At 55.7% G+C, this 52,276-nt stretch carries 43 protein-coding genes; 11 read left to right on the top strand and 32 right to left on the bottom strand.

Annotation, left to right across the window (positions count from 1 at the left end; translation table 11 throughout):
• Positions 1 to 167 precede the first annotated feature (167 nt).
• The 15 genes from MNODULE_RS24015 to MNODULE_RS23945 all read right to left on the bottom strand — a co-directional run bounded on the left by MNODULE_RS24015 (position 168) and on the right by MNODULE_RS23945 (position 19,202).
• Positions 168 to 674 (bottom strand): hypothetical protein, encoded by a 507-nt coding sequence (locus tag MNODULE_RS24015; protein WP_168063737.1) that lies wholly within the window; start codon positions 672 to 674, stop codon positions 168 to 170.
• Between the two features lie 4 nt (positions 675 to 678).
• Positions 679 to 1,866, bottom strand: coding sequence for an LbetaH domain-containing protein (locus MNODULE_RS24010; RefSeq protein ID WP_168063736.1), 1,188 nt, complete (start codon positions 1,864 to 1,866; stop codon positions 679 to 681).
• An 855-nt stretch (positions 1,867 to 2,721) separates the two neighbouring features.
• Positions 2,722 to 4,065, bottom strand: coding sequence for a putative bifunctional diguanylate cyclase/phosphodiesterase (locus MNODULE_RS24005; protein ID WP_168063735.1), 1,344 nt, complete (start codon positions 4,063 to 4,065; stop codon positions 2,722 to 2,724).
• 107 nt (positions 4,066 to 4,172) lie between these two features.
• Positions 4,173 to 5,480, bottom strand: coding sequence for an alginate export family protein (locus MNODULE_RS24000; protein ID WP_168063734.1), 1,308 nt, complete (start codon positions 5,478 to 5,480; stop codon positions 4,173 to 4,175).
• Between the two features lie 284 nt (positions 5,481 to 5,764).
• Positions 5,765 to 7,126 carry an aminoglycoside phosphotransferase family protein gene (locus tag MNODULE_RS23995; protein WP_168063733.1) on the bottom strand — a complete coding sequence of 454 codons (1,362 nt, stop codon included), beginning with the start codon at positions 7,124 to 7,126 and terminating at the stop codon, positions 5,765 to 5,767.
• Between the two features lie 9 nt (positions 7,127 to 7,135).
• Positions 7,136 to 7,744 carry a histidine phosphatase family protein gene (locus MNODULE_RS23990; RefSeq protein WP_168063732.1) on the bottom strand — a complete coding sequence of 203 codons (609 nt, stop codon included), beginning with the start codon at positions 7,742 to 7,744 and terminating at the stop codon, positions 7,136 to 7,138.
• Entirely contained in the window at positions 7,741 to 8,898 is a 1,158-nt protein-coding gene (locus MNODULE_RS23985) for a glycosyltransferase family 4 protein (protein ID WP_168063731.1), read from the bottom strand. Before MNODULE_RS23985 ends, MNODULE_RS23990 begins: the two co-directional genes overlap by 4 nt.
• 11 nt (positions 8,899 to 8,909) lie before the next feature.
• On the bottom strand, positions 8,910 to 9,845 hold the full coding sequence (locus tag MNODULE_RS23980) for a phosphotransferase family protein (RefSeq protein ID WP_168063730.1): 936 nt from the start codon (positions 9,843 to 9,845) through the stop codon (positions 8,910 to 8,912).
• On the bottom strand, positions 9,842 to 10,894 hold the full coding sequence (locus MNODULE_RS23975) for a glycosyltransferase (RefSeq protein ID WP_168063729.1): 1,053 nt from the start codon (positions 10,892 to 10,894) through the stop codon (positions 9,842 to 9,844). Before MNODULE_RS23975 ends, MNODULE_RS23980 begins: the two co-directional genes overlap by 4 nt.
• 20 nt (positions 10,895 to 10,914) lie before the next feature.
• Complete coding sequence (locus MNODULE_RS23970; RefSeq protein ID WP_320412510.1) at positions 10,915 to 12,165, bottom strand: aminoglycoside phosphotransferase family protein; 1,251 nt, start codon at positions 12,163 to 12,165, stop codon at positions 10,915 to 10,917.
• Positions 12,129 to 14,183 (bottom strand): alginate lyase family protein, encoded by a 2,055-nt coding sequence (locus tag MNODULE_RS23965; protein WP_238339736.1) that lies wholly within the window; start codon positions 14,181 to 14,183, stop codon positions 12,129 to 12,131. Before MNODULE_RS23965 ends, MNODULE_RS23970 begins: the two co-directional genes overlap by 37 nt.
• The gene (locus MNODULE_RS23960; RefSeq protein WP_168063726.1) at positions 14,183 to 15,463 is read right to left on the bottom strand and encodes a phosphotransferase family protein; all 1,281 of its coding nucleotides are present in this window, start codon (positions 15,461 to 15,463) and stop codon (positions 14,183 to 14,185) included. The genes MNODULE_RS23965 and MNODULE_RS23960 overlap by 1 nt, the downstream gene beginning before the upstream one ends.
• A complete protein-coding gene (locus MNODULE_RS23955) occupies positions 15,460 to 16,620 on the bottom strand; it encodes a glycosyltransferase family 4 protein (protein ID WP_168063725.1) in 1,161 nt (386 codons plus the stop codon). The genes MNODULE_RS23960 and MNODULE_RS23955 overlap by 4 nt, the downstream gene beginning before the upstream one ends.
• Complete coding sequence (locus tag MNODULE_RS23950; RefSeq protein ID WP_202882341.1) at positions 16,617 to 17,909, bottom strand: glycosyltransferase family protein; 1,293 nt, start codon at positions 17,907 to 17,909, stop codon at positions 16,617 to 16,619. Before MNODULE_RS23950 ends, MNODULE_RS23955 begins: the two co-directional genes overlap by 4 nt.
• Before the next feature lie 174 nt (positions 17,910 to 18,083).
• On the bottom strand, positions 18,084 to 19,202 hold the full coding sequence (locus MNODULE_RS23945; RefSeq protein WP_168063724.1) for an ATP-binding protein: 1,119 nt from the start codon (positions 19,200 to 19,202) through the stop codon (positions 18,084 to 18,086).
• Positions 19,203 to 19,815: 613 nt separating this feature from the next.
• On the opposite strand from MNODULE_RS23945, the gene MNODULE_RS23940 reads away from it, so the two are divergent.
• From MNODULE_RS23940 to MNODULE_RS23920, 5 genes are all read left to right on the top strand, one after another.
• Positions 19,816 to 20,982: an MtrB/PioB family outer membrane beta-barrel protein gene (locus MNODULE_RS23940; protein ID WP_168063723.1), complete on the top strand. Its 1,167-nt coding sequence runs from the start codon at positions 19,816 to 19,818 to the stop codon at positions 20,980 to 20,982.
• 162 nt (positions 20,983 to 21,144) lie between these two features.
• Positions 21,145 to 21,816 (top strand): hypothetical protein, encoded by a 672-nt coding sequence (locus tag MNODULE_RS23935; RefSeq protein WP_168063722.1) that lies wholly within the window; start codon positions 21,145 to 21,147, stop codon positions 21,814 to 21,816.
• A 76-nt stretch (positions 21,817 to 21,892) separates the two neighbouring features.
• Positions 21,893 to 22,165: a TMEM165/GDT1 family protein gene (locus MNODULE_RS23930; protein WP_202882340.1), complete on the top strand. Its 273-nt coding sequence runs from the start codon at positions 21,893 to 21,895 to the stop codon at positions 22,163 to 22,165.
• Positions 22,166 to 22,263: 98 nt separating this feature from the next.
• Positions 22,264 to 22,908, top strand: a complete 645-nt coding sequence (locus MNODULE_RS23925) for a CDP-alcohol phosphatidyltransferase family protein (RefSeq protein WP_168063720.1) — start codon at positions 22,264 to 22,266, stop codon at positions 22,906 to 22,908.
• A complete protein-coding gene (locus MNODULE_RS23920; RefSeq protein WP_168063719.1) occupies positions 22,905 to 23,849 on the top strand; it encodes an NAD-dependent epimerase/dehydratase family protein in 945 nt (314 codons plus the stop codon). The genes MNODULE_RS23925 and MNODULE_RS23920 overlap by 4 nt, the downstream gene beginning before the upstream one ends.
• On the opposite strand, the gene MNODULE_RS23915 is transcribed toward MNODULE_RS23920, so the two are convergent.
• From MNODULE_RS23915 to MNODULE_RS23845, 15 genes are all read right to left on the bottom strand, one after another.
• Positions 23,846 to 24,610: an Ig-like domain-containing domain gene (locus MNODULE_RS23915; protein WP_168063718.1), complete on the bottom strand. Its 765-nt coding sequence runs from the start codon at positions 24,608 to 24,610 to the stop codon at positions 23,846 to 23,848. The two genes, MNODULE_RS23920 and MNODULE_RS23915, sit on opposite strands and share 4 nt — an antisense overlap.
• Complete coding sequence (locus MNODULE_RS23910) at positions 24,570 to 25,970, bottom strand: alginate export family protein (protein WP_168063717.1); 1,401 nt, start codon at positions 25,968 to 25,970, stop codon at positions 24,570 to 24,572. The genes MNODULE_RS23915 and MNODULE_RS23910 overlap by 41 nt, the downstream gene beginning before the upstream one ends.
• A 3-nt stretch (positions 25,971 to 25,973) precedes the next feature.
• Entirely contained in the window at positions 25,974 to 27,758 is a 1,785-nt protein-coding gene (locus MNODULE_RS23905) for an ABC transporter ATP-binding protein (RefSeq protein WP_168063716.1), read from the bottom strand.
• Entirely contained in the window at positions 27,749 to 28,126 is a 378-nt protein-coding gene (locus MNODULE_RS23900; RefSeq protein WP_168063715.1) for a hypothetical protein, read from the bottom strand. Before MNODULE_RS23900 ends, MNODULE_RS23905 begins: the two co-directional genes overlap by 10 nt.
• Before the next feature lie 136 nt (positions 28,127 to 28,262).
• Positions 28,263 to 28,688: a hypothetical protein gene (locus tag MNODULE_RS23895; RefSeq protein WP_168063714.1), complete on the bottom strand. Its 426-nt coding sequence runs from the start codon at positions 28,686 to 28,688 to the stop codon at positions 28,263 to 28,265.
• Between the two features lie 93 nt (positions 28,689 to 28,781).
• Complete coding sequence (locus tag MNODULE_RS23890) at positions 28,782 to 30,071, bottom strand: glycosyltransferase family protein (protein ID WP_168063713.1); 1,290 nt, start codon at positions 30,069 to 30,071, stop codon at positions 28,782 to 28,784.
• Positions 30,072 to 30,231: 160 nt separating this feature from the next.
• Positions 30,232 to 30,588 (bottom strand): response regulator transcription factor, encoded by a 357-nt coding sequence (locus tag MNODULE_RS23885; protein WP_168063712.1) that lies wholly within the window; start codon positions 30,586 to 30,588, stop codon positions 30,232 to 30,234.
• Positions 30,589 to 30,719: 131 nt separating this feature from the next.
• Positions 30,720 to 31,394: a response regulator transcription factor gene (locus tag MNODULE_RS23880; RefSeq protein ID WP_168063711.1), complete on the bottom strand. Its 675-nt coding sequence runs from the start codon at positions 31,392 to 31,394 to the stop codon at positions 30,720 to 30,722.
• 1 nt (position 31,395) lies between these two features.
• A complete protein-coding gene (locus MNODULE_RS23875; protein ID WP_168063710.1) occupies positions 31,396 to 32,571 on the bottom strand; it encodes a sensor histidine kinase in 1,176 nt (391 codons plus the stop codon).
• Positions 32,572 to 32,723: 152 nt separating this feature from the next.
• The gene (locus MNODULE_RS23870) at positions 32,724 to 33,935 is read right to left on the bottom strand and encodes a hypothetical protein (protein WP_168063709.1); all 1,212 of its coding nucleotides are present in this window, start codon (positions 33,933 to 33,935) and stop codon (positions 32,724 to 32,726) included.
• A 331-nt stretch (positions 33,936 to 34,266) separates the two neighbouring features.
• Complete coding sequence (locus MNODULE_RS23865) at positions 34,267 to 34,887, bottom strand: tetratricopeptide repeat protein (protein WP_168063708.1); 621 nt, start codon at positions 34,885 to 34,887, stop codon at positions 34,267 to 34,269.
• 68 nt (positions 34,888 to 34,955) lie between these two features.
• On the bottom strand, positions 34,956 to 35,750 hold the full coding sequence (locus tag MNODULE_RS23860) for a hypothetical protein (RefSeq protein ID WP_168063707.1): 795 nt from the start codon (positions 35,748 to 35,750) through the stop codon (positions 34,956 to 34,958).
• Positions 35,751 to 35,829: 79 nt separating this feature from the next.
• Positions 35,830 to 37,185: a sigma-54-dependent transcriptional regulator gene (locus MNODULE_RS23855; protein WP_168063706.1), complete on the bottom strand. Its 1,356-nt coding sequence runs from the start codon at positions 37,183 to 37,185 to the stop codon at positions 35,830 to 35,832.
• Positions 37,186 to 37,218: 33 nt separating this feature from the next.
• Entirely contained in the window at positions 37,219 to 39,237 is a 2,019-nt protein-coding gene (locus MNODULE_RS23850) for a sensor histidine kinase (protein ID WP_168063705.1), read from the bottom strand.
• Between the two features lie 207 nt (positions 39,238 to 39,444).
• Complete coding sequence (locus tag MNODULE_RS23845; protein WP_168063704.1) at positions 39,445 to 39,840, bottom strand: response regulator transcription factor; 396 nt, start codon at positions 39,838 to 39,840, stop codon at positions 39,445 to 39,447.
• 64 nt (positions 39,841 to 39,904) lie between these two features.
• Here MNODULE_RS23845 and MNODULE_RS24515 point away from each other — a divergent pair, with 64 nt between their 5' ends.
• The 6 genes from MNODULE_RS24515 (at position 39,905) to MNODULE_RS23820 (ending at position 47,702) form a co-directional block, all read left to right on the top strand.
• Positions 39,905 to 40,129 carry a hypothetical protein gene (locus MNODULE_RS24515; protein ID WP_202882339.1) on the top strand — a complete coding sequence of 75 codons (225 nt, stop codon included), beginning with the start codon at positions 39,905 to 39,907 and terminating at the stop codon, positions 40,127 to 40,129.
• Complete coding sequence (locus tag MNODULE_RS23840; RefSeq protein WP_202882342.1) at positions 40,075 to 40,938, top strand: IS630 family transposase; 864 nt, start codon at positions 40,075 to 40,077, stop codon at positions 40,936 to 40,938. Before MNODULE_RS24515 ends, MNODULE_RS23840 begins: the two co-directional genes overlap by 55 nt.
• Positions 40,939 to 42,320: 1,382 nt before the next feature.
• The gene (locus tag MNODULE_RS23835; protein ID WP_168063703.1) at positions 42,321 to 42,998 is read left to right on the top strand and encodes a hypothetical protein; all 678 of its coding nucleotides are present in this window, start codon (positions 42,321 to 42,323) and stop codon (positions 42,996 to 42,998) included.
• A 524-nt stretch (positions 42,999 to 43,522) separates the two neighbouring features.
• Complete coding sequence (locus MNODULE_RS23830) at positions 43,523 to 44,791, top strand: ISNCY family transposase (protein ID WP_168063702.1); 1,269 nt, start codon at positions 43,523 to 43,525, stop codon at positions 44,789 to 44,791.
• A 153-nt stretch (positions 44,792 to 44,944) separates the two neighbouring features.
• Complete coding sequence (locus MNODULE_RS23825; RefSeq protein WP_168063701.1) at positions 44,945 to 46,291, top strand: sensor histidine kinase; 1,347 nt, start codon at positions 44,945 to 44,947, stop codon at positions 46,289 to 46,291.
• 4 nt (positions 46,292 to 46,295) lie between these two features.
• Positions 46,296 to 47,702, top strand: coding sequence for a sigma-54-dependent transcriptional regulator (locus MNODULE_RS23820; protein ID WP_168063700.1), 1,407 nt, complete (start codon positions 46,296 to 46,298; stop codon positions 47,700 to 47,702).
• Between the two features lie 12 nt (positions 47,703 to 47,714).
• On the opposite strand, the gene MNODULE_RS23815 is transcribed toward MNODULE_RS23820, so the two are convergent.
• Both MNODULE_RS23815 and MNODULE_RS23810 read right to left on the bottom strand, forming a co-directional pair.
• The gene (locus tag MNODULE_RS23815; protein WP_168063699.1) at positions 47,715 to 49,031 is read right to left on the bottom strand and encodes a diguanylate cyclase; all 1,317 of its coding nucleotides are present in this window, start codon (positions 49,029 to 49,031) and stop codon (positions 47,715 to 47,717) included.
• A gap of 97 nt (positions 49,032 to 49,128) precedes the next feature.
• The gene (locus tag MNODULE_RS23810) at positions 49,129 to 51,543 is read right to left on the bottom strand and encodes a bifunctional diguanylate cyclase/phosphodiesterase (protein ID WP_168063698.1); all 2,415 of its coding nucleotides are present in this window, start codon (positions 51,541 to 51,543) and stop codon (positions 49,129 to 49,131) included.
• Positions 51,544 to 52,276: the final 733 nt, after the last annotated feature.

Raw genomic sequence — 52,276 nt, 5'->3', positions numbered from 1 at the left:
CATTCATCGACAGTCTGCCTCTGGCCAAGGAGAAGATGCTCGTCGCATAAGACGATCTGACAATCAGGAGAAACCAAACATCCAGGAACCCCAACATAAAATGTCAGATCAAATCTTGGTTTTTACAGGTAAGACACTCAGGTAGTCCATCCTGCCGTTTCGCTACTTTACTTATTATGACCAAGCGCCTTCCCCACTACGACCGCCGGAGACCATTCGCTTACCCGGCCTTCATCGAACACCGCCCGCACCCGACAGGCCAGCTGCCCCCATTGTAGGGCCAGTTGCACATTACGGTGAACAAACCCCTCTCTCCGCTCATTCTCCCCGGAGGCCACTTCGATCCGAAAGCATCGCGCGCTCTGGCGGCGAAGTCTCGGTGACACCCCTTCATTGGTCAGGAACTCCAGCTCATAGCTGGTCGCCCCCGGGTACTCTTTCCAGCAGAGTTTCCAGAACGTCGACCAAGCAATTCGTTTTTCGGGAAGGTCCCGAACTTCGTCTTCAAGGGTGGCGACCATCTCTTGGACCGGACGGGCCGCTTCCCCTCGAACCGGCAGCGCGACAAAGGAAGCGATCATCAACAACCATGCCGTTCCTGCGGCTGCCGTCACCAGGGGAGGCCACCGATGCGGCCTCCCCTCCCGAACATCTTTTTCCTTTATGACATCCAAGTCCTTACCATTCTACAGCGCCGAAGATCGTGTTATCGATCATCACGGTCCGGTCCGGCACAATGGTGCCTGGAGCAAGGTCGGACTGCTGGACCAAGCTCTTGAAACCGATCGTGACGCCGTCTGCGGCACGCGACCGGAAGAAGACCGACCAGGCCCCGATGGTTACACCGTCTCCGGTGACGGTGGAGTTGCCGGCAGGGACGGGGAAATTGGTCGGCCCGCCATGCACCACGCTGTGGTAGCCGTAGCGGCCCAGGTTCCCCATGTCGAGATGACTGTGCTCCAGGGCGTGGAAGGTCGTCCGATCTTCCATGGCGGCAATGCTGCCGACGTGGAAGGGCTCCCCTTCGTCCGCCCGAAGGGAGATCTTGCTTCCCATCACCATCGCCAGATGATTCATGTTATCATGCATGATGATATCTCCGATGATCCGATTGCGGAATTTCGGGTTCTGTGTGGAGGTTCCGGCGAGGGTCGGGAGGTTGCGGGCGGGATTAAAGGACATATTCCCGGGATCGTAGTTGATTCCCTTAATATTTTTTGGATCCTCGGCCGCGAGAACCTTGTATTGCGCAGCGAAGGCCACATTGACCTCGATCACCCCCTGCATGAAAAGCCGGTCGGCATCGCTGACCGGGACCGTCTCGGTGAGGACCTCCGCTTGGGTGGCGACGTTCTTACCGGGAAGGACCTTTCGACCGGAGGGGATTCTTACACCTGGCGCGACGCGGGCCAATCCCGACACCATGGCGTCTTTCTCAATGATAGCGCCGTCGACCTCGGCATTGAAGCTGACAAAGGAGGGGCAGACAGCAACGCTGCCGGGGCAGATCCCTTCTCCTCCAAGGCTTGCAGGCCCTTTCACCGTGGCCCCATGGGCCAAGATCACCTGCTCACCCATCGAAACCGCCCCGGCCGTGGCATCAACGACCGCGCTGTCCTGAACGTCGCTCTCCGCGCCGATATGGATAGTAAGCGCAGGATCGGCCCCGGCGCGCAGTTCGGCGAAGGGAGCCACATAAACAGAGTCGCCGAGGTGGACCTTGTCTGCTCCGGTAACAGTGGCGGTGGGGTCGACAAAAGGAGCATTCAGAGGGGGCGCCCCCTGCTTGGCCTGCACAGGCATTCCCCATACTAAAATGAGACCCATGAACACGAAATAAGAAATGAGCATCGATCGTTTTGGCATGATATGGATCCTCCTCGAATGATTGTGTCGGTTGTGTTAACGCTGAAATGCAAGTTTGACGGCTCTCCGCTGTAACGGGATAACGAAGCCCGTCCATCCCTAAAATAACTCGGCTCATCAGAAATGGGCGACTATACAGGACCCCATTCGGTCCGGAAGCGGATCGCAGATCTTAGACCGAAGCAGACCGAATCCGACCCTGGACAATCATGGAAAGATTGGATTGTCGCAATTAGAATCATTTGCTGATCGTACTCCCTTTCCTAACAAAGAAAGAGTAAGACTCCCCGTTCACAACCAGGGCCTGTCTGGTTCATCAGGGTGGGATCCTTTCACTCCGGCGAATGAAAGTGCCAGAAACAATATTGACGTCTTCTTGGGCGACTTCCTCGGTTCAGTTGCTGCAGAAACATCTCCATCGTGTCTTCGGACCGACGAGTAAACCTGCAGACAGTGGCCAGCCCTCGCCGAATCTCTTAACGCAGACCGTGGTATAAGCAATCGGTATGCCGCAGAAATGTATCTCGCTTCCTCCAAAAACCGAACCGCTATTTCTGGACAGGTAAGGCGCCCCGCCCAAAATCTAGATGGAGGTGCCGGAAAACGAGCGCTTTTAGAAAACCATCTGATGTAAATCTGGCAGCTTCCGGTCGTTGATGACCGTCCCACAGCATTAGGCCGGGTAATCGGCGAGCGGAGGAGTGTGGCCAAATAATGTACGCTGGTTTTTTGACAGTTTCCAAATTCATAAAAGAATGAGCCGAAGAGCGGCATGAGGCAATTTCTAATCCCCCCTGCTGGAATCTGATCACGCCACACCTCCGGCCTTCCACCTCATCACGCTATGCTGCTCGATCATTTCCGGCATTTCCGGGAATCACCCGAGATCCCCCTCAGCAACTTCGTTACGTCATCCGCAGGAAGCGGAGAGCTGAAGAGAAAACCTTGGATTGCATCACAACCGTGAAGACGCAAAGAATCAAGCTGGGTTTCTGTTTCAACCCCCTCTGCAACGACTCTTAATTTCAGCCTGCGCGCCAGATCGATCATGCCAATGATAATGGCCATGCTGTCCTGCTTGCCGGAGGTGTCGACAAGGAAAGAACGGTCCATTTTTAAGACATCGATCGGGAAACGCCTCAGGTAGGTCAAGGAAGAATACCCGGTGCCGAAATCATCCATTGCGATTCGTATTCCCATCTCTTTCAATTCAAAAAGTGTCGCGATGGTTGCCTCGATGTTCTGCATCATGATTGTCTCGGTGATTTCGAATTCGAGATCGGCCGGATTGACTCCCGTCTCCTTTAACACCCTCTTCACTGTTTCGACCAGAGATTTCTGCTGGAGTTGGTAGGCGGACAGATTGATCGCAACCCGAATCGGGGGGAGACCCGCCCACTGCCATTTTTTATTCTGCACACAAGCCGTCTCGAGTACCCGTTGTCCGAGCAGGCCAATTAGCCCCATTTCCTCAGCTAAGGGAATAAAACGAGAAGGGGGGATCACGCCGATACCCGGGTAATTCCAACGAGCCAAGGCTTCTACACAGACAATCTTGCCTGTCATTAGGTCAAGCTGAGGCTGGTACTCCAAAAAAAGCTCGTTCCTCTGCAGTGCATCGCGCAGGCCGCTCTCCAGGGTCAGCCGTTCCAGAATCGCGGCGTTCATCTCCGCCGTATAAAAGTGGTAGCAATCTCCTCCCTCCCTCTTTGCCCACATCATGGCGCTGTTGGCGTTTTTAAGCAGGGTCTCCGCTTCATCTCCATTCAGAGAAGAGAGCGCGATCCCGATGCTTGCGGTGATTCGAAAATCGACCGTCATGATTTGATGATCCTTCAGTCTGTGGGGCCCTGACAATTCCTCTCGGACCTTCTGGGCCGTTTTTACAGCCTCTTCTGCTTCGGTAATATGGGCCAAGATCATAACGAATTCGTCGTCGCCGACACGCGCAACCGAATCCCCTTCCGACAGGATCCCTTTGAGACGCTCCGAGATCGATTGCAGCAAAAGGTCGCCGAACAGAAATCCCAATGTCTCATTGATCAGATGAAATCGATCAAGATCGAGCGACAATACAGCGACTTTAGAAAATCGGCGCCGCGCCCGCGTCAATGCCTCATCCAAACAATCGTGCGCCCCAACACGATTCGGAAGGTCCGTCAGGTAATCATGATGAGGGATAGAGCGGATTCGTTCCATAGAAGCCTGTCCTACACAAGTGGGGCGACTTTTCATCTTCAACGTCGGGCCTCCCCTTTTCTACCCGAAGGCTTAAACCTTACTCAAGATCGGTATCACGAACATGATCAGAATAAAATTCGAACAGTCATCTCTCCGGAGTAAGCGCTGTCTGAACCGGGAAACGCCTTCCCAGGAATGAAAGCAGCCGTCGAAATTTCCACCCGTGCCAAACGAGAAATCTTCAATCCTACGATAAGGTCCACCTCATGGCCAAGATCTTTCGATTTTCCGGAGGGGTCCTTTTTAATGCCGACATCCCGGAGGGTGTGATTCGGCGCCAAATGTGAATAGACAAGCGAATAGGAGTAATAGACAAAATCCAAAGAGGTCTTTTTAAAAGGGATGATTCCGAGTCCAAAAGTTCTGATCCTCATATTGCTCAGTTCCGGATCAAATAATTCGCCATAGTACTTGAATTTCACGGCCCCATTGAATTTTCCCTGGTTGTCCTGAAGCCCGGTTTGCCGGAAGCTTCCGTCCACATCATCCAGCGGATTAGGGTCGCCCGATCCAAAGGCATAACCGAGGGTGATGGAGGGCTCCATCCATTGATCGAAAAGGTAAGTCCAGCGCAAATCGGCCCCATACCCTTGCAGCTTCACAGAACCATCCCGCCCTGAAATGGAAGCGAGATCCAGCCAATACTTTTGGTTCTGAAAAGATTTTCCTCTCCAGGAAAGTCCGACGAATTCGGGATTCTGGTCTCCCCCTGGACTGTGCCGGGCAATCCAATACAGTGCAATTTTGTCTCCCTTACTCGGCTCATAGGCGGCATAGGCAACATAGTTTCGTATTCGATCCTCTGGATCCTCGGGATCAAACAGGTTCGAACTGACGGAGAATTCCAAGGCAAAAAGGTCTTTATTCAATTTAAGGCGGACGGCGTCGAGGTTTTCATCGTAGATCCATTCCCGTGAATCGGCAAAACGTTGTCGTCCCACCTGTAAATCAATTGCAGGGAAAACGGCACCCCTCCAAAGGATGTATCCTCTTTTGAGTCGGACTTTGGTTTCATCGGTCGTTTGCCCTTCCCCATCCATAAAGAAGCGCTGATCGGTCAGCCGCGCCTCCGCGAATATTTCAATATCGGTGCGTGGAATGACCTCTGTCGCAAGGCCCAATGTAGTTTCAGTTCGATTCTGGTCGTCTTCCTTCTTATTGTTTAGATCGCGATTGCTTCTTCTTAGAACACTCAATTGCATCTTTGCTCCTATCGAAAGATGCGGCGTTACCTCGAATCGTAAAGCAGGTGAGGCGTCCGGATCCAGAGAAGCGCTTGAGACGGTTTCTTCGGCAGCGGGTTGGTCCGCTTCCGTGACAGCCGGTTGAATCTCCCTCGCAAAGGCAAATGGACCTTCCATCAAAAAAAACAATCCAATCAGCGGAAGTATAAACGTCTTTGTCGATTTGATCTTGACGGTCTCCTAATTTGAGCTTTCCGAAGCTGATAGAGCCCGGCATAGCATCCAGTACGCCGAAGGAGTTCTTCATCGGCGCTTTGCTCAATTATAGAGCATCATTCTCGACACCATCCGCACGAAATGTTCTCGCGAATGGCGCTCCGGAGAAGACGAATCGTGGAGGGCGACCCGTCGGTTGAAAAGGCTCACTTGATGGAGACCCTACAGGCGCACGATGAGCGACCAGACCCACTCTTTTAGTTCCTTATGATCGCCGCATCAAAACGCCCTCGCTCCAACGTCTCCCTGGCACAATGCAACAAAGCCGGAGCAAGGTCTTCCAACGCCGGCGCACAGTGCCTGATGCAGGTTTTGAGCTGTCGCCCGACAAGGAGCGCCGCCAAATACCATGCATAGGTTCGATCCGGAATGGCGGTTCCGGACAGCTCCTCGTATGTTCCTGGGAATCCGGCGACGGCCTCTGCAACTTCATTCATTCGGGCTCCTTCCAGGAGTGCCAAGAGCAAAAGACGACTTCCAAATAACGCAAGATCATAGGCCGGATCCCCCAGGGAAAGGCTGTCCATATCAATGAAGGTCAACCCGTCGGAGTCAAACAGAATGTTGGCGGCGTGAAAATCTCCGTGGATCGTCATGACACGGCTGTCGGGCAACAGCCCAGCCTTCTGAACCAGTAGGCGGTAAACATTCTCAAGGGACGGCCCGAGCGGAGATAATCTCTGAAGGACGACCGGCATGATCTTCTTTTCCAACCTGAGGAGAATCTGATTCGAATCATTCAGTGGAAGATCCTCCATCCCGATCTGATGGAGGTTTGACAGATCGAAGGCGGCCATCTTCATCAACGGGCTCAGGGAGATCTCTGAAAAAAGATCACCAATGGTATTGCCCGTGATGAACGATTCCCAACGGATGCCCTGTTCGTCCTCCAACCCGAGCGGTTCAGGAATCCTGAATCGCCGAGAAGACCACCCCCAAAGGCGCATCAAATTTCGATGCGCCGTTACAGTCGATTCACTCGACGCGACTTTTCCGACAAACGTATAATCTCCCTCCGAGAGGAGATACCGAAGCGCACACCGTCTCTCCGGATGGTAGTTCATCACATCCCAGCGAATCGGTCCGGGTTTAAGGAAACGGCGGATGCATCGACCCAACCCGCTTCTCAACCTCCCCTCATCCGTCATCTTTTGAAGAGCGCGAAGGGTCGGATCTTCAGGAAAAACCCACCCGACTGCATTCCAGGAAGGAAAATGAATCACACGGACGCGATTCGTCACTGCGGCGAGCTTCTCCCGGTAATGCTTCGCGCTCTCGCCCTGCGGTAGAAAAAACACCGTCAAAATTGTAGGGTCTTCTTTCCCGTAGAGCTTGTAAACTACCTGGAACGACCTCTTGAAGTAATACCTCACATTGACGATTTCACATCGGTCGGGAACGCAATGATCCCCGAGGGTGCCCTTCAGGTGGGAGAGGACATGCGCCTGATCATAAAACTCATCAACCTGCCCATAAAAGGGATCCGGGGAAACGTTCCGATGGGTTTTCCCGAAGGGACTCCTCGCTCCTCGCTGTAGGTGGTTCCATTTCACATTCATCCGATTTCCTTAAAACCCCTGTACCACAAAAGACGCAGACGAGATGCAGAGCTCCCCGTCGGCCTCCACCCTGTATTTCATTTGAAGCAGAGACCCGTTTTTAGGCCGATAGGCCGGTTGATCCAGAATCGATTTGAACGGGACGCGACGAATCACCCCCTCCAGCATTCTATTGCTCCAAAAATGCCCGACGACGGCGACGTTCTTCCCCGCTCCCAAATCCGATTCCAATCTGCCGCGGAAGCAGACGGCCCGGAGATAGACATCAAAGAGGCTCTCCCCCTGAGGAAGCCGAGAAACACGATACTGCTGGATGACATTCAGCTTGTGCTTCGACTTACATAATCCCTGCCATCGGCCGTAGTGAAGTTCTCTCAAATCTTCTGCCGTGTAGACCGGAATGCCTCTTTTTTGAGCAAACGAACTGATCGTCTCCACCGCGCGGGTCAGCGGGCTTGAATAGATGATATCAATCCGTTCGTTCTGCAATGCGAGGTCAATCTCATCTGCCTGCTTTTTACCGGTTTCGCTCAGTGGAACGTCCTCCCATCCCAAATAGCGCTCGCCGTTCCATTCCGTTTTCCCATGTCGGATTAGGAAAATCCGCCCCTCCTTCATCCCGCGTCTCCCCTCCGCAGATCCTCGTAAATCCGGTCGAGCTCCATCCCCGCCCGTTTCCAGGAGAAGTCAGCGGCCCGCGCAATCCCCCTCTCTCCCATCTTTCTCGCCCGCTCCGGATTTTGAAGCAGAGAGACGACCTCGGAGGCGATCGCTGCAGGGGAGCCGGGCGGAACCAGCCGGGCCGTCTCACCGGCAACGACCACCTCCGGAATCGCGCCGACGCGCGTCGCCACGATCGCCCTTCCGGCCGCCATCGCTTCGACCAAGACGAGACCGAATCCCTCCCATCGGGAAGGGACGACCAGTACATTTATGAGCGGGTATATCTTCGACATATCGGCGATGTATCCTGTAAAGATAATCTCCTTTTCGATCCCGAGCTCCTGGGCAAGACGCTGCAATTGAACCAGCCGCTCCGCCTCATCAGCGGCGCCGATGACGAGGAAAAGGGTCTCCGGAACCTGTCGGAGGATGGTTTTTGCCGCGTAGATAAAATCGTCCTGGCCCTTTTGTTCCGAGATCCTTCCGACGACCGCGACGATCGGGCGGTCCAACGGAAGGCCCATCTCCCCCTTGACCCGCTGCGCATCCTCCCGGGGCTGAAACCGGGAGAGATCCGCTCCATTGAGGATCACATCGATCCGCTCCCAGGGAAGGCCGACTCGTTGCACAAGGTGCTCCCGGACCGACTCCGAGCAGGCGATCAACCGGTCCGAGAAGCGATCTAAAAGTCGATCATAGATGAGACTTCCGTCCCGCTCCCATTTATCGTCGTACTGGTTGTGATAGTGGGCGACGATTCTCACCCCCCGCTCCCTGCATAAAACTCCGGCGAGACGGCCGTAAAGATTCGGCTTGTACGAGTGGGTGTGGAGGAGGTCGATTCGATCCCGCAGGATCCATTCGCAAAGCTGCGCCACGACCTGAAACTTTTTTTCATCCCGGTCCGGGGAAAAAATAGGGATGCCGAGACGGCGAAACCGCTCCGCCACCTCTTCCCGAACGTCGGCATGGTCGGAGTACCGTTTCAGGGTATAGAGGGAGAGTTCATAGCGCTCCGGCGGAAGGGCCTCCAAAAGATGGTAGACGGCGGCCGGGACCCCTCCCAGGCCAATGCTGTTGATCACATGCGCCACCTTTAACCGTTTCATCGTTCGATCTCTCATCGCAGCGCCCGCTCGGCTCGAAAGAGGAGGCCTTCCACCTTTTCCTCCCAATCTTCCTCTTTGAGTCGAAACCGCTTGCAGGCAAGCCGCAGAAAGGTAAAAGCGCGATAGAGCGGCACCCTTTTCAGAAGATCGGCCGGCTGTAGGGAGAAATACCCTTCCAGAAATGCATCGATCGAAGAGGCGGCGCGCTCCGGCAGACGGGTCGTCAAATAGACGATAAAATTCCCGACGTCGAGGGCCGGGTCCCCCTTTGCGAAGAGGTCCCAATCGACCAGCCAAACACGATCATCTCCATAAAAGAGCTGTCTTAGATGAAAATCGCGGTGGATTGGGGCATGCGCTCGGTGATCGACCACTCTCTCTTCCCATTCGTGCAACGCCTTGAGGATCGAATCGATGCGCGACCGATACGAAGGGATCTGCTCTGCAAGGAGGAGAGGGTGGGGATGAATAAGATCGATGAGATGATCAGAAAGCCATCTGATCTCTCCCACCGGGACCGCCCGTGCATGGAGGCCGGCAAGCGCCTTCCCGGCGAGGACAAAATATCGACGGCTGTTGGGCAGAGTGATCAGTTCGGGAAACGGGACCCCCTCGACGAATTGTTGAACCGCGAAACGCGCCCCCGGATCATAATATAGAGAGCGAGGAACTGCCAAAAGAGAGACCGGTCGTTGATGCTCCTTTGACAGCGTCTCCATGACGCGCGAGGTCTCCTCTCCTCTTTCATCCTGATAGAACTTCGCAACGCAACAAAATAGCGGCTTGGAATGAGCCTGCCTCCCCCGGGGGAAGAACCGGTATTGAACCACCTTTCGTTCACCCGGGGTCTCGCTGAGAACCTTCGCAACCCATCGGACGGGACGGTCTCCGTCCATCTTGATCCGCTCCAAGATTCGTTTGGCGGCGCCGGCCAGATTCACCTTCATCGATCAATACACTCCACAATGGCCTCCGCCGCTGTGCGGTTGCCGATGACCATCCGGTCCGATTCGTAGTTTCGCCGGATCTGTTCCAGAACCGACGCCGACGCGCAGAGACGAGAAATCTCGGAAGCGACCGTCGATGACCGCTCTGGAAAGACGAAGGCAAGCCCCTTCTCCTCCAGGGATCGAACCCGCTCCTCCTGATCATCGAACTTCCGGTCGCTGGGAAGGAAAACGGCCGGCGTCTTGGTCAGGCGGATCTCATTGACCGTGTTGTAGCCCCCTTCGGCGATGACTATATCCGACAGGGCGATCAGATCGATCAAATCCGGTTCATATGAGACGATCTCCATTCTCTCCAGGGGGCGGAGGGAACCCTTGAAATTCGGCCCCGTCACGACCAGATGCCTCAGGTTCGGCATTTGCGGGCAAAGTCGCCGGTGAACCTCGAATACCGTTTCGAAAAAAGATTCGGCATGGTCCGCAAATCCTCCTCCTCCCGTCGTTGAAGTGAGGAGATACTCTCCCTCTGCGATCCGGTATTTCGTCTTCAATGCCGATTGCGTCTCTTTCCGCGGAAGCCGGACGATCGGCCCGACATAGATACTCTTTCGCTGAAGCGATACAGGAAGATCGACCGAGAACTCCTCCGGCAGGTGAGGAATGACGATCCGGTCGACCCAATCCAGCGCCGGGTTATCAAAGATTTCCGCTTGCCTCGATTCCTTTGATTTTCGCATTACATAGACCCGCCGCAGGAAAGGGGAATCGGGTTCACACCGAATCTCTCCGGAAAGGAGGGTGTCGTAAACCAAGACGTCCGGCGAAAACGAGAGAACCGCATCGTGCCAGCGTGAGCCTCTATCGGGATTCTCGACAAAGAGGCGGATGTCTGGGTCCCACGGGGCCGGCGGAGCACTTCGGGTGTAAAAGAGGATTTCCGCAGAGGGCCGCAGAGCGCGGATCTCCGCGGCGATGTTCCGACCGCGCATCAGATGTCCCATTCCCCGACGATTGTGCAACTGAAACAGAAACCGACCTGGCGATTTCAACGGCTTATCTCCCGCACCACTCATATTTGTTGTCTCAACGCGTGAAGTTGTTCGACTGCGTATCGGAGCATCGCCGGATGAAATCGATTTTTCTTGAACATCAGCGCAAGGTAATAGATTTCAGCACAGACCCGACACCAGATCAGTCTCTGTCGACAAAGGGTTTCCCCCGCACGCTTCTGATATCCGTCTAAATAGGCAGCAACGCCGTCTTCGAGCAAATCCGCCTTCCCCCCGTTTGCGCCGATGATCCGCTCTTCAAACAGAGGGACATCATACTTCAAAGACGCCGTCAGCATCGCGAGCTCCAGGTACGGATCCCCTTTTTTGCAGAGGTCGAAATCGATCAGCGACCAGCGGTCGCCTTCTCTTAATACCTGGGAGCAGACAAAGTCGCCGTGGCAGAAGGTGTACGCCGCCGGATCGACCTTGGGTACATTTCGCAACAGGAGGGCCAGGGTTTCCCTGAGGAACAGCTCGAGCGCCGACTGGAAAAAAGCGATCCAGTCGATGTCGTCGCGAAGCTGTTGGATAAACGCGTTTAAATCCCATACAGGAACCTCCACCGCCCGAAGTCGATGGAGATCCCGATGCAGACCGCCGAGCCCTTCCAGCGATTCCCGGAAGTTTCCGGAATCGAGCTGAGAAGCCAGGTCGCGACCCGGCACTTCCTTCTGAAAGAAAAGGGAGCGATCTTCGTCGATCCCCCGCGGCGCAGCCACGGAGAAGGGCGCACTCGAACGGGCGACCGCTAGATAAACGGCTGCCAGCCGATCATACGCCTCCCGCAGCCGCGACCGCCGTTTGAACTTCCCAATGGCGGAGGACCCGTTCCCCGACAGGGGGACGAGTCGAAACGTCAGCCTCCGAAGAGGGACATACCGAAGAATATCGACACGGTGAGCACTGCGATCCATTCCGCCAAACAGGGAGGAGAGCGAGTTCAAATATGGGTCCATCGGGAAGTCGCAAAACTCCATCCGATCGGTCTTGGCCGCGTAGTGAAGCATGCGGGCTCGAAAATCGATCGTGCCGGTTTGATCCCATGATTGCAGCGACCAGTAAAATCGGTCCAATGTCCATCCACCGTCCAGTCGCCGCTTCCCTTTTATTTCCGCATGGACCACAACCTTCTCCCCTCTCTCCCGCTTCTTTTGAAGCAGGTCGAAGAGTCCCTCCTCGTTTAAAGGCGCTTCAAACCGCCGGAGGAAGGGATAGAAAGGATGTCCCGATTCTATAAAGGGGAAGAAGTCGACCGGCCGAACGACCACTCGACCTCCTTCGGTGTTTCGCTCCGCCAATGAGGAACTCCTTCGATCTGGATCGACTCAGCTCCGTGGGCCAGGAGATGCACTATCTTTCCACTGCGGTTCTGTCGAAAGGCCAAGAAGCCGCCTCGGAAAACGAGTCGATCGGTTTGCAAATACGCCGTTCTTTTATCCGGGAAGAGATACCAATCATGAAAGGGCTCACCTCCTTTCATTCCGTCCACACGAAAGAGACAACCCTTTTCCGCAGGGGACGCTGCCTGATTCATCGCGGAGATGAGAGGTGACGGAGAGGCGGTCGGCGCCAGCACGGTCGTAAAAGAGAGCGACTGCGCCGCAGTCCGGGTGATCCGGATCACCGGGGCCCTCCTTTTGACGCCGTATTGACGGGAAACCCATCCCGATTCGATCGACAGCGCCGCATCCGGCGCCCGGTGCGACCGCACCTGCAACAGCGGGGTTCGGACGACCCATTCCGTTTCACTCGCCTCGGAATAGACCAGGCCGTCCCACTTCTCGGATAAATGGAAGGAGAGCGCACAGTTGTGTGGAACCCCATCCTCGATTTCAACATCGTCATGGACAAAGAGATATTCCCGGCACATGTAAATAAACAGTCTTGTATGCCGGGGGGAATACTCCGCGCTTCGCGCCTGGGCCGACACCCAGTCCGATTCCATTCCAATGGAGAAGGCCTTCTCCGCGATCTCCACCTCCGGCCCATGTTTGGTCCGGGAGAGATAGCGGGTCTGATCCTTTCCATCGATTGAGACGGTATTATGGAAGGCGGTGCTCTTGAATCTTCCGCGCCAATCGATTCCCTCCGGGTCGGGGTCGGACGAGTAGGTATACCGGCCCGGGTCGATGATCGCCGGCTCCCCGTTCACGTAGTAGCAGAAGCTGAAGAGATCGTAATGGCTGTGGCTTCCCTCCCCCAACAACGCGCAATCGTAAAAGACATGCTGACGGCGCGCGTAAGTCGCAGGATCTTCTCCCCAACCGTCCGAGAAAACAAAATATCCTGATCGGCTGAAATGCCGGGAAGGCGATTCAGGGGGGATCCCTTCACGCCCGAGCGTGCCTGCCCAAAGAAGACGGTCGTTGTGAAAGAGCCGTCCTCCCCTTCTTAGCAGTTCAAGATGATCTCCATTGTCGGAGTCGTTGATCAGAGGGATGTCGCCGTTCGGCCATTGCATGTACATGCTGAACGCGAGGGCCCGATGCAGCCGATCCAGAAGGAGATCGTCGAGAGGGAAGCAGTTCAATCGCGCCCACTCTATGAACGAGAGGGCGGTCTCCAGGACCAACTGATGGTAGTGCGTCGAGAGTTCTACATGAACGCCGTCTCCAAGGAAGTCGGTCAGCAGATTTTCGGTCAGCTTCTTCCCCCCCGTCTCAAGAAAATCGGAATGAAGGCGAAACTCCGGAAAGACGACACCGACCAGGAACACGGAATACAATTGAAAGGTTCGGTGGTTGCGGACCGGCTTCAGATGTGTGGAAATGTAGCGCGTCTCCTCGGCAATCCGCGCGAGCCACCTTCGCAGAAAGCCCGCCGTCAGAAACGGCTCGCAGGGGAGTCCCCGCAACAGCAGAAACGAGTTCACCCAGTGTTCGATCCGTTTCGCCTCCACCTGGGCGTCGCTGGCGGCAATGTATCCCGACCCCATCTCCTCCAACCAGGAATCGATCAGAGAGATCCACTTCTTCAGGTAGACCGGGTCCCGATCGTGCCGATAGGCTTGAATGAGGTCAACCGCGAAATAAAACTTATGTTGCGCGATCTGCCACTCCTTATCGTGGCTCGGACTCTCCTTCCACGAGAATCCGTCCCGAAGGGTGACCTCCTCGCCGATTAAGTCGAAGCGGTTCTGGACGATCTTTTTGGCGTTCTCCAACTGCGCCTCCGTCGCCTTCGGCGGATCGGGACAGGCCACATTCCGCCGCGTCAGGAAATGACGCAGGAAAACATCCGGCGGCATGCAATCGATTTTGTCGATGAAGACGCATTGCGATTCCATCACGGTCCGAGCCTCGGTTTTTCATTTGCGAGTAGGTCAAGCTCCCTCAGAGCTTTTGCATTTCTCTCATCCGAGGAGTCTCCCCTCAAGACCTTGCGGCAAATCTTTATCAGGCGTCTGACTTGAATGAACCGGTGAATCAACTTCAGATCCAGTTCGGAGCCCTTCTTGCGGCGGTACTGCGCGATAAAGAAGAGGGCCTCTTCTTCCCCTTCCGAGAAGCTGGCCAGGAACGACGCGAGATCCTTCTCTTGCGGTCCCAAGACGGCGCTGTCCCAGTCGAGGACGGCCAGTCGCCGATCCCTCCCCCTGTCGGGATAATAGAGAAGGTGTTTGGCGGAAAAGGAGTGATGAATCGGCTGCGTGTTGGTCTGATTCCTCTGGATCAAATCATCGGCGATCTCTTCGACCATCGGTTGAACAACGGCGGCCACGCCGGGGGCGCGGATTTCAAGAAGGTCCGTGAGAGCGGAGAGCGCACCGATTTCCCGGTGCGGGCTCCATCGGGGCAAGCCGGGGAGTGTTGTCTGATGAAGCTCAGTCAACAGCATGATGACCTCTTCATAAATGCCGGTCTTTAATTCTTCACGACGCTCCGGCCCCAGCCGATCGATCCTAACACCGGGAAGGTAGTCGTAGAGGAAGAGATAATCGCGGGAGGAATATGCGACGATGCGGGGAAAGAGGATTGTCTTGTGAAGTCCGGCGCGGTCCATCCATTCCAGCTTCTCCAGGGAGACCCTCCACTCCTTCGGCCGGACGGCTTTCAGGATAAACTTTCTTCCCGTCTTCTCTGAAACGACGAGAAAGGTCGCCCTCCGCCCCGGGTTGTAGAGGAGCCGCTGCATGCAGAAATCGCCGTCTTCGGGAAAAACCTCTCCAGCGCAACTCTCCCAGGCCGTCTCCTGAAAAAAACCTGGAGAGGAATGAAGTCTTGCCAGGATCGGGAGTTCCGGATCTTCGGGGTAAGACCAGAAGCGGATCGGGCCTGCGCCGAAGAGATCATCGTCGAGGAGATATTGAAAAACCCACTCTCTCGGGCAGACGATCCGGCAGCCGGGCCCCTTAAATTCAAGGAGCAACACCAGGAAAATGCACTCCTCTTCATATTTCTCCTCGGCCAGGGAAATTCCGGTGAGAGTCTCCCCACTTTCTTGAAAAAGCCCCTGAAGGGAATGCAGGAGTTCTCCTTGGGCGAGAGTGCGTTTCATTTCCTCAAAAGACCGCTTCCGCAGCCAGACAGGGGGCCCCGCAGTTGCCTTCCCGACAGACAGACTCATTCCTCTCCTCCTCCCATGAGAAACAACTCCTTGAGCCGTTCCACATTCTCCGAAAGGGAAAAATCCTTCCGAACCGTTAGCAGGGCGGCGGCCGTCAAACGGGTTCGCAATTCCCGCGACGCAAGGAGGTCCTCGATTGCATCGGCAAGCGCCTGCGGGTCCTTCTCGCCGACGAGGAGCCCCGTCTCCCCGTGCCGGACGATTTCAGGGATGCCGGAAACGGGGGTTGAAACGACCGGCGTCCCGAGAGCCATCGCTTCGGGAAGAACGGTCGGGAGCCCATCGCGATCGCCATCCTCGCTGACGATGCACGGCAAGACGAAGACCGACGCCCTTCGCACCCATTCGATGACCTCGTTTTGGGTCCGGGCGCCCAACAGGAACAGATCCTTTTCGAGAGAATACATCTCGATACGCTTCTCCAAGTCAACCCGCTCTTCCCCTTCTCCAATCAGGATGCACCGGAACGGCTGGCCCTTCTCTTTCAAAATTCTGCAGGCGTCGATCAACACATGAAACCCTTTCTTTTTTACCAGCCGTCCGACGCCGACGATCAGCTCGGGAGCTTTTTCCTGATCCGTCGGCCGCAGCTGTTGCAGATCAACGCCGTTGTAGAGACGGACGACGCGCCCTTCCCGCGGTGAAATCAGCCCTTCGAGATACCGCTTGTTGAATTCGCTCACGGTGACGACGAAGCGGGCTTTTCCGATCATCCGACCGAGGGCTTTTCCGTCGACGCTCTGATGGTAGATATCCCTCGCATGGGCCGTGAAACTAAAAGGGATGCCGGTCCACTCGCTCGCCAGCGATGCAGCAGCGGCGGCCCACGTCGCGAAATGAGCATGAATGTGATCGATTCCTAAGCGGGCGACGAGGGAGGCGATCCGCTCCGCTTGGGCCGAAAGAGAAACGTCCTCCTCGGCAACGGATCGGATCGCGGGTGCTGCGGCTGGGAGAATGGAGAGATAGTGAACCGGCGCCTTCAGGTCTCGGTACCTCTCGTGCGCGATCTCTTCTCCGGACGGCTTCAACGCCACGACGGTGATGTCGAACCCCTGCCGTTGCAACGCCAGCATCTCATTGAGGATGAATGTCTGGGAAAGACGCGGATAGCGCTTCAAGAGATAACAGACTTTGAAAGGGGGATCTTTCCTCATCCTTCACCTGACCTGCTGACGGGAAGCGGCCGAACATAATCACGCAATGGCGCGGGACCCGGACGATCCAACCGGGACACGGTCCCATCTCCATTTTCCGCCGACTCGGAGGGGGATAAAAACCGCAAGACCCCATCCCGAATCCGGGAAAGCGCTTCCAGTTCCAAAGGGGATGGGGAGGGAGACCCGGCTTTCTGTGGGCCGAGTTCCTCCAGAAGCGCGCCGGCCAGCGATTGCGGAGTGAGGCGATCGGGATGAACCATCCGGAGGAGTCCGAGCCGGGCCATCCGCTCCGCCCGGAGGAGCTGCTCCTTCACCGGGTGAACCCGGGGGACCACGATCGCCCGCTTCTTCTGGGACAGGATCTCGCAGACCGTATTGTATCCGGCCATGGAAAGGACGACATCAGCCGCCTCCATGTAGCTCATCAAATCGTCAGTGAACTCGGTGATCTGCACCGACGGCCGTCCGGCCGCCGCTTGGAAAAGCTCTTTTCTCTGCGCTTCCGGCATCTCCGGCCCGCAGACGATCAGACTGCGGATTTTCAGGCCGGCCGGGAGATGCTCCAGGCCGGAGAGATAGGTCTTCACTAGGCGGTATCCATCCTCCCCTCCTCCCGGGGTCACCAGGACCAGCTTCTCATCCCTCAATTGGATCTCCTTCCGGACGGCATCCCCCCCTTTGAGGCCGACCTCCCGCCGGATATAGCCGCAAAACCGCACCTTCTCGGAGACGGAGGGCGACAGCCGATACTCCTTTCTGAGATCGAAGACCTCGGGCGAGCCGACCACGAAGACGCGGTCGTAAAAGAGACGGACCGCCTCTTGGTATCGATTCTGTTTCCACGTCTGGATGGTTGCCTCCGGGCTGTCGAGAATATCCCGGAGCAGGAGGACCAGTTTGGTCTCCGGGAGATGTATCCTCAGATAATTCAGCACCCCTTTCAATTCTTTCTTCACCCCGTACGGCTTCTTGTCAACCAGGAAAAGGTCAGGCCTGAAGTGGGAAACCGCGGAAAGAATCAGCTCGGATCGGAGCCGCATCGTCTCCCCGATGTCGGTGCCGAGGTACTTGACCGAATAACCTTCCCGATCGGTCCTGCGAAGACAGGGAAGTTTGATGTAGTCGAGCCGCTGCGGAATCCGGAACGTATGAACCATCGGAGAGCCGGAAACAATCAGGATCGAGAGATCGGGGATGGAGTCGATCAGATATTTGCAGATCGAGAGCATTCGACGGATGTTCCCCAGGCCAAAGGTGTCGTGCGAGTAAACCATCAGTTTTTTCATTGTCTTCTCACCCTCAATGACGAGTCGTACACCGGTACTGTTGAAAGGAGTCTATTCTCTTGGGCTTGGGCTGTTGGGAGAGGAAAGCGCTAGCCTCTGAATGAAAAATCTTAAAGGCGGTTTGCCGGTCCGGGCGGCGGGGGATTCCCCGCCGCCCGGCTGTGACAGGTTGATTTACCCGGGTGTCTCGGCAAGGTCCGAAACAGACGGGTTGTCGTCGCCGCTCACCCGCACGGCGCTGTCGTCGATGACGGTCGTTCCCGCGGGAGCGGTGCTGTCCACCATGTCGGAGATAGATGGATTGTCGTCAAAGCCCCTCGCGGCGGTGACGGACTGCACGAAGACATCCGTATGCTTGGGAAACTCGCCGGTAATGACTTTAGCAAGAGGCGTTCCGTGACGCTCATCCTTGGTCCGACCGTCTAGATACACCGGTCCCATGCACTCGCCCCGATCGACGACCTCAGAGGAGCACTGTCCCACCTCTGCCGACAGGGCCTCCGCGCTCGATCCGGCCAGTGCCGCGTTGAATGCTCCCGACAGATCGAAGAGAAGAACGGCGTCAAGCGCCGTCGATCCGGCGGACGAACTCTGAAAGGGAACGGTCACCTCCCAGCGGTGATCGGTGACGAAAGTGAAATCTTTACAAGAAGAGAATCCCGCGGCCTCTGATCCGACGCCGATCACCCCCTCGATCCAGACGCTCGGCCGGCGCTTGACATCAGTATTCATAATGAGATTCTTGAAGGCAGCCGAATCGGTCACGTTCAGGATAACCATCGGCGTTCCATCGTCATTAGTATCGTCGACCCGTTTGATCCGATACTTGACGCCGCTATAGTTCCCCTCGGGAACGTCAACCGTGATCGCCTCCCCGACGGTGTCGTCACTGTTCGTCAGATCAAGCGCGAAGGGGCCAAACTCCGGGCTCGGCGTCGTCGACGGCTCCCGGTTGAATTCGACTTCATCTAGAATGGCGTATGCCTGTTTTACCCAGATCTTGCCGCCGGAGACATCAAAAGAGGTCGGGGCGTCCGAAAGGCAAGAAGCCGGCTGAGCAAAGGCCTGCCGGGGGGCTAGGCTCCATCCCTTTCTCAGGAAATTCGACGCAAAAACGGGTTTCGACGACACATTCCCATTCGGTATTGCCGTCGCCCCCACCTTCTGAACCGACGTGATCCCCAATGTCGGCGCGATCGCGTCAGATCCGCCGTCGTCACTCCCTCCACCGCCGCAGGCGGCGACGGCGAGCCCGATCATAGCGACACCAAAAAACTTCAATGCGATTTTCATTGTATGGCTCCTTATTTTAAGTAAAATCGAATCCCTTTTACCGTCGATGATCAGGAAAGATTTCTCCCAATCTCAATGGAGGGACGATAACTTCGCGTGGATACCTTCCCACTGCCGGACTTCAGAAAGCAAACAGCATGCCGACCTTAGAAACATAGCTGTATGACCTGCTGGGATCGGCCACAATACCAGGAGAGAGATGCCAATCCGACGGATAACAAGAAAAATACAGGCGATGGCTCGATCCGCTTTAAAACACGCGGATCCCTTCGCTTAGCGAAGCGCTCGTGATTAACGGATTCCCGGCAACGGTGCCGAAAATCCGGCAGTCCTCACCCGCTTTCCCCACCTTATGATTAAATGAAAATAGACGATTTCCTCATCGCCGGGTCGCCTGAACCTTGCACCCCCTACCTCTATTTGGGGGATTTGCCCCAGTCATGGGGCAAATCCCCCAAACGCCCGGTTCAAAGGAAAGAAAAATCCTATCGAAAACAGATGAAGATGCCCGCGAAAGTATGATTGACCCCAAAAGCGACCAACTGATCGTTGAAGATTCCCCTCGCATGGCATAGCAATTGCGTAACCAGAAAATTCGGATGGAGAAAATACCGTGGCGAAGATCGAAGAAAGAGACCGAAACATTAAGGCTGGCGGCCCAATGGCCGGAACCGATACCGGGACGGAGGATAAGGAGAATGGGGGTCTCAGGGTGACGGCGAAAGAACGGTTCAAACAATTTCCCGACGAAGAGAATCCCGCCGGATCTTTCAAACGGTCCTTTCCCCACCGGCCGGGGCAAGGAAGAAGGGGCCGCTCATTCGGACTCGCGGCGGCGCTCAGTCTGATCCTTCTGGCAGTCCCCGCGCTTGCTGAAGAAGGCTCCACCTCCAAAGAGACAGAGAAGAAAAAACACGCATGGACGGGAGAAATAGAGACCGGCCTCATCTACGACAGCAACGTGTTTCAGGCGAAGAGCAAAATTGAATCGGATCTGATCTGGGAGTCGGCTTTCTCTTTAGCCTACCGGCCGCGGAAGACCCGATGGAGCGGGGCGGCCGTCCTGAATCGGTATCTCCAAATCCAGGAGCTCAATTACTCGTTCTTCGAAGTCGGCGGGGAGCGCCCATTTGGAGAAAAATACTATGGGAGTCTTTTCCTGCAATTCTCGCCGCCGGCCTCCCTTGACAAAGAGGACCCGACCCTCCCGACCATCGAATTAAGATCGGCTGGATTCACCGCGCAGATTGACCGCGATCTCACTTCCTGGTGGAACACCGGCCTCTCCGTCACCTATAACCGCCTCGATTACAACGCCGACTTCGACGCGAAGGACACCGACCTCGTCAGACTCGGCCTTCCACAGACCTTCCGACCGGCTCTCTCCTGGCGTTTATCGATCGATTATGCTGTCGAAGCCGGATCGGCAAAGGGGGGCGCCGTGCCGATCGATGGAGAAGCCGTCCGACAGGACAATGCCTCCTACCGGGCCCAGGCGGGGGGGGTCCAGATCAGTTATCGGTTCGCCTCCCCGCTGATGGTACGGCTGCGGTATCGCGTCCGGCAAAAGGTCTTCACCACCGACCTCCCCGAAGATGTCGAGCCGATCCACGCCGGACGGCGCGATACCAACCATCTTCTTCTCATCGGACTGCGTTACCAGCCTTTCCCCAAGATCCTGATCCGCGCCCGTTCCGAATATCTCTGGAGAAACTCCTCCGATTCCGCAGTGGAATTTAAAGAGACACTCTACGCCGCTTCGCTCGCCTATTTTTTTTAAAGCTGCCGAAAATCCGGCTGTGAAGAGGTCGGAACTGCTTTTTTTCCATCATCCGAAACCGTCCATGCCCCCGACATCTCGTCCCTGGAGCGGAAATCGCGCGGCACTCCAATTGCAAAAGACAGGTCATGGTCACAATTCAATCCACAAGGAGGAAACAAAATGATTCGATTCAGAGGAAAAGCGATACTGGTTGCCGGGGCGCTGTTCGCCCTTTTTGGAACGGCTCCTTCTTTTTCTGCAGGGCTGGACGACCGGGCCGACGATCCGAAATGGAGAGGAGACGGAACGATCGACGACAACTCGGCCCGCTCCGTCGCCCCGGGAATAAAAAAACGCGGGGATGGAAGCATTGACGATTCCCAGCCACTATCCGCAAGGGAATTCGCCCCAGGTACCCTTAAGAATGAGACGGAAAGCCGATCGGCCCGGGAGTTCGCGCCGGGGCTCGTCAAACTGCGCGGCGACGGGAGCGTCGATGACAGCCAGCCAGGCCATGATCCGGATGGGCGGACGCGCCGGGGAGACGGATCGGTTGATGACCATTCGGGCCGACACGGACGAAGCGAAGACCACTCCCATCGGGGACGCGATGACCGGGGACTCTTGACCCGGGACGAAGATCATCGGGATCATCGCTTCGAAGAGCGCACTCGGGAACGACACCGGGAATCGGAAGATCGCAGCCGATCGGAAACGCGCATCGAATCCCGAGACCGCGATCGGACGGAGAGTCGTCAGGAGATCCGATTGGAAGCCAGAACGCGCTCCGAGTCGAGGGAGAGATCCGATCGGGAACGGCACCGCGAACGGGAGAGAGAAGACCACAGATAACCGAAGCGTTTATATCCGACACAAACAAAAATGACGCCCTGAGATGGCGTCATTTTTGGTATTCGAGGAGAAGGAAGTGCAGAAACTGGTGATCGTTTTCATAACCGTCTTTTTGGCCGAACTAGGGGATAAAACACAGCTCGCAACGCTTCTCTACGCGGCGGATCAGAATACCGATAAGACCGCGATTTTCTTCGCCGCCGCGGGGGCCTTGGTCCTCAGCACAGGCATTGCGGTCATCGCCGGAGCGAAGCTTGCCTCGATCCTCTCGCCCATTGTGTTGAAGGCGGTCGCCGGATCCGGATTTATTTTAATCGGCCTCTGGATGCTGCTCCAAACAATCCGGTAAGAGCGCCGATTCTTCGGGGCGGTAAACAGCGCCGTCGAAAAGACCCCTTGGGCATTGAAGGGATCGAAAATTAAAAATGGTGAAAAACGGGAGCGAACATGATCGAAACGAAACGGTCTCTCTATAGACAATTAAACGCGGCGCGAAGAGACGCTAAACCTTTAGCGTTCGGATCCCCGCGCGCGACCGTCACGATCCCCCCAATCTCTTCTCTGAAGCGGAGACTGGCGCGACCCTTCGTCGCCTTCGGGATCTCTCCCAACGCGGTCACGGGTTTGGGTCTTGTTTTCCTTATCGGCATTGCTTATGCTTTCAGCATTCAGCACTTTCTCCTCGCCACCGGGTTCATCGCTCTGAACGGCTTCTGCGATCTGATCGACGGCGCCGTTGCCAGACAATCGAACGCCGAGACGCCGCTCGGCAAGCTCTTCGACCGGACCGCCGACAAGATCAGCGATGCCGTCATCCTCTCGCTCTATCCCCTCTTCATGCAGGTTCCCTTTCCATTGGGGGTTTATGTCGTCACGACGACGCTGATTTCCACCAACATCTCATCCAATATCGAAGCCGTTTTCCATCAACCTATCAGCGACGCCTTGTCGCTTCGCGCCGCCCGCTATGCGCTCCTCATCGCCCTGACCCCCTTTCAGCAGTTTTTTCTTCTTTTCATTCTCCTCTCTCTCCTCACAACGTATTCGCTGATCCAGAGGCTCCTCACCGCATGGAGGCTTTCGATCCGATGAACCGTCTCTTCCTCACCGGGGGAACCGGATTTGTCGGAGGGCGATTCATCGACCGATACCACCGACGGTTCGGTATCACGGCGCTGGTAAGAGGCGACTCCCTTTCCGGAAAAAGGGTTCGAATCGCAACGGGAGACCTCCTCGATGCCGACAGCCTGCTCTCGGCGACAACGGGCTGTGACGCCGTTCTCCATATCGGGGGGGCGACGCCCAATCGGGCCTACGCGGCGGGAAGCTTCAACGCCACGACTGTCGGGACAAGAAACCTCATCGCCGCGGCCCGCGCCCATGGGATCAGACGCTTCATTTTCGTCTCCTCGCTCTGCGTTTTATTTCCCGGGAAGGGCCCCTACGCCCGATCGAAGACCGAGGCCGAGGAAGCTGTGATGCGCTCCGACCTGGAGTGGACGATCCTACGGCCGGATACGATTGTCGGACACGGAGCGAAAGACCTGGGAAGGACCTTGCGGCTCTGGAAATCGGCGCGGTACATTCCGATCATCGGAGACGGGGCCTACACTAGCCAGCCGATCCATGTCGATGAAGTCTGCGCCGCCCTCGCCTCCGCCCTTGAAACGTCGGCCTCGGTAGGCCTGGCAATTTCGCTCGCGGGGAAAGATCTCGTCCCTTTCAACGAATTTGCGAGGCGGTTCTGCCGCGCGCTCGGAAACAACCGGCGCCGTTTTGTCCACATCCCGAAATGGTTCGTCTATCCGCTCGCCGGGATCGCGTCGTTTGTCCATCCACAATGGGGGCTGAACCCCGAGCGGGTGAACATCATTACCGAGCCGCACACGGTTGATCTTTCTTTGATGAGAGCGGTTCTCCGAATTGAACCGATGCCGTTCGAGGAGGCGGTCCGACTCACCGTGAACCAATGGCTTCGGGGGAAAACCGCCTCTTCGGAACCCCCGGAACACCGGACCGCTATTCTCCCCTAGCGAATAGGCGGCTTTTCCGTTTTGAACCCCCAGACCTGATTTATCTCGAGGGGATTTCCGGCCAGATCTTTCGCCCCGGTGGTCACTGTGGCGGTGTAGCTTCTGTCAAACTCCAGCGGGCCGGACGGCGTAAAGGTCGCCGTCAAGCCGGCGTAGGAGACCGTTCCGGTCGCCCCTCTGTCCAGAAAGAACGTGCCGGTCGTGATCGTATTCGGGTCCATCTCTTCGCTGAACGTTACGGTAATGGCGGTGTTGGAGGAGACATCTTTCTCATCGGGTCCCGGGGTGGTAGAAATAACCGTCGGCGGAGAGAGATCCGCGGGGGGGGCGGTTGTGGAGAGGGTTCCGGTTGTAAATGTCCACAGGTGGTTCTCTTCGAGGGAATTCCCGACCAAATCCTTCGCCCCGGTGGTGACCGTGACGGTATAGGTGGTCGAAGGAGCCAGCGGGCCGGACGGCGTGAAGGTCGCCGTCAAACCGGCGTAGGAAACCGTCCCGGTCGCCCCTCTGTCCAGGAAGAACGTGCCGGTCGTGATCGTATTCGGGTCCATCTCTTCGCTGAAGGTCACGGCAATAGCGGTGTTGAGCGGCACATCGGCGGCGCCCGCCGCCGGTTGGGTGGAGTGGACCGTCGGAGGAGGACCCGGGACGATCCCTCCGCATCCGGCGAGCATCAGGCAGAAGAGCAGCGACACGGAAAGCGTCGTCGAACGGCTCCCTTTAGAAAGAGACCTGTATTTTGAATTCCGTGAAAAACGCATTTTCTGATCCTGGAAATGCTTTTCCCGGCATGAAGATGCCCGAGTAAAGCGCCATTTGAACATTACGAATGACCTTGGTTCCGAGGATGAGATCGACCTCCTGACCCAGATCCCTCGACCTTCCGGAAGGTCTTCGCTTCACGCCGGCGTCGCGGAACACATTGGGACGCTCGAGATAAGCATAGACCTGAGAGTAGTAATGATAGACAAGATCGATGGAAGTCTTCGAATAGGGGATAATTCCGACGCCGGCGGTCCCGATAATGATATTGCTCAACTCCGGATCGAACAGTTCCCCGTAGTAGTTGAATTTGACGACGCCGTTGAACTTCGCTTGATTATCCTGAAGGCCGGTCTGCTGGAAGTTCCGATCGATCCGGTCATCGGGGTCCGGGTCCCCCGATCCGAAGGCGTAGCCGATTGTAAAAGAAGGCTCGATCGGCGAATCAAAGCGGGAGGTCCAGCCGAGATCGAATCCGTATCCCCTCAGCGCCTGAGAGCCGTCTTGTCCCGAGACCAACGCCGCCTCCAACCAGTAACGCTGATTCTCGATCGACCTCCCCCTCCAAGAAATACCGAGGAACGTCGGATCACGGCCCGCTTCGCTCCGATCCCGCCGGGCGATGCCGTAGAGCGACACCTTCTCTTTCTGTCCGGGACGGGTGGTGGCGTAGAGGATATAATTTCGCATCTCATCTTCCGGTTCCTCCGGATCAAGAAGGTTGGTGCTGACGGACAATTCCAGATCGAGAAGATCCCCCTTGACCCGCATTCGGACGGCATCGAGGTTTTCATCATAGAGCCATTCCCGGGAATCGGAAAACCGCTGACGTCCGATCTGAAGGTCGGCGGAGGCGATGGGAAAACCGCTCCAGAGAAGATATGCCCTTCTGAGACGGATCTTCGACTCTTCAAGAATCAGCCCCTCCCCGTCTCCGGAAAGGCGCCGACGCGACAGGCGCGCTTCTCCGAAAAGCGCCAGGCCTTCCCCCGGGAGGGCCTGGGCCGCCAGGTCGATAAGCGTTTCCAGGCGGGTCTGATCATCCTCGATCTCCTCCGCCAGGTCCCGATTTTCCCTTCTGAGAGCGCTGAATTGAAGCCTCGCCCCCAGAAAGAGGTCCGGGGCAATCTGGATCCTCAACGAGGGGGAGGCATCCGTATCGAGGGGAGGAGGCTCTTTCTTTTCAACCGAGTCGGTCAGAACGGACCCGTCACGACCCTCATCGACCGCTAGAACAAGGGAAGATTCGATCAAAAGAAGCATCGCAATCAGGAAGGAGGCGATCCGGCGCGTTCTTCTCTTTTCTAAAAGGGAGCGCGCGTGTTCAGCGAACGGAGGGACCGGGTGGTTCGTGGGCATCGTCTAAAGCCCCTGGAGTCGAAAGAGTTCATAGTAGTATCCTTTCCGCTTTAGAAGCGCGTCATGGGTCCCCTGCTCCACCAATTCTCCCTCTTTGAGGACCAGAATCCGATCGAAATGTCTGATCGACGAGAACTGGTGGACGATGACCAGGCAGGTTTTTCCCTTGTGCATCCGGTCGACCGCCTCCTCGATCAGCCTTGCCGATTCGGCGTCGATCGCGGAGGTCGGCTCATCGAGAACCAAAATGGAAGGCCGTTTGATGATCGCCCGGGCCAGGCTGATTCGCTGACGCTGGCCTCCGGAGAGGGTGCTCCCTCGCTCCCCGACAATGGCGTCGTATCCCTCCGGAAAGGTCATAATAAAGTCGTGGGCGTGGGCCTGGCGCGCCGCCTCCTCAATCTCTTCGACGGTTGCATCCGGCTTCCCGTATGAAATATTTTCCCGGAGGGTCGTCCCGAAGAGGAGGGCCTCCTGGAGAACAATCCCGATCTCATGGCGGAGCGATTCGCGCCGATAATCCTTGGTGTTGACCCCATCGATGAAGATCGTCCCCCGCGTCGGATCGTAGAGGCGAAGGATCAGGCTGACGATCGTCGACTTCCCCGCCCCGGAGGCCCCAACCAGGGCGACCCGCTCGCCGGGGGAGATGGCGAAAGAGATATCTTTCAAGATCTCCCTCCCATCCCCGTAATCGAAAGAGACCCGATCGAAAACGATCTTGCCCTTGAGATTAGACGCTTCGACGGCGTCGGGACGATCCTGGATCGACGGCTCGATCTCTAAAATCTCGGAGATCCGTTCGGCGCTTACCATCGCTTTGGAAAACTTGGTCGACAGCTTCGCCAGATCCCGGATCGGCTTGTGCATGTTGGTCAGATAGGAGACGAAGACGAAGACATCCCCGGGGGCCATCTTTCCCTTGAGAACCTGCAGCGATCCGAAGAGGACCGCCACCCAAATCCCGCCGGCGCTGATCACCTCCACCGCCCGCGTCGCCGCGGCCCCCATCCGCGCGGTCCGGATGCTCTCCTCCAGGGTCTCGGCGCTCTCCGCCTCGAACCGCGCCTCTTCGTACCGCTCCCTCCCAAACGCCTGGATCATTGGGATGGAGGTGAGGATCTCGCCGATGCGGGAGGCGACCATTCCTTCTTTTTTCCGCTGCCGCTTCGCCGACGCCTTAATCTCTCCATAGAGGTAAAAAAGGCCGTAGAAAAGGAGAGGGAAGCTCGCGAGGACGATCAAGCTCAACTTCCAGTTCATGGCGAACATGATCACGAACATCCCGAGGACCGTCAGCAGATGAGAGGCAAAAAGGAGGGCCGATTCGGCAAAAACATCCCGCAACGCGTTGGTGTCCCCCGTGACCTTGGTCAGGAGCTCCCCCGACCGGGCCCGGTTATGAAAGGAGAGGGAAAGCCGCTGAAGGTGGGAGAAAAGCTCCCGCCGAAGAAGATAGACCGCTTCATAGCCGATGCGGGAGGTGAGGTAGAGCTTTGAGTAGGAGAAGATCCCCCTGAAGAGGGCAATCAGGATGATCGCAGAGGAGATAAAAATCAAGGCGAAGAATTTTCCATTTTGAAAAAGACCTCCCAAAAAGGAGAGCGCGGAGGGAAGCGGCTTGTCCAAGAGGATATGGTCGAAGATGATCTTCAGCGGCCAGGGAGCCATCACCTCGGTCAACGTGAAACCGAGCATGCAGAGGATCGCGAGCGAAAGAGACCCCTTCACTTGACGGAGATGGCTCAAGACAAGCTGTTTAAAGCGGGTCGGTCCTTTCACTTCCATCCTTTATCCGGGTCGGGCTGGACATTATGATCCCCTTGATGTGGTAGACAGCCTTTAACGCTCGGCCCTGTGTCCAGCGCCCCCCCATCCCTCCAGCAATCGTCGATAACCGGCCCCGTCCTTCCCCCCGGCATCATCGCCTCCCAACCGTGCGATCCAACAACGATCACCACACGTCCGACCCCACTCTTCCCGAACTTCTTTCTCTGCACTTCCAGTTCCTCCGGCGAACTCGCATAGACCAGGATATCGCCGGGCAGGGCGGTCCCATCGGTTATCTTCACCAGCACGTCTGAATAGACCCCTTCCTTCTCCCTCGGCGCGTCCAGGGAGATTCCCAAAGGAGCGACCTTTTCAGATGACTCCACTCTCGATCGTCGTATCTGATACGCACATAGATTGGGAGGTGAAGCTCAACGTGTTTGGTTTAAGGACCGACCACACGTCCAGAGATTTTGGATATAGACATTGCACCCCGATCTGACCTCCTCGATAGCATCGGACTCATCGTATAGATAGACGCTGCAGACAACCGCCGGCCTCGCCCCGACCGCGGTCAGAAACTGGACTCCGCTGATCACGCATGAGGCTGTCCCCGCATGAGAGGAGAACAGCGTATACTGTAGAGAAAAAGCGTCCGTTCTTCAACAAAAAACTGGTTTCCCGCTGATAAAGTCCGTCAGCGATCTCCACGATGATATCAGCGGGGCGGACCGCTGACACGCTTTCAAACAGGGTCTGATAGAGGTCCATCAACTCCTCGGTCTCGCAGTGATAGGCCGATGGAAAACCGACTTCGGAAAAACCGCTCACAAAATCGGTATCCTTTTTGTAGGCAGTCCCGGTCAGTTTGAGATAGGCCACCTTTTTCCAGATCCCTTTCAAACTTCTTGCGAGATAACCCACCGTCGTGGTCTTCCCGCTGTCCATCGACGCGCCGACGGAGAAGCCCCACGATTCACCCAAAGGGGATACCCTGATAAAGGAGAGGCGTTCACTGCATGAAAGAGGTCGGCTGGCCAGTCACAGGCGGCCTTCAGCCGGGAGCGCCTCAAGGCGATCCGGAAGCTCCTTGAAGAAATCGACGGCCCAATCTTCTCCATCCCCCGAAACCTGGTTCGATGCCTTTTCAGATTCGGCAAGGAGTATGGAGATCCATTCTGTAATCCGAGGAAGCGCGTTGAGATCGATTTGCGGGGGAGGCGGGGCGTGACGCGCTTCCCTGCCGAGTTCGTCAAGAAGGGCGCGCATCAACGTTTGCGGCGTGAGATCGTCAGGGTGAACCGTCTTAAAGAGCCCAAGGCGGGAGAATCGCTCCGCGCGGATCCATTGCTCCTCCACCGGTTTGGCGCGGGGGACCACCACCGCCCGTTTCCGGAGGGAGAGGATCTCGCAGACGGTATTATACCCCCCCATGGATACGACCACATCGGCCGCGTCCATGTAACTCATCAGGTCATTGGTGAATTCAGCCATCCCGACATGAGGATATTGGGCCATCTTTTGCTGGAGCCTTTCCCTTTGGACTTTCGGCATCTCCGGACCGCAGACGATCAGGCTTCTGTGGCGATCCCCACCGGAGATCTGCTCCAGTCCCATAATATACGTCTCCAAGAGACGATAGCCATCTTCTCCCCCTCCCGGCGTTACCAGAACGAGCTGCTCTCCGTTCAAACCGAGCTCCTCCCTGATCTCGTCCCGGCGCTTCGACCCGGCTTCTCTCCGGATATACCCGCAGAACCGAACCTTCTCCGCAATCTCAGCCGGAAACCGGTACTCTTTTCTCGGATCGAAGATCTCCGGCAGGCCGACCAGCAGGACAAGGTCGTAAAAGGAGCGGATCGCGTCGTAGTAGCCGTTCTTCTCCCAGATCGGGATGGTGGCCTCCGGCCGGTCAAGGATATCCCGAAGCAGGAGCACATTCTTCGTCTCCGGAGAATGAAGTTCCAGATACTTGAAAACTTCCTCCAATTCACCCTTGACTCCGTACGGTTTCTTGTCGACCAGAAAAAGATCCGGCTTGAAATTCGCCGCCGCCGTCAGGATCAGATCCGACCGAAGCGCCATCATCTCCTCCAGCCCCGTTCCGAGGCTTTTCACAGAGTAGCCCTCGCGCTCGGTTCGGCTCAGACACGGCAGCTTCACATAGTCGAGTCGAGGAGGAAGCCGAAAGCTCTGAATCATCGGAGATCCCGAGATGAGCAGGATACAGAGATCGGGCGTCGATGAAATCAGATGCTGGCAAATCGAAAGCATCCTCCGAATATTTCCAAGGCCGAATGTATCATGGGAGTAAACCATCAACTTCTTCATTGCTGCCTCCGGTTAAAACAATTTTAGATAAAGCAAGCCCCATACCAAAAACGGGTCGCTCTCTGTGAACAAATCTCACGAAAAAGAGGCTTAAAAATCAACGAAGCCAATATCTGAGCCCGGCCCATGCCTGAAAACGGGTTTCCCTGCCCGAAATCCATCAATGGCAGACAAGCTTGTCAATCTTCTTCAAGAGAACTTCAAAAGGAAAAGGCTTCGTCAGGTAATCGTTCGCGCCGGCGCGCATCCCCTCCTCCTTCAGATCCGAAAAATCTTTTGCAGTCATCATCAATATGGGGGGCATGATCCTTTGATTTCTTAGGTATCTGCAAATTTCCAATCCGTTTTTTTGGGGAAGATAGACATCCAGAATGATCAGGTCGAAAGAGGCCGTTTGAATCAGGTCTATTCCTCTCTCTCCGTCCAGGGCGACCCGCACGTCATGCGCTTCCGCCTCCAAGCCCCTTTTCATGAACCCTGAAATTCGCTCGTCATCTTCAATGATCAAAATCCGCAACGATTCCTCCAAAAATATTTCAAAAAACGCTATCAGATTATCAAAGGAAGATAAAAACCAAATAAGAAAAAGATGAGGAGCTGATAAGACCCGGGTTAATTAAAGATGCGAGGGGCGATGAATTCGGAAAATCAGTCGGAAATTTTGTAACCGACGCCCCGAATGGTTTGAATGAGTTTCTTCGAATGCCCGTGATCGATCTTTTTACGCAGATAAAGGACATAGACTTCGACCGAATTAGTGAAGGTATCATACTGGTATCCCCAGACCTGTTCGAGAATCGCGGTCCGGCTCAACACTCGGTTGGGGTGGCGCATTAAATATTCCAGAAGGGCGAATTCCTTCGCCGTCAGGTTGATAACTTTGTCCCCTCGGCGGACCTCGTGGGTCCCCTGGTTTAAGACAAGATCAGCAACCCTCAGCTCGGAAACTGCCTCCCGATAGGGCCCGGCGCGGCGGAGAAGGGCTTTGATCCGGGCCAAGAGTTCTTCGAATGCAAAAGGTTTGGTCAAGTAATCATCGGCGCCGATCGCCAGGCCCTCTACTTTCTCTTGAACCGTGTCTCTCGCCGTCAGCATCAGGATCGGCGTCTGAACCTTCTCCTCCCGGAGAACCCGACAAACCTCATCGCCGTTCTTTAAAGGAAGCGCAAGGTCGAGAATGATCATTTGATAAGGAATAGACGTGGCCATTTCAATCGCCTTCAGCCCGTCGGGCGCCACTTCCACCTGGAAGTGCTCGGCCTCCAGCCCTCTTTTGATAAAACCGACAACCCGCTCGTCATCTTCTACAAGGAGAACCCGCATTCTAGACCTTCGCCTTCTCCAACAGAGGCAGATCAACGGCAACCGTTGTCCCGACACCGACGACACTGGAGATCGATATGGCGCTTTGGTGCGCTTCGACGATCCACTTCGCGATCGATAACCCCAGTCCGGCCCCGCCGTGGGCCATTGACCTTGCTCTCTCCGTCCTGTAAAAGCGCTCGAAAATGTAGGGGAGAGCCTCTGCAGGGATGCCGATCCCATTGTCGGATATCTCCACCCGGCCGAATCGTCCATCCTTCCGCAGAGAAATCCGGACCTCTCCTCCGGAACAGGTATACTTGATGGCGTTATCAACCAAAATCAGAAAGAGCTGCTTCAGTCGCTGGACGTCTCCTCCCACTAAAACTTCCTGATCTTGGCCGATGAAGGAAACCTTGATCTCTTTTTTCTGAGCAAGCGTTTCGCCTGCGCGGCAAACATGGACAAAAATTTCCGAAAGCGAGACCGGCCGTCTCTCGATTCGGATGTCTCCCGATTCGGAGCGGGCCAAAAAGAGGAGGTCGCCCACCAATTGATTCAATTGCTCGGTCAGTAGAACGATGTACTGGAGCACCTTTTTGTATTCATCGGCTGGCTTCTCTTTTCCACGCAGCGTGACCTCCGCCTCGCCTCGAATCACGGAAAGCGGCGTCCTCAACTCATGACTGATATCGGCAAAGAATTGCCCTTTCAATACCCCCGCCTCTTCCAGCTTCTTCTTGGAAATTTCTAGCGCCTTTCGAGATTCCTCCAATCGGTAAAGCGACTCAAACTCCTGGTACCGCAACCTGAAAACGAAGTAGGCGCTGGTCATGGCGATAAAGGCCGTCCCTAAGAGAAAGGCGTTGTTATTGATCAGGATCTCAGGACGGCGGATATCGTCCTTAAGAAGAATCGGCAAGAGATACGATCCGTAGATAACGAAGCAGATTCCGGCCGTGATCCGAACATCCCATGCGTACAAAAGGGTAATCGCGAGCATCACCAGATTGAGGCCCGCATAATAGGACGACTCATATCCTCCCAGATAGCGGATCATCAGCGAGATCGCGCCGCCGATCAAAATCGGAGCGGCCACACCGAGGAAAATGATGTTTTTTTTCCCAATCGAGGTAAAGGTCAGGACAAAAAGAAGAAGGGTCGCCGCCGCGCAAAACAGCCGAATTTCAAAGAACATCCGGAAATAATCCGGAACGAGGAAGTAATCGAGCACGCTGAAGAGGGGAACAAGGATGGAACCTAAAACGCAGGCAATCTGAACGCGAAAGACATTGACTTCGTGTAGGTATTTACGAAAAGCGATCAGGAAATTTTGGTCAGCAGTTTGCTTCAGTTTGCTTTATTGAACGCCGGCAGGGCAATCAATCCTTTTCCAGGAAGGGATCTGAGTTTTCTGTCTTTTCGGATGATCAGGTAAAGTTGTGCGCCGTTGTCGTTCGACTCGACGACAACTTCTGAAACCGAAGGGATTTCTTCCGCCAACACACGCATCTCTTCAGGGGTGCGGTGGATGAGATACCACTCCGCCGCGTACTCCATATAATAACGGGAGTCGTTGGACACGTCGAAATTCCCGATAACCAACTCACCTTGGTCGGACAACAGTTGACATAACTTCTGAGTCAGCCTCTTTGCGATATGAACGGGAAGATAATCGAACAGGCCGACGGTGTAAATCAAGTCCTGGCCGGTATACGGCGCCAGGGCTTCCGGATCTCTAATCAACTGATGAACCGTCCTGTTCAGATAGTGCACATCGATCCGGCTGTCGAAGGTTGATTTTAAATCTAAGATTCTCGAATGGCATTGCCAGAGCGCTTCCTGGGCCATGTCGACCAGACTTACGCGACATCGATCACTGTGGGGATTGGTCCGGATCAGGTCCTGCACTTCCTGAGCCGGTCCCGAACCGATGCTGGTGATGAAAACCCCCTCCTCCCGGTGAAGATTTCGCGCAATGGCGCGATTCATCTTATCGAGCATGTAGGGCACCCGGTCGACCACCGCTTGCGCGGCCGTGACGCGGCAGGAATACCGGTTGATCAAACGGGCAAAGAGGCTCTCTCCAACATCGTGGTCCCCGTAAAGCATGTTCATCATCTCATAATCTCCCGGAAAACCAAGCGGCTTGGAATAGGCCCGGCAGACAAAAGGAGACAAGAGCAGAAGGGAATGAAGGTGGCGCTGAAAATAATTTCGATGGACGTGATGCTCCGCCTGCGTAAAATCCCGGACGATATCATTCATCGATAGAAGCGCGGGATGAAGGAGCGGCATCATCACTTTCTCCGCGTGGCCGAGGGTTTCCTTCTCGATCCGCTTCCGTTCAGCGGCGCCGTCGTATTCAATATGCGACTCTTCCAAATCGAGTTTCTGCTTCATCTCTTCGAGAAAGTCGCGCACGTCGGAGACAACCACTTTAAACTGCGGCGCAACCTTTTCTAAGGATTTTTTTCTCTCCAGAAGCTCGTTCAGGTTTTCCTGCGCGGCGATCTTGCTCTGATCAATCAGTGAAGCGATCTCTATCTTATTGCTTCTCATATCCTTTTCCAAAGTGCCGAGGCATCAACCGGCGGCTTTGCTTCACAGGACCGGAACAGTCACTCTTCCAGCTCGTACCCGTATTTACAAGAACGCCAATCCAGCGAATCCCTCAAAGGATTGAAGCGGTCAGGCAGTGCCAAAAGCAATTTCCATGCCCAGGCCTGTCAGTGGGTCCTTCCCGGATCGGCGGAGAGGGTCGGCTCAAAAGACCGATGAAACAGGTTGAAAGGCCCACCCTTTTCTTCAAATCGAGTCCGGTACGGTATCCTTGATTGACCGTTTTCCGGCCGGACCGCCGAAGAACTGGCACCCCCTCCATTCCGATGGGTTAAAAAGGGGGCGGGAAAAACCTCTTTAGCCTGTCGAGATGCCGCTCGGCCTCTTCTCTCCATTCCGGATCGGGCTGCTGCTGTAAAAACCGCTCAAGTAGGGCGAGAGCATCCCCCTCTTTTCCTTCCTGGTCGTAGAGCAGGGCGAGGTTGTAGAGGGCGCGGGGCTGGTTCGGATACTCGTCCAGGACCGTTTCGTAAATCTCTTTTGCCCTCGCGGTTTCTCCCCGTTCGATATAGAGATGAGCGAGGTTCAACCGGGTCGGAAGATGGACCGGGTCGATCTTCAATGCTTTCAAGTAGGCGTTGAACTCCTCCTCGGGAAGCCCTTTGAAGTTGTAGACCAAGGCGATGTTGTAATAAGCCCGGACATACCGCGGATCGGCGGCGAGGACCTTCTGAAACTCCAAAAAGGCGAGGTCGTATTGTCCGCTCCGAAGATAGGAAACGCCGAGATCGTTTCTGGCCCGGAGGTCATCAGGATGGTTCTTCAAATATTCCAGATAAAGCCGAACGGCTAGATCGTGGTCTCCCCGGTCTGTCGCTTCGAGCCCCCGAAGGTGTAGACTAGAAGCGCATCCGCTCAGGACGAGCCAGGAAAAGAGCAGTGGAAGGATCATGCGTCCTCTGAAAAAAAAGCCGAAGGAAAACATGAATCGAAGCATCCGTTGCCGCATCTCCGCCACCCTTACTTTAAATGATCCTCTTCCCGTTTCGCTCTTGCCAGCATCTCGTCCGACATTGCAAACAGAGCCTGGACCCGCTCCGCATACCGTTCAACTGCCTGATCGAGCGCCGCCAGCCTCTCTTCCAACGTCCGAATCTGCCGGTCGATCGGCTCTTTTTCAATCCCTCTGGGAAATCCCTGAAGCCGGGCCAGGGTCTGTTTAATCTTGAGATCTTCCCGAAGAAGCCGGCTCTCCTCCTCCATTTCATTCCGCTTTTTTTCGAGTGTCTCGGCATCATTTCGAAGGAGAATCGCCATCTCCCTCGTCTGGGCCGGGGAGGCCCCCTCCAGATCGGGTATCTCGATCTTCGGAAGTACAGCGATATGGAGCGAACGGGGCCGCCGCAGATCTTCCCGCGCCTGCATTTTTGCCAACACCGCGCGATGGATCTGGTCCGCCCGCTGCACTTCCCCCCGGCGCATCGACGCCTCCGCCTCGCGAAGGAGAGAATCGATCTCTTCCCCCATCAGATCATATAAGAGCCGCACCTTTTTCTCTCGTTCAGCGTGGAGATTCTGCTCCAGTTTTTTCAACTCCCGCCGATCAAGGAGAATTTCCCTTAAGCGGGAGAGGAGTCCTTCCAGCCGGATCTGATGGAGAACTCCGGCCGCTTTTTGTGACTTGAGGACCTGGACTTCCCGCGAAACCTCCTCGGATTGACGCGCCGATCGATCGAGCAAATTCAACACCTGCTGAAAGGTTGTGTCAAAGGCGCGGATTTCCTCAACAAGGGAATCGGTCCGCTCACCCGCCAAGGAGATCCCCCGGCAAATACCAACGGCCAATAACAAGACACTTAAGATGACGCCGTAACGCAGAGACCCTTTAATCCCCTCACTGATCCAATAGCCCATACTTGCGCATTTTGTACTGGAGCGAACTGCGGTGCACACGGAGCATCCTGGCCGCTTGTGTCTGATTTCCCGTCGTCTCATCCAGGGTCTTCTTGATAATTTCACGCTCCAGCATCTCCAGTCGTTCGGTCAGCCCCAGCTCGTTCGATTCCCCGTTTGATCCCGCCGGGGTTGAAACCAGTTGGAGCTCCGGAGGAAGGTCGCCCGCCTTGATGATCTCCCCCTCTGCAAGAACGGCGGCCCGTTCGATGACGTTTTCCAATTCCCGCACATTCCCGGGCCAACGGTAGAGGGTCAAGAGATCAAGGACCTCCGGGAGCATCCCGAGGTTCTTATGAATCTCACGACTGATTTTTTGCAAGAAGTAGGCCGACAACTCCGGTATATCTCCATGCCGTTCTTTCAGGGAAGGAAGATGGATTTCAATCACCCGAATTCGATAATAGAAGTCCTCTCTGAAGCGATGCTCCTCGATTTCCCTCTTTAAATCGCGGTTCGTCGCGGCAATCAACCGGACATCGACCCGGATGGTTTTTGTCCCCCCCACCCGCTGGATTTCCAGCTCCTGTAAAAACCGCAGGAGCTTGACCTGAAGGGAAAGAGGAAGCTCCCCGATCTCATCCAGAAAAAGAGTTCCTCCCTCGGCCAGTTCCAGCCGTCCTTTCTTTTGAGCCGAAGCCCCCGTGAAGGCCCCTTTCTCATATCCGAAGAGCTCACTTTCCAGTAGATTTTCCGGAATCGCCCCGCAATTGACCGCGATGAAGGGGCCGTCTTTCCGAGCGCCCCTCTGATGAATCTCTCTCGCGACCATCTCTTTTCCCGTTCCTGTCTCCCCAAGGATCAGTACAGGGGAGGTGTGCGGGGCCACCTTTTCAATGAGGCGGTAGACCTGCTGCATCTTCTCCGAGCGGCCGATCATCCGCCCGGCGGCATGATCGAGCGTTTCCCTCAGGTAGCGGTTTTCCGTCAGAAGCCTTCTTTGCTCCAGGGCCTTCTCCACCCGCGCCTCAATCTCGGTCAGCGAAAAGGGTTTGAGGAGATAATCAAACGCCCCTTGCCGCATCGCCTCCACAGCGGTTTCCACCGTTCCGAACGCCGTGACCATCAGGACCGGGGTCTGCGGCGCTCGTTTTTTGACTTCACGAAGGAGCTGGAGGCCGTCGATCTCTCCCATCTGAAGATCGGTAATGACCAGATCGATCTCCATCTCATTGAAGCGCTCCAGCGCCTCCGCTCCGCTCCCGGCCTCGATCACTTCGTAGCCTTTCTCAGAGAAGAGACGGACCAAGGATCGCCGCATCGCCTCTTTGTCTTCCGCAATCAACATCCGAATCATCGTTTTACTCCTTCATGGAATCCAGCGCCGGCTTCATCCCGGAGTCTGGCCGGGGAAGAGCCGGTTCCCCTGCGACCGATCCGTCTCCAGAGTCGTCTCTCTTTCTGATTCCTCCAGACGGATCTGAACGATGAAGGTCGTCCCTTTCCCTTCTTTTGTTTCAAAAGTCAGACTCCCTCCGTGTTCACGGATAATCCGCTCTGAAATCGCCAGACCAAGCCCCGTCCCTCCCCGCTTGGTTGTGAAAAAAGGACGAAAGATTTTGTCCCGCTGCGCGGCGGGAATCCCGGGCCCCGTGTCGGAGATTCGGAGGACGAGATGAGGGGGGACGATCTCGGCTTCGATCCGAAGCTTTCCTTCCGTCCCTATCGCTTGGAGCGCGTTCTGGATCAAATTGAGAAGGACACGCCGAAATTCGAGCGGATCGACGGACACTGCGGGAAAATGCTCCGGAAACCTCTTCTCGACGACGATCCGTTCCGGTGTTCCCGAGGGAGCGGCTAGTGAGAGGGCCGCATCGATGATCTCCGGGAGGTCGGTTTTCTCAAAACGGAACAGCGGCATTCGCGCATAGGTCAGAAATTCGGTGACGAACCGGTTCAGATGCCTGATTTCGGCGACCAAGTCCCGACTCAGTTCTTCAAGATCCCCCTCCGCAGAATCGATCTTTTCTTTTTCATCCCGGAGGTATGCCATTCCCTTCACTCTGCGACTGAGCAGCTCACCGAGGGCTTGAATGGCGGCAAGCGGGTTTCGGATCTCATGCGCCATCCCCGCGGAAAGCTCGCCGAGAAGCGCCATCTGTCGCTTCAACGCGATCTCATCCTGCAGATTTTTTACCTCCGTGAGATCGGCAAAAACTGCAGTGGCGCCGATCTCTCTTCCTCTCTGGTCTCTAATCGGCGAAGCCATCGCACCGATCCAGCGTTTTCCCCCGGAAGGGTCTTCGATCGGGAATTCTTCCCAGGCCGTCTCGCTTCCGGTCGTGACCGTGGACATGATGATTTTCTCCAAGGGAGAACAGGCGCCGAGCGCCCCCTGAACCGGTCGATCCAGAAGGGCCGATGAAGAGAGGCCAAGGATGTTCTCGGCAGCCGGGTTGCATGAGGTGATCTCTCCTTTCAGATTCACCCCCAAGACCCCGCTCGGGATGCTTTTCAAAAGCGTTTGACTGTATCCCTCGAGTATATCGGCTCGGGCTCTCTCTTCATCGTACATTCGGCGAAGCAGCGCATCTTTCGTCCGAATCTGAGCGATCATCCGATTAAAATGTCTTCCGAGATCGCCCAGTTCGTCTCTTCGCTTTAAATCGACTTGCGGGTAGTTCCCCTCATTTCCGAGCTGCTCCGTAGCGGCCGTCAGAATCTGAATCGGACGGATCATCGAACGGGAGAGGAGAAAACTAATCAGGAGAATGCATCCCCCGCTGGCCAGGGTGATCCCGATGAATTGGCGGCGGACCCGGCCCACAATCTGCATGAAATCAACCCCCACCTCAACCCCGACCCCCGCGATAATTTCCTCTTGGCTGTCCTTCAAAGGGGCATAGCCAGCCTTGTAAAATCGGCCATCCCGTCCTCGATAAAGAACCGAGGAGACCGTCCGGCCGCTCCATACCTGGTCGAGCTCATAGGAGTCAATCTGAAGGAAAAGATTCTCCTCGCCAATCGCCTGCGTTCCGTCTGAATCAACGATCACTCTGTTCTCACGGTCGAAGAGATGAATATCTTTGACACGGGTCGCTTCCCGAATCTTTCCAAGATCTTCCAGGATGAGACGGTAGAGCGAGGTGTCTTCGTCCCCAGGCTCAATTCTCATCAGGAAAGCGGGATTGACCGTCCGCGCGACCAGATCGGCGACCCCCACGAGCCGCCGGGACAATTCCGCGTCGAGCGCCTCGCTCGCGGAAGAGAAGAAGAGCCATCCGCTCAGAGAGAACACTGTCACGATCAAGAAGATATAGGGGATGATGAACTTAAAGAAAAGGCGGCTGCGGAAAATCGGATGGTTGATCGAACCGGATCGGGGAGGCTGTCGCGTTTCAGGAGTCATATTTGATATCCGTGTACACAGAACCTCGGCTTGAAAATCGAAAGGATGGCGAATGCGTAGTCATTGCGATCGACCGGAACGGGATTCGAGTAAAGGCAATCTTTGTCGCCAACGATGTCATGAAGCGGAGTACGTGATGGTTGACGCCCCCCACGGTTTTCACAGGCGCCGCCGCCGTTTTCCCGATTTCAGATTCCGACTCCTTAATTACTGTTTATTGCTTGTTTGTTCGCAATATCTGTTTTCCTGAATGTTCCGAATCTCCGCTTTCAGTACCCGAAGAACAATCGGCTTCGTGAAGAAAACCGATGCCCCCGATTCGATCGCCCTGTTTTCCGCCTCAGGAGCATCCCGGGCCGTCATAACGATCGCCGGAAGTTGAGGGTGAATCGCTCGAATCTCCCTCAGCAAATTGATGCCGTCATAATCGGGCAGACCGATATCCAGAATAAGAAGATCAATTGAAGTGACATTGAATATCTTCCATGCTTCCGCCCCGTTGTTCGCTTCCATCACTTCATAACCCTCCCGGCGCAGGCTGATGGCGATGTTCTTCCGAAGGAGCGGTTCATCTTCGACAATCAAAACCCGGTTTTTCAACATGATGTTCCTCCTATACTTACTGATCAGTTCACTAAATAGTGCGTAGTGTGCTATTATACCTGGCATGCACAAACGAAATGATGCCAGGAAATTGGAGTCCTCGGCGCTGCATCTGTTGCGCCGGCAAGTTGTGCAGGCGGTCCGCCGTGGGACGGTGCAGAGCGAGGCGGCGCGCACGTTTGGAGCAAGTCTGCGGGCGGTGAGCAAATGGATGCGGCTTGACGGGAAGGCGGGCTGCGGGCGCTTAAGCTCAAGCGCCGGGGACGGCGTCAGGGGGAGAAGCGCCTGAGCGCAAGGCGCTCCGAGCACATCCGCTTGTTGATCGTAGGCAAGATGCCCGATCAATTGAAGCTGCCGTTCTATCTGTGGACGCGCGGGGCGGTGGCGAGCCTGATTGCGCGGGAATATGGGGTCGAGGTCTCGCCGGTCACTGTGGGACGCTACTTTCAGGCCTGGGGCCTCAGTCCCCAGAAACCGGTGCGACGCGCCTACGAGAGGACCGATACGGCCATCGCGCGCTGGTTGAAGCAGGAATATCCGGCGATTGCCCGACAGGCCAAGCGGGAAAAGGCCGTGATCTACTGGGGTGATGAGATGGGATTGCGTAGCGACCATGTCACAGGTACAAGCTATGCGCCGGTAGGAAGAACCCCCGTGGTACGGGCCACCGGGAGCCGCTTTGGCTGCAATATGATCTCGGCGATTACCAACAAGGGGGCCTTGGCCTTTATGGTGTTTCAGGGCAAGTTCAAGGCGTCCGTTTTTGTGGAGTTCATGAAGCGGTTGCTCAAGCAGTTCGACGGCAGGATCTATCTGATCGTGGACGGACATCCGGTGCACAAATCCGGCGTGGCCAAGCGCTTTGTAAACCAACACCAACCACGACTGAGGCTCATACGGATGCCGGGCTACTGCCCGGAACTGAATCTCGACGAATTGCTGAACCAGGACGTCAAGACCAATGGGCTCGGCAAAAGCCGACCGACCAACCGGACAGAACTCATGGCCACCGTGCGCAGCCATCTGCATCGACGGCAGAAGCAACCGCAAATTATCAGAAACCTGTTTTGCGAGGATCATGTTCGTTATGCATCCTAAAAACTACGCACTATTTGGTGGTCGGCTCAGTAACTATCTATCCGCCAAAATACGGTGAAACATTCTATTTGCCTTGACGCCTGAAGGCAAGTGCTGGGGCAAATCCCCCATAACGGGGGGGGTCTGCCCAAACGGTCTTGAGTCAACCCTCTGTTTTCCTCAGGCCAGATCCCCGATCGCGTCCACCCGGCCGTGCGGCCTCGTCGCCGCCGCCCCTCGGCCTACCGGCAGCTCTGCCCATTTGCATGAAAGGGATCTACCTGAACGCCGGCAAGACAGCCCTCTCCGGTGACGCTGTCGATCGTGACGAAACCGGTGGAGGATAGTGAGAGATGATACCTTGATCGTTATTAAATCCGCACGTCTCCCGCGACAGACAGCGGAGCGTCCGCTCCTCCGCAGGGTCATGGAGGAATCCGGGGATGAGGAGATTGCTCGAACCGGAGGGAACGGGATCATTCGTGAGTCCCCAAATCGGACCGAAACCCCGTCGTTGTCAACAGTAGCGATTGGATTGATCTGCTCAGAGGTAAGCGCGTCGTGCTCTGTCTCGATCCGGATCGGGCCAGTTCCATCCGGATCGGTCCTTGCGTGACCGATAACCCGTTCCGGATTGAAACCGGGACATCCCGGACAGGAACCGTCCGCTCCGGTCGAAAGACGATCCACGCTTGTCGTGTTCGAAAAGAAGTCGTCTGAACTTGCCCCCAAACTGTGATTGGAGAGGGTCAGAAACAGAATGGTCCAAACCGCCTTTTTGATCATAGACAATCCCCGGCGATTCTTAAACGCAAAGTGTATGCCAACCATCTACCCCACTCATGCAACCTTTTTTCCCATTGAAAAAACTAAAATTCAATATGAAGATCCCCGCCGAAGAGAAGCGTGTGGAATAATAAAGTGGGGGAAATACCCCAACCATGGGGCATTTCCCCCACGCTTCCGACCCCCTCGTCTTCAACTACCTTCGTTGGGCGATTCCCCCAAACCACTTGTGGAAGATCATGATTTCCCGCGTCTTATATAGCTATAGCGAAACCACTCCTTAAATAACGCTGAATATTCGGCAAGTCTCGTCGTCCGGGAAATTCATTCTCAAGGCGCACTTTTTGCTTTATTTTTAAAGAGGGATCCAATATTGTCATTGCAATTCGATGGACAAATTGGGTCACAAGGATAACCGGAGTCGTTTCAGAGCCATCCGCCGAATCGGTTCTTTGAAACAGATCGCTTATTACGCGTCTTAACAGGAAATGGTATAAAATAACAGTATATTCTCCGGACACAGGCAGATCGAAAAGTCTTCTACGCCGGAAAGTGAAGTAAAGCAGGGGCGACACAGACACATCAAGGATATGAGACTGCGGTTTTTAAGCGGAGGAATGTTGTTTTTTTGCCTATTAACCGGGGTGGCCTTCGGTCAGAACATCCAGATCAATACCGCCAGCACTACCGTTGGATCGAGGACGTTCGGGTTTGACATCAGCCCCTCTCAACTTCAAACGGTGATGCAATCGGCCGGTCTGCCCGATTGCGACGCCAGCCACGGCGTAGACGGCGTGATGACCTGTACCCTCGGCAATTATGTCAAAGCGCCGGGGATGCCGGGATCGTTCACCGGCAACCCCTTCAAGACTGTCTGGTCCGAGGCGGACTTCGGCTGCGGAATTCCCTGCAGCACATTCGGAGGGGCCGATCCACAGACCGCGCCTCAAGGTTTTGAAGGCCCAAACACGCCGGCCGGAACCGTCACATCGACGGTCGATCTCGGGCTGGGTTTCGTGCCGGGAGATCCCTTCCATGCCGCCGGGCATGTGACCTTTGCGATGGACCCCTCGACAATGAGCGTATTGATCGATCAGCAAATTCTTCAGGAGATCAATACAGGCAGCGGCTTAACGATTGCCTTTACCGAAACCGATTCAGCCCTCTCATTCACCTCCATCGCAGACTCCGATGTGGACCGATTCACCGGTCCGGTCGATATGATAACCGGGATGATCCTGACCAAGGAGGCGAGATTGGTCCCGCGTCGGGAACCCCATTTCACCTCGGTTTGATGATCCCGTTTGAATACGGTGGAGGAGAAAACTTCAGAAGCGGGAACGGCTTTACCGGAAGCGACTTCCCGCGCGATCAAGCCTTCGTTACACCCGGGCTGAACACCGGGGCGGGGGATCGCTTCCCCGACTTCTGACGCTTGGGGTGGACCGGACTCGGGGAAAGACCTCCCCCCCATCGTGCAGATTAGTCCGGTTTCGCCCTTGTATTTTTATCCGCATACAGCTCTTGGTCTGTATAAACCAGGGTGGTCCGCCGAGACGGCATCGACAGTGAAACAGGCGACGCCGATGCCGAGGGTGACCGACAGCCGATGGCCCATCCTGTTCTGTGATGACGCCAACCCTCCCCTCCCCGGCTCAGCGATCTTTGCCCGCTCCCCCGTCAAGATCATCCCAAATGATCTGCAGGAACCGGAGGCATCCATGTAATCCAAAAGTGATAATGTCCGCTTTTACCAAAATAGAAATGTCCTTATATAAGCTACACTGCTTCCTTCATTTTGAGAGGAGACGGAGGAGCTTTGGAGGACATTTTGGTGATGAGGAGCAGCGAAGCAAGGCGGCTGCATATTATCGAGCAGGTCATCGAGAAGGGGCTGACCCAGAAGCAAGCGGCAGCACATTTGGGGTTAACCGATCGACAGATTCGCCGACTTAAGCGGCGGCTATTAGAGGAAGGAGAGCGAGGGCTGTGTCATCGCAGCCGAGGCAGGCCCTCGAACCGGCGGACGGACGAGAAGAGTAAGCGGCAAGTGCTGAAGATCTACCAGCAAGAGTATGCGGGGTTTGGGCCGACGCGGGCGGCGGAGAAGCTCTCGGAGCGCAATGCCATTCCTCTCAGCGATGAGACACTTCGGCTGTGGCTGAAGGCGGAAGGGATTGCGTATCCGAGCCGGAAGAAGCGGCCGCATCGGCGCTGGCGACAGAGGCGAGGGCAGTTGGGGGAGTTGTTGCAGATGGATGGCTCCCATCACGACTGGCTGGAGGGCAGAGGGCCTTGGTGTGTACTGATGGCCTACATCGACGATGCGACCAGCCGCGTGTATGCTCGTTTTTACGAGTACGAAGGCACCTACCCCGCCATGGACAGCCTTCGGCGCTACATCCAGCGCGATGGGGTTCCCTTGGAAGTCTATATCGACAAGCATTCGACCTACAAATCGACTGCAAAGCAGAGCGAAGAGCAACAACTCTTAGACAGCAAGCCGATGAGCCAGTTTCAGAGAAGCCTCCAGGAATTAGCGGTGGAAGTCATCCATGCGGACTCCCCCCAAGCCAAAGGGAGAATCGAGCGACTCTTTCGCACCTTTCAGGACCGACTGGTCAAGGAGATGCGCCTTGAGAAGATTGCAAGCATCGAAGAAGCAAACCGATTCTTAGAGAAATATCTGCCGATCTATAACAGACGCTTTAGGGTTGTCCCGCTAAAGCCGGGGGACCTGCATCGGGCGGCTCCTCCTGCAAGAGAGCTAGATCGAATTCTCTGCCTTAAGAGCGAGCGGGTATTGAGGAAGGATTGGACAATCTCTTATGAAGGCAAGCTGTATCAAATTCAGAAGAATATTCGGGCAGAGAAGATCTGCGTTGAAGAGTGGTTGGACGGCTCGTTGCATTTGAGTCACCGAGGAAGGAGTCTACCTTACACAGAGATTCTGAGTCGGCCACTGAAAGTGCAGCCGCCTTCTGAGCGCAACCAAACACTCAAGAACAGCAAGCCCGTAGCAGATCATCCGTGGAGGAATTTTCAGTTTGGTCGAAACAGAAAAAGAGAACTCGCTCCAAACCCCTAAAACCGGACATTTCTATTTTGGTAGAAAGAGGACATTTCTATTTTGGCTTGACAAAGCCGGAGGCATCCATTGACTCACAGAAAGTAATCAGTTACATTGATTGATGTTTTGGATCAATAGAAATGAATTCACCCGTTCTTCGATTATAACCTCATGCCGATTGAAGAGAAACAACCCTTTAACCTCCTTCGCTGGTTTGCTCTTCTGAGCTTCCTCTCCGTCGGTCTGATCACAGCCGTCTCCTCCATCCTCCTCTCGAGCTTTCTCACGCACAACATGCTCCAGCGCGACGCGGTCGTGACGATGGAGTTTGTCCAGACCATCGCGCAAGCGGAGAATACACGCAGCTATTTCGAGACGGATGATCCCGGGAAGACGAAAACTGTTTTCGAGGCCTTCTTCAAGCAGATTGCCACCATGCCGGAGGTGGTCCGCGCCAACGTTTACAACGGCAACGGATCGATTCTCTGGTCGGATGACGATCGCTTCATCGGCCATCGTTTCAGCCCCAACCCCCAATTGGAGACGGCGCTCTCGGGAAAACTGGCCGTCACGAGCGGGACTTCCGGGAAATCATCCAAGCCGGAGCATGTTTTCGATCAGGAGGTTCCTTTTTTCGCTGAAATATATATCCCGGTTTGGAACCTCTCCGAGAACAAAGTGGTCGGCGTGGTGGAAGTCTACAAGGTTCCGCTTACGCTGTTTCATGCCATTCAGCGTGGAAATCAACTGGTCTGGTTGAGCGCGGGCCTGGGAGGAATCTTTCTCTATGTCTCTCTCTTTTGGATCGTACGCCGTGCGGCCCGGGTCATCCGCCGGCAACAGGAACAGCTCGTTGAATCCAAAACGATGGCCGCCATCGGAGAGATGGCTTCGGCCGTGGCCCACGGCATCCGGAATCCGCTCGCCTCTATCCGCTCCTCCGCGGAGGTCGCACTGGAAGAAAACCCGCCCTTTCGCGCCACCGCCGAGGAGATCATTCATGAGACAGACCGGATTGAGGACTGGATTCGGGAGCTGCTCGTCTATTCCAAACCGCCGAGCGGAAATCCCGCCTCCATCCGGATCAACGATCTGATCCAATCGACCCTCGACTCCCTCGATCGTGAGATGAGGAAGCGGAGCGTGAAGCCGACGCTGACCCTGGAACCGTCCTCTCCCCTCGTCCACGCGGACGAGGCATTGATGCGTCACGTCTTAATCAGCCTGATCGCAAACTCGCTCGATGCCATGCCGGAAGGAGGAGAATTGCGGGTCTCCAGCCAAAACGAGAAAAATGCCGGCCGCGTCGAAATCGTGATCAAAGATACCGGAAGCGGCATTCCGGAAGCTCAGATGGACAAAATCTTTAAACCCTTTTACACGACGAAATCGAAGGGAATGGGGGTCGGCCTCTCGCTGGCCAAACGGATCATCGAGCGGCACGGCGGGACGCTGCAGATGGAAAGCAAAGAGGGGATCGGAACCACTGTTTTACTACACATTCCATCAGCGGGGTAGATCGATGTCGTATGCCATTCTCATCATTGAAGATGAAACGACGCTGGCAAGAAACATGAAGACGTATCTGGAACGCTATGGATACGAGGTCCGAATCGCCCAGAGCGCCGAGGAAGGATTCCAGCAGCTCGATTCGTTTAAGCCGGACGTCATCTTACTCGATCTACAGCTGCCGGGAATGAGCGGCCTTGACGCCCTCGCTCGGATAAAGGAGCGTGACGCGCAGGTGAAGATCGTCATCATCACCGCACATGGGAACATCGAAACGGCAGTCGACGCGATGAAGGCCGGCGCTTATGACTTTATGAATAAACCGCTGGTCCTCGCAAAACTCAAGGTCCTTCTCGACAAGGCGGTCGGACAGACCAAGTTGGAAGGGACCCTCTCTTATTACAGGGAAAAAGAGGCCGGTGAAAGTACGCTTTCCGCCCTGATTGGGAAGTCGCCGCCGATGCGTTCATTGAAAAACCGGATCGAGCAAATTATCGATTCGGAGCGGAAATTAACGGAGGGGGACCCGCCCGCTGTCCTGATCACCGGTGAGACCGGCACCGGAAAGGAGCTGGCGGCTCGGGCTCTTCACTACAACGGCCCGCGAAAAAATGGTCCTTTTATCGAAATTAACTGCGCCTCGATTCCAACACAGCTCCTGGAGGCCGAGCTCTTCGGATATGAGCGGGGCGCCTTCACAGACGCAAAGGAGAAGAAGATCGGCCTTTTCCAGGCTGCGGAAGGAGGAACCCTCTTCTTGGATGAGATCGGGGAGATTGAAATATCCCTCCAGGCCAAATTGCTCAAAGCACTCGAGGATAAAGTGATCCGCCGCATTGGGAATATTCGAGAACAGAAGGTCGACGTCCGGATCATTACCGCAACGAACCAATCCCTTGAAGAATCGGTCCGCCAAGGACGATTTCGGCCGGACCTCTTTTTTCGGCTTCGGATCATCCACCTGGAGCTTCCTCCGCTCCGCAGCCGAGGGAGCGACATCCTCCCTCTCGCCAACCATTTCTTGAAAATCCACTCCCGGCGATATGGAAAACAGGGAATGCGCTTCAGTCCGGAAGCCGAAAAGGCGCTCCTCGATTATTCATGGCCCGGCAACGTCCGCGAATTGAGAAATATGATCGAGCAGACCGTCCTCCTCTCAAAGCAGGAGACGATTGAGCCGGACCAGCTTGCACTCCTCCCCGGCCTTGTCAAAATACACAAGGACCAAGATAAGGAGAGCGAGGGTCGGTTTCTCCTCCCGCCGCAGGGAATCTCGCTCGAAGAGGTCGAGCGCGATCTTGTTCTCCAGGCGCTGAAGCAGACCTCATGGAATGTCACTCATGCGGCAAAGCTCCTGGGACTCACCCGCGATACCCTCCGATATCGAATGGATAAGTATAAGCTGGAGCCCTTATTCTGATCGACCTCCCGTCTATTCCTTTGGAGCGCCGTCCTGAGCCGCCGTGCAAACCTGGTTACGCCCCTTCTTTTTGGCCATGTACAACATCTGATCGGTCAACTGGACGAGATCACCTTCTGTCGCAGCTCCGTCGGGGTAAGAGGCCACTCCGATGCTGACCGTCACGGGAACGCCATCGACACCGGTAATCAGGCGGACTATTTCGGGTCCCATATCGTAAATCCTCTTTTGGATTCGCCATCCCAAAGCCGTCGCTTCCGGAACGGCTGTGTCGACCACTAGGACCGCAAACTCTTCTCCGCCATAGCGCGCCACGATGTCGCTTTGGCGAACAGACTCTTTGATCGCCTCCGAAACCAGCTTCAACAACTTATCTCCCTGAGGGTGACCGTAAGCGTCGTTGAATTTTTTGAAGTGATCGACGTCAATCATCATCAGCGTCAACGGCCTCCGATGACGCTCGGCCCGGCTGAACTCTTCGCTCAAGCGGCGATGAAACTCCCTGTGATTCAGCAGGCCGGTCATCCCGTCGTGCAGTGCCAAGTGTTTCAGGGCCTCCCGGTCTTCGTGAAGGATCACCGCCATCCGGTTGAATTCCACCGCAAGGACTTCCAACTCGTCCCCGGTTCTGATTTCAATACGATAGTCCAGATTTCCGCCCCCAATCCGCACGGCGCCCTCGGTAAGGGCCTGGACCGGACGGGTCAGATGACGGTCCAAAAGGAAGACGAGGACAATGCCCGCGAACATACCGGCCGCCGAAAGAAAGACAACCCATTGTATCATGCGGCGATAGGCCTCGTTCGCCCTTCTTAACTCAACCCTCCGTTCTTCCTGCGCGATCGTAAAGATCGCTCCGAGCGACTTCGTTGCCTGCATCGCCTGGGAATCCATCAGCGCCATCAGGCGGGCTGCTTCCGGGTTTCCGACCGGCTCCGAGATGCCGAGGAGGGTCGTGGCGGTCTGACGGGAAGCAAGCCAGTAGCCGAGCGCTTCCTGAACCATTCCCTTTTCTTCTTGATGATCGAAAAGAGATCTCTCTACCATCCGGTCGAATTCTGCGTCGACCTTCGCCGCAGCCTCTCTGAAACGGGAGATCTCTTGACGACCTCCCGTCGCCAAATAGTCGTTTGGAAATATGATAGCTCTATTAATGAGGGTTTGAAGGCGAATGGCCGGTAGGATCTCCTCCTCGCCCTCGGCGATGGCGGCTTCAAACCGATCGACCACTTCCTGTACAAGGAAAAGGCTCCCCGCACCGATCACCACTGTCGGAACGACCATCGCCAGCATGAAGCCGGAAAGTCTTTTCCTGATCGAAACCCGCATCGTTTCCCAAATTGGGGGAGCATCCTGGATCTATTCTTGCCGGGAACTCCTTGCTCCGCTCATAAGGCCCCGCGATCCTTGAGGTCTCAAGGGGGATCTACCGGGGGTTCCGGTCTCGCGTCGTCCCGACGATCCAGCCTTTTTGTGGAGCAAGCTCCGCGAGCCACCGTCCCATCTCCGCCGCAGGAATCGGCCGGCTGATATGATATCCCTGCGCCGCATCGCAGCCGACGAGGACGAGATGATTCCATATCTCCTGATTCTCCACTCCTTCGGCGATAACCTTCAGCCCCAAATGATGCCCCAGGTCGATGGTCGAGCGGACGATCATCGCGTCATTCTCATCCATGGTCATGTTTTTCACGAATGATTTATCGATTTTGATCGTATCCACCGGCAGCTTCCTGAGGTAGCCTAAGGAGGAGTAGCCTGTCCCGAAGTCGTCGATCGAAAGAGAGATCCCCGTCTGATTGAAACGCCTGAGAATCTCCAGCGCTTTTGACGGATCGGCCATAATCGCGCTTTCGGTAATCTCAAGCTCCAACTGGGATGGGGACACGCCATGTGTCTGAAGCAGTCCCGCAACCTGATCCGGGAACTGCGAATCGAGGAGATTCCGCGCCGACACATTGACCGAGACCGAGAACGCACGCCCCTCCTCCCGCCAGGCGCGGCATTGACGCAGCGCCGCTTCCACCACCCAGAGAGTCAGAGGCCGGATCAACCCGCTCTTCTCCGCGGGCGCAATAAACTCATCAGGCGGGATCAGACCGAATTCCGGGTGTATCCAGCGCACGAGCGCTTCCACGCCGATGACGCGGCCGGATCTGAGATCAATCTTCGGCTGATAATAGAGAATCAACTGTCCGGTCTCGATCGCCTGGCGCAATTGCCCCAGGAGCGCAAGCCGTCGTGTGCTGTGTTGGTCCCGCTCGGAAACATAAACCGCATACCCGTTTCCGCTCTGCCGGGCTAAAGAGATCGCCACATCCGCCCGTCGGATGAGAAGCTCCGCTTCCTCTCCGTGGTCGGGGAAAAGGGAGATCCCGACGCTGACTTCCACATCAAGCGCCAATTCTTCCAGGAAAAAAGGCTCCTCCAACCGTTTTGCGATCTTCTGGGCCGCCTCGATGCTCCCCTCGACCCCCGTCATGGGGAGCATCACTGCGAACCTATCGCCGGCGAGCCGCGCGACCGTATCGGATTTCCGCAGTCCTTCCAGCAGACGAACGCCGACCGCTCTCAGAACGAGATCGCCGTTTTTGTGGCCGAGGGTGTCATTTATCTCGTTGAAGCGATCCAGGTCCACGACAAGCAGCGCGAGCGGTTTTCGTTCCCGCTGTCCGGCCAGGATCGCCTGGTGAAGGCGGTCTCGGAGCAGCGCCGCGTTGGGAAGGCCGGTTAGTCTATCGTGAGTGGCTTGGTGTTCCAGGGCCGCGGTGTGTTTCTGGATCGATTCGGCCATCTCGTCGAAGGTTCGCGCCAGCAGCTCCAACTCCCCTTTTCGATAGGAGGGTCCGTTCCGCGCGCTGAAATCTCCCGCCGCAAACCGTCGGGTCGTCTCCGTCAACGCGTTTACCTGGCGGAGAACAAAGAGATCGCTCCCGACCCAGGCGGTGAGAAAGGTCAAGGCCCCGACTAGGCCGAGCCCCAGGAGATGACGGGAGAAAATCCGATTTACTTCGGAGAAGGCCGCCTCTCTGGGAATGCCAACCCCGACGTAAACATCTCCAGACTCTTGAGTACCGAAGAGAGGGGCAAATCCAAATAGGCTCGGAATCCCCTCCATGCTCGCCGCTTCCGCAACGCCCGTCCGTTGATCGAGAATAGCCCTGACGAAAGAGGTGTTCTTCAGGGATCGGCCGATCCACCTCTCTGGATTGGGGTATTGGAATAAAATGGTCCCGTTCCGATCGAACACGGTAAACGTTGATCCCGGTGGCAATTCCGCCTCGGATGCGAGCCGGTTGAGCCATGCTAAATCAAGCGCGGAGAAGATCACGACTTCGATCTGGCCATCCTTCATGACGGGGTAGCCGAAATTCACTGTGGCCTTGCCGGTAATACGGCCGATCTGATAGTCGCCGATAGCGAAATCGCCCGTCTGGATCGCTCGCTGAAAATAAGCCCGGTCGGAGAGGTTGGCAGGGCCAAGCGCCGACAGCGCGCTACAGAAGACCATCCCGTCGGCACTCGCTACGCCGAGATTGGCATAAAGCGGGTATTGTTGTAGGACTTTTGAGAGAACTGCACCGCACCCCTCCGTATCCCCGGAGCGAACCTCCGGAAGCTGGGATAAGCCGACGAGGAGCTGACGCACCCCCCCGATCAATTGTCCTTGATTTCCGGAAGCGAGCCGGGCCAATCGCAGGGCGGTCTGCTGCGCTTCGACCGTGGCTGAGTGCCTCTGTTCCAGAGCGGTATAGAACACAAGTCCCAAGGCCGGAAACACAGCAGTAAGGACAAGAAAAAATAGACGGACGCGCAGGCTCGAAAAGGAAAGCCGCTTCATCGGCATCCCTCTTGGCATTGAAGATTTCTCAAAAACGGTCGGCGGATCGGGGACTTGTGGGGAAGGAAAAAATGAGGAATACATTCCGTGAGGAATCGCCGCATGACACAATCTTGACAATCGTCCGTCAACAGACAAAATACCTTTATATAATCTTTATTATCTTTATAACTATACTTACGATCCCTCATTTTGTAAAGACGAGGATACTGAGATGATGGGATACTAAAATGGAGTAAACCCTGAATCGAAACAACGCGTTAAACAGGGGTCAGGTTGCCGAAGTAAACTCGTTCCCCCACATATGTGTGGCGCTCGGTGCCCTTGGGCGTGGCATTAACCCGCGCAGATCGTCTTTGCCGGAGCGCAAAAAGGGCGGCATCCCCGTTAATGAATGTTGTCCTGCGATCGTTACACCTCTTGACTGTTTATCACCTTCATGAGCTGGCCTCATTCACAGGCAGCCACAAGAAGAAGCACAATCTTGGAGCAGGTGGATGTTGTTGGATAAAAGGAGCCGTCGGAGCGGTCTGACGGGCCATTTTTCCAAAGAAGGAGATATCAATCTTTATCGAAGAGAGCCTAGTGTAGTGTCCAACAAATAAATGTAATCCCAAAGAGATAATGTCCTATTCTGCCAAAGTAGAAATGTCCTCTTTACTGATAGACTGTCTGCCCGAATTAGGAGGGCAGGATGGTCGGAGAGGACAAGGAGGTGATGAGTACCAAAGAG

The organism is Candidatus Manganitrophus noduliformans (assembly GCF_012184425.1).
GTDB classification, from domain to species: domain Bacteria; phylum Nitrospirota; class Nitrospiria; order SBBL01; family Manganitrophaceae; genus Manganitrophus; species Manganitrophus noduliformans.
Note: the sequence above shows the minus strand (reverse complement) of the source record. Positions and strands in the feature narration are given on the sequence as shown.

Coding starts and splice junctions, on each gene's coding strand:
- MNODULE_RS24010 (WP_168063736.1), bottom strand. CDS start 1,866: ATGCCAAAACGATCGATGCTCATTTCTTATTTCGTGTTCATGGGTCTC.
- MNODULE_RS24005 (WP_168063735.1), bottom strand. CDS start 4,065: ATGGAACGAATCCGCTCTATCCCTCATCATGATTACCTGACGGACCTT.
- MNODULE_RS23995 (WP_168063733.1), bottom strand. CDS start 7,126: ATGAATGTGAAATGGAACCACCTACAGCGAGGAGCGAGGAGTCCCTTC.
- MNODULE_RS23990 (WP_168063732.1), bottom strand. CDS start 7,744: ATGAAGGAGGGGCGGATTTTCCTAATCCGACATGGGAAAACGGAATGG.
- MNODULE_RS23985 (WP_168063731.1), bottom strand. CDS start 8,898: ATGAAACGGTTAAAGGTGGCGCATGTGATCAACAGCATTGGCCTGGGA.
- MNODULE_RS23980 (WP_168063730.1), bottom strand. CDS start 9,845: ATGAAGGTGAATCTGGCCGGCGCCGCCAAACGAATCTTGGAGCGGATC.
- MNODULE_RS23965 (WP_238339736.1), bottom strand. CDS start 14,183: ATGGAATCGCAATGCGTCTTCATCGACAAAATCGATTGCATGCCGCCG.
- MNODULE_RS23960 (WP_168063726.1), bottom strand. CDS start 15,463: ATGAGTCTGTCTGTCGGGAAGGCAACTGCGGGGCCCCCTGTCTGGCTG.
- MNODULE_RS23955 (WP_168063725.1), bottom strand. CDS start 16,620: ATGAGGAAAGATCCCCCTTTCAAAGTCTGTTATCTCTTGAAGCGCTAT.
- MNODULE_RS23950 (WP_202882341.1), bottom strand. CDS start 17,909: ATGAAAAAACTGATGGTTTACTCGCACGACACCTTTGGCCTGGGGAAC.
- MNODULE_RS23945 (WP_168063724.1), bottom strand. CDS start 19,202: ATGAAAATCGCATTGAAGTTTTTTGGTGTCGCTATGATCGGGCTCGCC.
- MNODULE_RS23935 (WP_168063722.1), top strand. CDS start 21,145: ATGATTCGATTCAGAGGAAAAGCGATACTGGTTGCCGGGGCGCTGTTC.
- MNODULE_RS23925 (WP_168063720.1), top strand. CDS start 22,264: ATGATCGAAACGAAACGGTCTCTCTATAGACAATTAAACGCGGCGCGA.
- MNODULE_RS23920 (WP_168063719.1), top strand. CDS start 22,905: ATGAACCGTCTCTTCCTCACCGGGGGAACCGGATTTGTCGGAGGGCGA.
- MNODULE_RS23915 (WP_168063718.1), bottom strand. CDS start 24,610: ATGCGTTTTTCACGGAATTCAAAATACAGGTCTCTTTCTAAAGGGAGC.
- MNODULE_RS23910 (WP_168063717.1), bottom strand. CDS start 25,970: ATGCCCACGAACCACCCGGTCCCTCCGTTCGCTGAACACGCGCGCTCC.
- MNODULE_RS23905 (WP_168063716.1), bottom strand. CDS start 27,758: ATGGAAGTGAAAGGACCGACCCGCTTTAAACAGCTTGTCTTGAGCCAT.
- MNODULE_RS23895 (WP_168063714.1), bottom strand. CDS start 28,688: ATGGACAGCGGGAAGACCACGACGGTGGGTTATCTCGCAAGAAGTTTG.
- MNODULE_RS23890 (WP_168063713.1), bottom strand. CDS start 30,071: ATGAAGAAGTTGATGGTTTACTCCCATGATACATTCGGCCTTGGAAAT.
- MNODULE_RS23880 (WP_168063711.1), bottom strand. CDS start 31,394: ATGCGGGTTCTCCTTGTAGAAGATGACGAGCGGGTTGTCGGTTTTATC.
- MNODULE_RS23875 (WP_168063710.1), bottom strand. CDS start 32,571: ATGTTCTTTGAAATTCGGCTGTTTTGCGCGGCGGCGACCCTTCTTCTT.
- MNODULE_RS23870 (WP_168063709.1), bottom strand. CDS start 33,935: ATGAGAAGCAATAAGATAGAGATCGCTTCACTGATTGATCAGAGCAAG.
- MNODULE_RS23865 (WP_168063708.1), bottom strand. CDS start 34,887: ATGATCCTTCCACTGCTCTTTTCCTGGCTCGTCCTGAGCGGATGCGCT.
- MNODULE_RS23855 (WP_168063706.1), bottom strand. CDS start 37,185: ATGATTCGGATGTTGATTGCGGAAGACAAAGAGGCGATGCGGCGATCC.
- MNODULE_RS23850 (WP_168063705.1), bottom strand. CDS start 39,237: ATGACTCCTGAAACGCGACAGCCTCCCCGATCCGGTTCGATCAACCAT.
- MNODULE_RS23845 (WP_168063704.1), bottom strand. CDS start 39,840: ATGTTGAAAAACCGGGTTTTGATTGTCGAAGATGAACCGCTCCTTCGG.
- MNODULE_RS24515 (WP_202882339.1), top strand. CDS start 39,905: ATGCACAAACGAAATGATGCCAGGAAATTGGAGTCCTCGGCGCTGCAT.
- MNODULE_RS23835 (WP_168063703.1), top strand. CDS start 42,321: ATGTTGTTTTTTTGCCTATTAACCGGGGTGGCCTTCGGTCAGAACATC.
- MNODULE_RS23825 (WP_168063701.1), top strand. CDS start 44,945: ATGCCGATTGAAGAGAAACAACCCTTTAACCTCCTTCGCTGGTTTGCT.
- MNODULE_RS23820 (WP_168063700.1), top strand. CDS start 46,296: ATGTCGTATGCCATTCTCATCATTGAAGATGAAACGACGCTGGCAAGA.
- MNODULE_RS23815 (WP_168063699.1), bottom strand. CDS start 49,031: ATGCGGGTTTCGATCAGGAAAAGACTTTCCGGCTTCATGCTGGCGATG.
- MNODULE_RS23810 (WP_168063698.1), bottom strand. CDS start 51,543: ATGAAGCGGCTTTCCTTTTCGAGCCTGCGCGTCCGTCTATTTTTTCTT.